Annotated in this window: 44 protein-coding genes (1 of these 44 running past the window's edge); 4 read left to right on the forward strand and 40 right to left on the reverse strand. The window is 62.9% G+C overall.

The genetic code is table 11. The features are described 5' to 3' along the window. Positions 1–374: 374 nt before the first annotated feature. The 5 genes from QP752_RS08775 to QP752_RS08795 all read right to left on the reverse strand — a co-directional run bounded on the left by QP752_RS08775 (position 375) and on the right by QP752_RS08795 (position 9,250). A complete protein-coding gene (locus QP752_RS08775) occupies positions 375–3,134 on the reverse strand; it encodes an ATP-dependent Clp protease ATP-binding subunit (protein ID WP_070361908.1) in 2,760 nt (919 codons plus the stop codon). A gap of 187 nt (positions 3,135–3,321) precedes the next feature. Beyond that, a complete protein-coding gene (ptsP, locus tag QP752_RS08780; RefSeq protein ID WP_070478125.1) occupies positions 3,322–5,013 on the reverse strand; it encodes a phosphoenolpyruvate--protein phosphotransferase in 1,692 nt (563 codons plus the stop codon). A gap of 33 nt (positions 5,014–5,046) precedes the next feature. After that, positions 5,047–5,874 (reverse strand): PRD domain-containing protein, encoded by an 828-nt coding sequence (locus QP752_RS08785; protein ID WP_070478127.1) that lies wholly within the window; start codon positions 5,872–5,874, stop codon positions 5,047–5,049. A gap of 10 nt (positions 5,875–5,884) precedes the next feature. Beyond that, positions 5,885–7,972, reverse strand: a complete 2,088-nt coding sequence (locus QP752_RS08790) for a glucose PTS transporter subunit IIA (protein ID WP_284805283.1) — start codon at positions 7,970–7,972, stop codon at positions 5,885–5,887. A gap of 108 nt (positions 7,973–8,080) precedes the next feature. Beyond that, complete coding sequence (locus QP752_RS08795; RefSeq protein ID WP_256042192.1) at positions 8,081–9,250, reverse strand: glycosyltransferase 87 family protein; 1,170 nt, start codon at positions 9,248–9,250, stop codon at positions 8,081–8,083. Between the two features lie 78 nt (positions 9,251–9,328). Between QP752_RS08795 and QP752_RS08800 the strand changes: the two genes are divergently transcribed. Further along, positions 9,329–9,847 carry an NINE protein gene (locus tag QP752_RS08800; protein ID WP_284805284.1) on the forward strand — a complete coding sequence of 173 codons (519 nt, stop codon included), beginning with the start codon at positions 9,329–9,331 and terminating at the stop codon, positions 9,845–9,847. Positions 9,848–10,101: 254 nt separating this feature from the next. On the opposite strand, the gene lysS is transcribed toward QP752_RS08800, so the two are convergent. From lysS to dacB, 15 genes are all read right to left on the reverse strand, one after another. Further along, positions 10,102–11,652, reverse strand: coding sequence for a lysine--tRNA ligase (lysS, locus tag QP752_RS08805; protein WP_070478134.1), 1,551 nt, complete (start codon positions 11,650–11,652; stop codon positions 10,102–10,104). A gap of 25 nt (positions 11,653–11,677) precedes the next feature. Continuing rightward, positions 11,678–13,072, reverse strand: a complete 1,395-nt coding sequence (locus QP752_RS08810) for a DHA2 family efflux MFS transporter permease subunit (RefSeq protein ID WP_284805285.1) — start codon at positions 13,070–13,072, stop codon at positions 11,678–11,680. Positions 13,073–13,084: 12 nt separating this feature from the next. Beyond that, positions 13,085–14,371 carry a hypothetical protein gene (locus tag QP752_RS08815; protein ID WP_256008491.1) on the reverse strand — a complete coding sequence of 429 codons (1,287 nt, stop codon included), beginning with the start codon at positions 14,369–14,371 and terminating at the stop codon, positions 13,085–13,087. A gap of 57 nt (positions 14,372–14,428) precedes the next feature. After that, positions 14,429–15,235 carry a pantoate--beta-alanine ligase gene (locus tag QP752_RS08820; RefSeq protein ID WP_256005520.1) on the reverse strand — a complete coding sequence of 269 codons (807 nt, stop codon included), beginning with the start codon at positions 15,233–15,235 and terminating at the stop codon, positions 14,429–14,431. Continuing rightward, the gene (locus QP752_RS08825) at positions 15,232–15,867 is read right to left on the reverse strand and encodes a hypothetical protein (protein ID WP_256005521.1); all 636 of its coding nucleotides are present in this window, start codon (positions 15,865–15,867) and stop codon (positions 15,232–15,234) included. Before QP752_RS08825 ends, QP752_RS08820 begins: the two co-directional genes overlap by 4 nt. Next, entirely contained in the window at positions 15,864–16,694 is an 831-nt protein-coding gene (locus QP752_RS08830; RefSeq protein ID WP_256005523.1) for a DUF6779 domain-containing protein, read from the reverse strand. Before QP752_RS08830 ends, QP752_RS08825 begins: the two co-directional genes overlap by 4 nt. A gap of 10 nt (positions 16,695–16,704) precedes the next feature. Then, on the reverse strand, positions 16,705–17,172 hold the full coding sequence (locus QP752_RS08835) for a DUF3180 domain-containing protein (protein ID WP_070361896.1): 468 nt from the start codon (positions 17,170–17,172) through the stop codon (positions 16,705–16,707). Beyond that, entirely contained in the window at positions 17,169–17,630 is a 462-nt protein-coding gene (folK, locus tag QP752_RS08840; RefSeq protein WP_070361895.1) for a 2-amino-4-hydroxy-6-hydroxymethyldihydropteridine diphosphokinase, read from the reverse strand. Before folK ends, QP752_RS08835 begins: the two co-directional genes overlap by 4 nt. Beyond that, positions 17,630–18,010: a dihydroneopterin aldolase gene (gene folB / locus QP752_RS08845; RefSeq protein WP_256005524.1), complete on the reverse strand. Its 381-nt coding sequence runs from the start codon at positions 18,008–18,010 to the stop codon at positions 17,630–17,632. The genes folK and folB overlap by 1 nt, the downstream gene beginning before the upstream one ends. After that, positions 18,003–18,854: a dihydropteroate synthase gene (gene folP, locus QP752_RS08850; RefSeq protein WP_256005526.1), complete on the reverse strand. Its 852-nt coding sequence runs from the start codon at positions 18,852–18,854 to the stop codon at positions 18,003–18,005. The genes folB and folP overlap by 8 nt, the downstream gene beginning before the upstream one ends. 2 nt (positions 18,855–18,856) lie before the next feature. Beyond that, entirely contained in the window at positions 18,857–19,429 is a 573-nt protein-coding gene (gene folE, locus QP752_RS08855; protein ID WP_256001066.1) for a GTP cyclohydrolase I FolE, read from the reverse strand. Next, complete coding sequence (ftsH, locus tag QP752_RS08860) at positions 19,419–21,725, reverse strand: ATP-dependent zinc metalloprotease FtsH (protein WP_256005527.1); 2,307 nt, start codon at positions 21,723–21,725, stop codon at positions 19,419–19,421. The genes folE and ftsH overlap by 11 nt, the downstream gene beginning before the upstream one ends. Positions 21,726–21,743: 18 nt before the next feature. Next, on the reverse strand, positions 21,744–22,352 hold the full coding sequence (gene hpt / locus QP752_RS08865; RefSeq protein ID WP_176754803.1) for a hypoxanthine phosphoribosyltransferase: 609 nt from the start codon (positions 22,350–22,352) through the stop codon (positions 21,744–21,746). A gap of 78 nt (positions 22,353–22,430) precedes the next feature. Beyond that, the gene (tilS, locus tag QP752_RS08870) at positions 22,431–23,336 is read right to left on the reverse strand and encodes a tRNA lysidine(34) synthetase TilS (RefSeq protein WP_070975560.1); all 906 of its coding nucleotides are present in this window, start codon (positions 23,334–23,336) and stop codon (positions 22,431–22,433) included. A 2-nt stretch (positions 23,337–23,338) separates the two neighbouring features. Beyond that, positions 23,339–24,601 (reverse strand): D-alanyl-D-alanine carboxypeptidase/D-alanyl-D-alanine-endopeptidase, encoded by a 1,263-nt coding sequence (gene dacB / locus QP752_RS08875; protein WP_284805286.1) that lies wholly within the window; start codon positions 24,599–24,601, stop codon positions 23,339–23,341. 89 nt (positions 24,602–24,690) lie between these two features. Here dacB and QP752_RS08880 point away from each other — a divergent pair, with 89 nt between their 5' ends. Continuing rightward, a complete protein-coding gene (locus QP752_RS08880; protein ID WP_256005532.1) occupies positions 24,691–25,167 on the forward strand; it encodes an inorganic diphosphatase in 477 nt (158 codons plus the stop codon). Between the two features lie 228 nt (positions 25,168–25,395). Here QP752_RS08880 and QP752_RS08885 read toward each other — a convergent pair whose 3' ends face one another. From QP752_RS08885 to QP752_RS08895, 3 genes are all read right to left on the reverse strand, one after another. Beyond that, on the reverse strand, positions 25,396–27,888 hold the full coding sequence (locus tag QP752_RS08885; RefSeq protein ID WP_284805287.1) for a hypothetical protein: 2,493 nt from the start codon (positions 27,886–27,888) through the stop codon (positions 25,396–25,398). A 9-nt stretch (positions 27,889–27,897) separates the two neighbouring features. Continuing rightward, positions 27,898–28,680 carry a hypothetical protein gene (locus tag QP752_RS08890; RefSeq protein WP_070975563.1) on the reverse strand — a complete coding sequence of 261 codons (783 nt, stop codon included), beginning with the start codon at positions 28,678–28,680 and terminating at the stop codon, positions 27,898–27,900. 106 nt (positions 28,681–28,786) lie between these two features. Next, positions 28,787–29,485 (reverse strand): sortase, encoded by a 699-nt coding sequence (locus tag QP752_RS08895; RefSeq protein ID WP_252931422.1) that lies wholly within the window; start codon positions 29,483–29,485, stop codon positions 28,787–28,789. Positions 29,486–29,534: 49 nt separating this feature from the next. Between QP752_RS08895 and QP752_RS08900 the strand changes: the two genes are divergently transcribed. Further along, a complete protein-coding gene (locus QP752_RS08900; protein WP_070975668.1) occupies positions 29,535–29,825 on the forward strand; it encodes a rhodanese-like domain-containing protein in 291 nt (96 codons plus the stop codon). 42 nt (positions 29,826–29,867) lie between these two features. After that, positions 29,868–30,293, forward strand: a complete 426-nt coding sequence (locus QP752_RS08905; protein WP_284805288.1) for a MarR family winged helix-turn-helix transcriptional regulator — start codon at positions 29,868–29,870, stop codon at positions 30,291–30,293. Between the two features lie 235 nt (positions 30,294–30,528). Here QP752_RS08905 and QP752_RS08910 read toward each other — a convergent pair whose 3' ends face one another. The 17 genes from QP752_RS08910 to QP752_RS08990 form a co-directional block, all read right to left on the reverse strand. Further along, positions 30,529–31,374, reverse strand: coding sequence for a class C sortase (locus QP752_RS08910; RefSeq protein ID WP_255366113.1), 846 nt, complete (start codon positions 31,372–31,374; stop codon positions 30,529–30,531). Beyond that, the gene (locus tag QP752_RS08915; protein WP_284805289.1) at positions 31,371–32,609 is read right to left on the reverse strand and encodes an LPXTG cell wall anchor domain-containing protein; all 1,239 of its coding nucleotides are present in this window, start codon (positions 32,607–32,609) and stop codon (positions 31,371–31,373) included. The genes QP752_RS08910 and QP752_RS08915 overlap by 4 nt, the downstream gene beginning before the upstream one ends. An 11-nt stretch (positions 32,610–32,620) precedes the next feature. Further along, entirely contained in the window at positions 32,621–34,150 is a 1,530-nt protein-coding gene (locus QP752_RS08920; RefSeq protein WP_284805290.1) for a SpaH/EbpB family LPXTG-anchored major pilin, read from the reverse strand. Between the two features lie 5 nt (positions 34,151–34,155). Next, a complete protein-coding gene (locus QP752_RS08925; RefSeq protein WP_284805291.1) occupies positions 34,156–39,903 on the reverse strand; it encodes a CshA/CshB family fibrillar adhesin-related protein in 5,748 nt (1,915 codons plus the stop codon). A gap of 549 nt (positions 39,904–40,452) precedes the next feature. Continuing rightward, on the reverse strand, positions 40,453–41,352 hold the full coding sequence (gene ppk2 / locus QP752_RS08930) for a polyphosphate kinase 2 (protein WP_070361875.1): 900 nt from the start codon (positions 41,350–41,352) through the stop codon (positions 40,453–40,455). Positions 41,353–41,490: 138 nt separating this feature from the next. Then, positions 41,491–41,619: a hypothetical protein gene (locus tag QP752_RS08935; RefSeq protein WP_255366114.1), complete on the reverse strand. Its 129-nt coding sequence runs from the start codon at positions 41,617–41,619 to the stop codon at positions 41,491–41,493. 53 nt (positions 41,620–41,672) lie between these two features. After that, positions 41,673–41,813, reverse strand: a complete 141-nt coding sequence (locus tag QP752_RS08940; RefSeq protein WP_168156160.1) for a hypothetical protein — start codon at positions 41,811–41,813, stop codon at positions 41,673–41,675. Positions 41,814–43,434: 1,621 nt separating this feature from the next. Further along, positions 43,435–43,629: a hypothetical protein gene (locus tag QP752_RS08945; RefSeq protein WP_070361874.1), complete on the reverse strand. Its 195-nt coding sequence runs from the start codon at positions 43,627–43,629 to the stop codon at positions 43,435–43,437. Continuing rightward, positions 43,626–44,294, reverse strand: a complete 669-nt coding sequence (locus QP752_RS08950; protein WP_143000799.1) for a hypothetical protein — start codon at positions 44,292–44,294, stop codon at positions 43,626–43,628. The genes QP752_RS08945 and QP752_RS08950 overlap by 4 nt, the downstream gene beginning before the upstream one ends. Positions 44,295–44,603: 309 nt before the next feature. Beyond that, positions 44,604–45,113 carry a GNAT family N-acetyltransferase gene (locus QP752_RS08955; protein WP_284805292.1) on the reverse strand — a complete coding sequence of 170 codons (510 nt, stop codon included), beginning with the start codon at positions 45,111–45,113 and terminating at the stop codon, positions 44,604–44,606. Continuing rightward, positions 45,103–45,387 carry a DUF1778 domain-containing protein gene (locus tag QP752_RS08960; RefSeq protein ID WP_070361871.1) on the reverse strand — a complete coding sequence of 95 codons (285 nt, stop codon included), beginning with the start codon at positions 45,385–45,387 and terminating at the stop codon, positions 45,103–45,105. Before QP752_RS08960 ends, QP752_RS08955 begins: the two co-directional genes overlap by 11 nt. 567 nt (positions 45,388–45,954) lie before the next feature. Further along, entirely contained in the window at positions 45,955–49,596 is a 3,642-nt protein-coding gene (locus QP752_RS08965; RefSeq protein WP_070361869.1) for an LPXTG cell wall anchor domain-containing protein, read from the reverse strand. Positions 49,597–49,617: 21 nt separating this feature from the next. After that, a complete protein-coding gene (locus tag QP752_RS08970; RefSeq protein ID WP_284805293.1) occupies positions 49,618–50,532 on the reverse strand; it encodes a SpaA isopeptide-forming pilin-related protein in 915 nt (304 codons plus the stop codon). Further along, the gene (locus QP752_RS08975; protein WP_284805294.1) at positions 50,532–51,440 is read right to left on the reverse strand and encodes a class C sortase; all 909 of its coding nucleotides are present in this window, start codon (positions 51,438–51,440) and stop codon (positions 50,532–50,534) included. Before QP752_RS08975 ends, QP752_RS08970 begins: the two co-directional genes overlap by 1 nt. Positions 51,441–51,622: 182 nt before the next feature. Further along, positions 51,623–53,311 carry a SpaH/EbpB family LPXTG-anchored major pilin gene (locus QP752_RS08980; protein ID WP_284805295.1) on the reverse strand — a complete coding sequence of 563 codons (1,689 nt, stop codon included), beginning with the start codon at positions 53,309–53,311 and terminating at the stop codon, positions 51,623–51,625. Between the two features lie 719 nt (positions 53,312–54,030). Beyond that, positions 54,031–55,674, reverse strand: a complete 1,644-nt coding sequence (gene groL, locus QP752_RS08985; protein WP_284805296.1) for a chaperonin GroEL — start codon at positions 55,672–55,674, stop codon at positions 54,031–54,033. A gap of 102 nt (positions 55,675–55,776) precedes the next feature. Continuing rightward, positions 55,777–57,671 carry the 3' portion of an OPT family oligopeptide transporter gene (locus QP752_RS08990; RefSeq protein ID WP_284805297.1) on the reverse strand. Its footprint extends 106 nt past the window's final position, so 1,895 of the gene's 2,001 nt are visible here — the last part of the coding sequence; its start codon lies off the right edge, out of view; the stop codon is at positions 55,777–55,779.

The raw sequence follows: 57,671 nt of genomic DNA on the forward strand, positions 1-57,671 counted from the left end.
TGGTGCATCTTTGGATGCGCTGAGTGCCAAAGGACGCAATTCTAAAATCCACGGCCTCCATTCTTGCAGGTCAGAAACGTGCTAGACGTATAAGGTTGCGTCTATTGGCACTGGACCGGCTACGATCGCACCAAATTCGCTGATTTAGGAGCGCGTTTTTGCGTTTCCCCAGGTCGCTAACGCCGCGCGAGGGAATTTGGTGCATCTTTGGATGCGCTGAGTGCCAAAGGACGCAATTCTAAAATCCACGGCCTCCATTCTTGCAGGTCAGAAAAGCACTAGACGTATATGGGTGCGTCTATTGGCACCAATACCCACCCCACCAAGACAAAAAGAAAGCCGCACCACCAGGGTGCGGCTTTCCAACCTATTGATTAGACCGGTTCAGGTCCCCGACCGTCGGAATCGGAGTCGGAGTCAGGCTCAGGACCAGACTCTGCGCGCTCGTCCGGGAACTGGGAGGCCTCGGTCTCCGGGGTGCCCTCGGAAGGGGCGATGTCACGCACGGCTTTCTCCTCAGGTTCGTCGGACGCGGCGTCCTCACCGAACGTCTCCGCTGGCAGCGGGCGTGGGCGCGGAGTGAACGTGAAGGTCGCGTCCGGCGCTGCCTTGCCGCGGGTGTTGCGGGCGGCTTCGACGTCGCCGTCCCAGCCTTCGACGTCGACGGTAATGATCTCGCCGGCGCCGATCTCGCCGAACAGGATCTTCTCCGAAAGCAGGTCCTCGATCTCGCGCTGGATGGTGCGACGCAGCGGGCGCGCACCGAGCACTGGGTCGAAGCCGCGGATGGCCAGGAGGTTCTTGGCCTTCTCGGTAAGCTCGATGCCCATGTCCTGCGCGGCCAGGTTGGTGTCCACGCGGCTGATGAGCAGGTCCACCATCTGCACGATTTCTTCCTGGGTCAGCTGGCGGAAGACCACGATTTCGTCGATGCGGTTGAGGAACTCTGGTCGGAAGTGCTTCTTCAGCTCGTCGTGAACCTTGTTCTTCATGCGCTCGTACTGGGCATCGGCGTCGGTGGCGGTGTTGCCGGTGAAGCCGAGGCCGACTGGCTTGGAGATGTCGCCGGTACCCAGGTTGGAGGTGAAGATGAGCACGGTGTTCTTGAAGTCCACCATGCGGCCCTGGCCGTCAGTGACGTGGCCTTCCTCGAGCACCTGGAGCAGCGTGTTGTAAATCTCCTTGTGCGCCTTCTCGATCTCGTCGAAGAGGACCACGGAGAACGGCTTGCGGCGGACCTTCTCGGTGAGCTGGCCGCCCTCCTCGTAGCCGACGTATCCCGGAGGGGCACCGAAGAGGCGGGAAGCGGTGAAGCGGTCGTGGAACTCGCCCATGTCGACCTGGATGAGGGAGTCCTCGTCGCCGAAGAGGAACTCGGCAAGTGCCTTGGACAGCTCCGTCTTACCAACGCCGGACGGGCCGGCGAAGATGAAGGAGCCGGATGGGCGCTTCGGGTCCTTGAGCCCGGCGCGGGTGCGTCGGATGGAGCGCGACAGGGCGCGGACGGCTTCGTCCTGGCCGATGATGCGCTTGTGCAGCTCGGACTCCATGTTGAGCAGGCGCGAGGACTCGGACTCGGTGAGTTTGAAGACTGGGATGCCGGTCCAGTGCGCGAGCACATCGGCGATCTGGTCTTCACCGACCTCGGCGATTTCCTCGAGGTCGTCAGAGCGCCACTTCTTTTCCTTTTCCTTGCGCTCCTCGCCGAGCTTGCGTTCGGTATCGCGCAGGCCCGCTGCTTTCTCGAAGTCCTGGGCGTCGATGGCGGCTTCCTTCTCACGGCGGACGTCGGCGATGCGCTCGTCGACTTCGCGCAGCTCGGAAGGGGCGGTCATGCGCTTGATGCGCATGCGGGCGCCGGCCTCGTCGAGGAGGTCGACGGCCTTATCCGGCAGGAAGCGGTCGTTGATGTAGCGATCTGCGAGGGTGGCGGCGGCCTTGAGAGCGTCGTCGGTGTAGGAGACGCGGTGGTGCGCCTCGTAGCGGTCGCGCAGGCCACGCAGGATGGTGACGGTGTCCTCCACGGAGGGCTCGTCGACCTGGACGGGCTGGAAGCGGCGCTCGAGGGCGGCGTCCTTCTCAATGTGCTTGCGGTACTCGTCGAGCGTCGTCGCGCCGATGGTCTGGAGTTCGCCGCGTGCCAGCTTCGGCTTGAGCAGCGAAGCAGCGTCGATGGCGCCTTCGGCAGCGCCGGCGCCGACGAGGGTGTGGATTTCGTCGATGAACAGGATGATGTCGCCGCGCTGGTTGATCTCCTTGAGCACCTTCTTCAGGCGCTCCTCGAAGTCACCGCGGTAGCGCGAACCGGCAACCAGAGAGCCCAGGTCGAGGGAGTAGACCTGCTTGTCCTTGAGCGTTTCGGGGACGTTGCCGTTCGCGATGTCGAGCGCGAGGCCCTCCACGACGGCAGTCTTGCCGACGCCCGGCTCACCAATCAGCACCGGGTTGTTCTTGGTGCGGCGCGAGAGCACCTGCATGATGCGCTCGATTTCCTTGTCGCGGCCGACCACCGGGTCGAGCTTGCCCTCGCGGGCTGCTGCGGTGAGGTTGCGGCCGAACTGGTCGAGCACGAGCGAGTTGGAACGCTCGCCCTGCTGGCCCGGGCGCGGCCCACCCATGATGCCTGGGCCCTGGCCTGCGCCCGCGAAGCCCGGACCGCCGCCCTGCGGGGTCTCCGGGTTCTGCGCTTCGCCGCCCTCGTAGCCGGAGAGCAGCTGGATGACCTGCTGGCGCACGCGTGGCAGGTCGGCGCCGAGCTTAATCAGCACCTGGGCTGCGACGCCATCACCCTCGCGGATGAGGCCGAGCAGCAGGAACTCGGTGCCGATGTACTTGTGCCCCATCTGCAGGCCCTCGCGCAGGGAGAGCTCCAGTACCTTCTTGGCGCGTGGGGTAAATGGGATCTGGTCAGTGACTGGCTGCGTGCCATGCCCGATGATCTCGATGACTTCGGAGCGGACGTCGTCAAGATTGATACCCATGGACTCGAGCGCCTTTGCTGCGACGCCTTCGCCTTCTTTAATAAGTCCGAGCAGGATGTGTTCGGTACCCATGAAGTTATGGTTCAGCTCGCGCGCCTCCTCCTGGGCTAAGACGATGACGCGGCGGGCCCTATCGGTAAACCTCTCAAACAACTGGCTGACCCCTTACTAATAACGGTTTTTAAAGAGTTGTCACCAACCATAACGCCCCCGGCGGACACATCGTCCCGCCGAGGGCGTCACTTCATGGCTTCAGGGGCCATTACACCAGCTCAGGTCGGGTGTTCGCTCGTAGCGAACAGAGGCTTTTCGACGCCTCCTCCGGCCCCAACCGGCCAGTTTAGAGCAGGTCGCGCAGCACCGGATCCGCGATCTTGAGCACGTTCTCGCGTGCTTCCTTCGCGGTCGGGGCGTCGACGGCAAAGTTCGCCATCTGGCGGCAGGTGTCACGGTCGTGCAGGCGCAGCGCGGCGCGCACCGCGTTGACCTTGCCCGGCGCCATGGACAGGGAGCTCACGCCCAGGCCGACGAGGACGAGCGCCATGAGCGGGTCGCCGCCTGCCTCGCCGCACACGCCGATGGACTTGCCGGTGGCTTCGCCGCCGCGGCAGGTCTCACGGATCATGGCCAGCGTTGCCGGCTGCCACGGGGTGAGCAGCTCTGCCAGCTCGCCCTGCATGCGGTCGGCAGCCATGGTGTACTGCGACAGGTCATTGGTGCCGATGGATGCGAAGTCCGCGATGTCCAGGATGTGGGAGGAGCGGATCGCGGCCGCGGGAGTCTCCACCATCACGCCGACCTTCGGCAGGCCGTGGGCGCGTGCGCGCTCCGTGAACCAGCGGGTCTCCTCGACCGTGGCCACCATTGGGGCCATCACCCACAGTTCAGCCTCCGGGACAGCCTTGTGTGCTGCGGCCAGCGCCTTGAGCTGGTCGTCGAGGAGGTCTTCGCGGGCCATGGACAGGCGCAGGCCGCGACGGCCCAGTGCCGGATTCTCTTCCTCGCCGAGGTCGGCGAAGGACAGCGGCTTGTCGGCGCCTGCGTCCAGGGTGCGCACGACGACGCGGCGGTCACCGAATGCGCGCAGCACCTTGGTGTACGTCTCGGTCTGCTCCTCGACGCTCGGGGCAGAGTCGCGGTCCAGGAAGAGGAACTCGGTGCGGAACAGGCCGGAACCTTCCAGGTCGTAGCCGGAGGCCTTTGCGGCGTCGTCCGCGGTGCCGATGTTGGCCAGCAGCTTCACGCGGTAGCCGTCGCGGGTGGCACCCTCACCGGAGGAACCAGCCAGCGCAGCGGCGCGGCGGCGGGACCGCTCTTCGAGTTCGGCGACGTCCGACTCGTTCGGGGCGACGATCACTTCGCCGACGCCGCCGTCGAGGGCGATCGCTGGGGCGTCGACAAGCGCTTCGCTAATGCCCTTGACCTGCACCGCTGCGGGGATGCCGAGCTGCGCGGCGAGGATCGCCGTATGCGATGTCGCGCCGCCGGCCTCCGTCACGATGCCGACGACCAACTCCGGATCCAGCGTGGCCGTCTCAGCAGGTGCAAGGTCGTTCGCGACGAGCACGGACGGCTCGGTCAGCGCTGGAACGCCCGGCTCCGGCAGCCCGCGCAGGCGCGCGGTGGCGCGGTCGCGGATGTCGTAGAGGTCGGTGACGCGCTCAGCCATGTAGCCGCCGAGCTTGCGGAACTTCGCCGCGTAGGCCTCCACCGCGTCGTGGACCGCCTTGGTCACGCCGCTGCCCTTCTTCAGCTCTTTCTTAATGCCGCGCACCAGGCCACGGTCCTTCGCCAAGGCGGCGGTGGCCTCAAGGACAGCCTTGGATGTTTCGGAGTTTGCGTGCTCTGCGCGCGCCGTCAGGGACGCGGAGACTTCTTCCAGGACCGCGACGACACGCTCGCCGTCAGCGTCTGGGTCGGTGCATGGTTGTTCGTGCTCGTCGATACCAACGGCGGGTGTAACAACTGCGACCGGGCCAGAGGCGGTACCTGAGGAAACCCCGATCCCATACAAGACGGTGCGGTCAGTCATGAGTGTGTCCTTTCAGCAATCAAGCTAATGGTATTACATTTGATGGTACGCGCTGAGGCGCGCAATGTGCAGAGCAAGGTACGCAATTTCATCTTCTGTCAACGCTGTATCGAAGCGAAGCTCCACTACAGCGGCCACTTTTCGGGCGCACTCAACTTCCCGCGGGTAACTGCGCGTCAACTCACGCGCCAGCGGAGAATTTCCGCGCTCGAGTTGTTTCCCCTGCTCAAGGCGAACAAACAAATAACGAATGTGTGTAATAAACCGGGCCACATTTATCGACGCCGCTTCGAACTCCACCCCAAACTCAGCCGCAATGATCTGCATCATCTGCTGAATCAACCCCGTCATCCGGTACGTATGCGCCAGGTCACCGGTGTTGAAACCGGCGTTGACCAGGTGCATCGCAAGCGCGGTGGCTTCGGTGGTGGGCAGGGTGGCGTCGAAAAGAATGTTGATGTGCTCCAGCAGGCGTTCGCCCTGTGCATACTCTGCTGGGTACAAGTGCTGGACCTCGGCGCGCAACGGGTAGGCGATCTCTTCGCCGCGGGAGGCCCGCTCAAGTGCATTAATAATGTGGTCCGTCACCGCGGTGACCAGCGTGATGCTGGGCTTTGCGCCCACGGCCTCCAACGCTGCGGTCACACGGTGTATATCTTCGGCGGGAAGCCCGGCAATCATTTGGCCGGAGTGGTCCGGGTCCCGACCATCCGCCGGAACAAATACTCGCTGCACCTTCGACTCGTCGAGGACGTCGCCTTTCTTTGCCCCAAAGGCGATGCCTCGACCGGTCACCACAACATCCTCCGACCCGCGGCGGGCCAGGACGACGTTGTTGTTAAAGATGCGCAGTATTTGCATGTGTTCGACCCTACTTGGTTACCCCCAACAGTGGCTGGCCGACCTCGGCCTCACCAGTGGCGATATCTTCCACAGCGGCCAGCGACTTGGAGTTGACCACGGTCATAATCACCGTGGTGTCCACGCCGTGACCTGCGATTGCGCCGAAGTCGACGTCCGCGAGGGCGTCGCCAATCTCGACGCGCTGCTTCTTCTCCACGAGCGGGGTGAAGCCTTCGCCCTTCAGCTTGACGGTGTCAATGCCGATGTGGACGAGGACCTCGACGCCGTCGTCAGTCTTGATGCCGTAGGCGTGCCCCGTCTTCGCAACAGAGATCACCTTGCCAGCAACCGGCGCCACAACCTTCTCGACGCCACCTTCCGGCAGCACACCAATCGCCTGGCCGAGCGCACCGGATGCGAACGCGGCGTCCTGGATCTGATCCATCGGGACAACCTTGCCTGCGATCGGCGCGGTGACCTCGCGGGTGTCCGCTGCTGGGGTCGCCGCAGCTGCAGGCGCGTCGGCATCTGCTGCTGCAGCGGCTGGAGCGGCCGCCGCTGGGACCGCCGCCGGAGCTGCTGCAACTGCCGGAGCTTCCTCCTGCTCTTTTTCCTCCTGTGCCGCGCGTGCGCGAGCCAGGGCCTCTTCACGCTCCTCCGGCGTGCGGTAGTCGGTGAAGTAAATGACAAAGAAGGAAGTGAAGAACGCAACCGCAATCGCGATGACGTAGACCCACATCGGGCTGAAGACCACGGTGGTCAAAAGCGAGGTGAACACGAACGCGTTGGTCTGCACGCCGCCGAACGGGGTGCCCAGGATCGCGATGGTCAGGCCACCGGTGAAGCAGCCCACCAGCATGCGCGGGTAGATCCTCTTGTAGCGCAGGTGAATACCGTAGAGGGACGGCTCCGAAATACCACCGAACAGACCAGCTGCCAGCGCCGAACCGGAGGTCTGGCGCATGAGCGGGTCCTTATCGCGCAGCGAGAGCGCGAACACAGCCGCGGTTGCACCGAAGCAGGCGAAGTTCCAAGCACCCATTGGGCCCTGGATGAAGTCGTAGCCCAGGGTCTGTATGTTGACCAGCATGAGGGCGTTGAGCGGCCAGTGCAGGCCGAGCGGAACCAGGAACGGGTACAGCATTGGGATCAGGATGGCGAACACGAACGGCGCGTTACCGTTCAGCCACGCAAGGCCAACACCAATCCATGCGCCGAGCGCGTAGCCGAGCGGCCCAATCACGATCGCGGTGACTGGGATCATCACCAAGAGGGTGAGGAACGGCACGAACACCATGTGGACCGCGGACGGAATAATCTTCTGGAAACCCTTGTACACCAGGGCCGCCACGACCGCCATGATCAGCGGCACGAACACGTTGCCTTCGTAGCCAGGCAGCAACATCGGCAAGCCCATCACCGTCACGCGGCTGACCTCGGTGCCGAGCAGGTCGTTGACCTCAGTCACGGCATCCGGGTGGTCCGCCAGCCCCATGAACTCGGGGGTGAACAGCGCCAGGATGACGGCGGCAGGCACCCACGGCTCAATGTTGAGCTTCTTGCCTGCGTTGTACGCCACCATCACCGGCAGGAAGTAGAACACCGAGCGCCACATCGCGTCGACGAACTGCCAACCCGGCGTCTTGACCTCCGCATGGAAGTCAACAAAGCCCAGCGCGTCCATCACCGCAGCAAACGCAATAATTAACGACGCCCCAAGCAACACACCCAGAATCGGCCTAAAGGAATCCGAGAGGTACTCGAAAAAGGCGTCCATCCACGGCACCTTGCCCTGCGCCTTCGCGCGCTGGGCCGCCTTCACGTCATCGTTGCTCTGGCTGCCACGCGACTGCATCTCCGGCAGATTGTTCATCGCGTTGTACACCGTCGCGACGTCCCCGCCAACAATCACCTGGTAGTGCGACCCACCCTGCGGCACCGCACCCATCACCTTCGGGTTCGCCTCAAGACGCTCCTTGTCAGCCAGGGAGGCGTCGTTGAGCTCAAAACGCAAACGGGTCGCGCAGTGCGTAAAGGACGCAATGTTGTCCGCACCGCCAATCCCCGCAAGGATATCCGCCGCCTGCTCCTGCAAGCCGGCCTGCTTGGTTGCCATGTTCACTCCTTTTCTTCAAAGAACCAGGGATGAAAAAAGACCCGGGACGCGAAAACGTCCCAGGTCTTGCCCCGCCGAACCCGGCAGGTAACAACCCTGTGGTTGGTATTACGTTCCACTATATGACGGAACGTTTTGGTGTGCAATAAGCTTGCTCTCAGCTGGGAACCAACGCTCCAGCAGCAGTGCCGCCCACATCGCCAGCGACGCCAACCCGATCAAGTTGCCCATGTACCAAAGGGGCGTCGAGAAGCTGTAGGCATCAACCTCCGGGTAGAGCTGATACGACGGCACGAACAGCACCGCGACGTAGAGCACGTGCGCGAGCTTCCACACCGACGGCACCGCCGCGAAGATGAGCGGGACCGCCAACATCACACAGGAGAAGTGGTGCGACACCGCGTACGGACCACCCACGCTGATACCCAGCGCGACGAAGAACAGCGCATGCACGTCCAGCCCCCGGCGCAGCAGGTACCACGCACCCAAGCCCGTGAGCAGCGCGAAGACCAGGAAAATGACGCCAGTCGGGGCCTCGAGACCCGCGCGCGCGAACAGGCCGGACAGCGCCTGGTTCGGCGGGTACATCGCGTTGCCGCCGCGGTCGGTGTTGAAAAACTCGTCGGTGAAGTAGTACCAGGTCTCCGCCGGACGCATCAGCACACCAACCAGAATCGTGCCCATAAACGTCCCCGCCGCACGCACCACCGACGCCCAATCCTTCTTCACCAAGAACAAAATCGCGAACGCCGCCGGCGTGATCTTAATCCCAGCCGCAATCCCCACACCGACACCGCGCAACTGCCGCGGCAACAGGCCCAGCACATCCACCACGACCAGCGCGAACAAGAACACGTTAATCTGACCGAAGAAGAAATTCGCCTGCAACGGATCAATCGCCAAGGACCACACAATCACCCCCACCAACACCAGCGGCGTGACCTTCACGTCCAGCCTGCGCAGCGCCAACCACGAAATGAGCGCCACGCACGCCATCGTCGCCAACGTCCACACCACGTCCATCACCGGCTCAGGCATCCACGTCAGCGGAACAAACAGCAAGGCCGCGAACGGCGGGTAGATGAAGCGGAACCCGCTACGAGTCGGGAAGTCGTCGTACAGGTCGGCGCCGCTGATCAGGGCGTTGCCGGCGTCGCGAAACACGCCGACATCCAGCAACTCGCCGCGCGCCGCACTGCCAAAAACCTCACTGAGCCCACTCGCGGCTGCGAGCACCCCAACGAGCACCCACACCCACAACGAAACCTGCTTCACCATCGAATCGCCTTACGCCCATCACTGTTGACTAACTCTGCTGCCTAACTCTGCGCATCATACCGATACAAAGGGACACGAATGAACTACACTACGGAATACACCATTGCCGACCGCCTTGAATTGAGGACTCACATGACCAACCAACAGCCCATGTACGACAAAGACGGCCTCCCAATCACGCAGCCAACCAACCAGTTCCAAGGGTTCGGGCAGTACGGGCAGACTGGGCAATTCGGCCAGTTTGGGCAGGGTTCACCGTACGGGCAACCGCAGATGCAACAGTTCGCACCTGCACAAATGCAGTCTGCATACGGGTACGCCGCGCCCCAAAAGAACAAGTTCCTCGCGGCGGCGTTGTTCTTCTTCCTCGGCTCGTTTGGCATCGGCAACTTCTACCTTGGGCAGAACTTCCGGGGAGTCACCAAAGTGAGGCTCTTCCTGACCGGCAGCCTCTTCAGCCTGATCCCATTCGTCGGCTGGATCGTTTCCACCCCGATCTTCTTCGCACTGTGGGTGTGGTGCATCATCGAGATGATCATGGTGCTCGTCGGCGGCGGAGGCTACGACACCGACGCCAATGGGATCCCGCTGAAGTAGGACACAAGCAGAAAGTTCACGGCCGCCAAGCTGAACTGCGCACCAGATCCCCGAATTTTAAAAAGTGCTATCAGAATAACAGCTGGTCAACAAAGGGCTAGCGTTTTAATAGGCGGTAATTTGGTGCGCGCCCAGCCAAGCCACGGGGAACTTTTCCACAGCAGCACGCGAACGTGGCCAAGCAAAAAGCCCGGCGGCCTGGGAAAACACAAAATCCCAAGCGCCGGGCCCATCTAAACCCAAGCGAACTAGCCCTACGCCTCCGGCTTCACCAGCGGGAACAGGACTGTCTCGCGGATGCCCAGGCCGGTCAGGGCCATCAACAGGCGGTCGATGCCCATACCGCAACCGGCGGTTGGCGGCATGCCCTGCTCCATCGCGGCGAGGAAGTCCTCGTCGAGGACCATGGCTTCGTCGTCGCCGTGTGCGGCGAGGCGGGCCTGGTCTTCGAAGCGTTCGCGCTGGATGACGGGGTCGACAAGTTCGGAGTAGCCGGTGGCCAGCTCGAAGCCGCGGACGTAGAGGTCGAACTTCTCGGTGACGCCGGGCTGCTCGCGGTGGTCGCGGGTCAGCGGGGACGTCTCGACTGGGAAGTTGATCACGAAGGTCGGCTCGTACAGCTGGTCGGAGCAGAGGTGCTCCCAGATCTCCTCGACGAGCTTGCCGTGCAGCCACCCCTCATCCTTCGGCACCTTCAGGCCGATGACGTCAGCGATGCCCTTCAGTTCCTCCACGGAGGACTCGATGGTGACCTCAGGCTGGCCCGGGAACTTGCGCTGCAGCGCCTCGTTGAGGGAAGGGTACATCTCCATGACCTTCCACTCGCCGCCGAAGTCGTACTCGGTGCCGTCTGGAAGGGTGACGGTGGTGGAGCCGAAGACTTCCTTCGCGCAGAACTGCACGAGTTCCTGCATGGTCTTCGCGCCGTCCTTGTAGGTGCCCCACGCTTGGTAAGTCTCGAGCATGGTGAACTCGGGCGAGTGGGAAGAGTCGACGCCCTCGTTGCGGAAGTTGCGGTTGAGTTCGAAGACGCGCTCAATGCCGCCGACGACGCAGCGCTTGAGGTAGAGCTCCGGCGCAATGCGCAGGTAGAGATCCATGTCGAGCGCGTTGGAGCGGGTAATGAACGGGCGGGCTGCGGCGCCGCCGTGCAGGGTCTGCAGCATCGGTGTCTCAACCTCGACGAAGTCGTGGCCGGTGAGGAACTTACGCACAGCTGCGATGACCTTGATGCGGGTCATGGCGTTCTTGCGGGCGTCCTCGCGCATGATGAGGTCGGTGTAGCGGTGGCGGACGCGCTGCTCCTCGTTCATATCAGCGAACGCGACAGGAAGCGGGCGTAGCGCCTTGGACGCCATGTGCCAGGACTGCGCCTGGACGGAGAGCTCGCCACGGCGGGAAGCGATGACGCGGCCGCGCACGGAGACGATGTCGCCGAGGTCGGTGTCGGCCTTCCAGGACGCGAGCGCCTCCTCTCCTACCTCTGCGAGGGAAAGCATGACCTGCAGCTGGGTGCCGTCGCCCTCCTGGAGGGTGGCGAAGCAGAGCTTGCCGGTGTTGCGCTGGAACATAATGCGGCCCGCGACGGCGACGACGTCCTGGGTCTCTTCGCCCGGCGCGAGGTTGAACTTGCCGTCGCCTTCGCCCTCGGGCACGGCACGGTACTTCTGGCGCAGCTCGCGCAAGGAGGTCGTGCGGTCGACGACGACTGGGTAGGCGTCGCGGCCTTCGCTCAGAAGCTTTTCGCGCTTCGCACGACGGAACTGTTGCTGTTCGGAGAGGTCCTGCGTTGTTTGATTCTTCACGCTGACCTAGCCTAGTCGGTCCGGGTCAGCCGTGGTCAATTAGTCGTGTATTCGGCTTGCCTCCCACGAAGCACACGGCTACAACGACGAGCAGCATGCCGACGCCACCAACGACGAACGCGCGCGCCGTGCCGTCGGAGGCGCTGCCGGTGGCCTGGGTACCCATGGTCATCGTTGCGATGAACACCGCGGTGCCCGCCGCCCCGCCGAGCTGCTGCAGCGTGTTGAGCGCCGCGGAGCCGTGGGCGTAGAGCTGCGAGGGCAGCGAGGACAGTGACACGGTCATCAGTGGGGTCATGATCATGGACATCGCCACGTTGACCAGGATCAGTACGGCGACGAGCTGCCACTGTGGGGTGTCATCGGCGAGGATGGCCACGAGGATCCATTGGGAGGCCAGCATCAGCACCGCACCAGGGATGGTCAAGGGCCGGGGCCCGTACGCGTCGTAGCAGCGCCCTGCGATTGGGGACGCGACGCCCTGTGCAATACCACCTGGCAGCAGGATCAGACCGGTGGCCACCGTGGAAATCCCCAGGCCGACCTGCATGTAGACAGGCAGAATGTTCACGGTGCCCAGCAGGATGCCGAAGGCGATGAACACGCCCACCACCGAGAACGCGAAGTTGCGGTGGGTAAAGACGCGGAGGTCGAGTAGCGCGCGCCCGGTTGGCGCGAGGCGCAGCTGCCTGCGCACGAACAGCACCAGGAAGACCGCGCCGATGACCAGGGCCACAAGAGGATTCCAGGATTCGCCGGTGAGGAGGGCGGTGATCGTCGATAAGCCATAGACAAGACCGCCGAATGCCACCGCTGAAAGAAGAACCGACAAGATGTCGAGTGGGGCGTCGTGACGCTCGCCGACGTTCGGGAGGGCGAACACCGCGAGCAGCACTGCCGCGGCTGGGATGGGCACCATCACCCAGAAGATGTGGTGCCAGGTAAACGCGCCGAGCACGAAGCCGGCGAGCGTGGGGCCAAGGGCGGGCGCCACCGACATCACCACCGCGTTGAGTCCCATCACCGTGCCGCGGCGCTGCGGGGCGACCACCGTCACGGTAACCGTCATGAGCAGCGGCAACATCGCCGCCGTGCCAAGCGCCTGCACCACGCGCGCGGCGAGCAACACCCCGAACGAGGGCGCGGTGGCCGCCATGACGCAGCCGACGATGAACAGCGCCATCGAGGCGAAGTAGACGGCGCGGGTGCTGAGGCGCTGGATGACGAAGCCGGAGGCCGGGATCGCCACGGACATGGTGAGCAGGAAGCCGGTCATCAGCCACTGGGCCGTATCGGCGGGTACGCCGAAGTCCGCCATGATTGCGGGCAGGGCAACAGCGACGGTGGTCTCGTTGAAGATCATCATCATCGCGGAGACCACCAGCACTCCAATAAGCAGTACCGGGTTCGTTGATTTCATAGCCCGCTAAGGCTACTCCTCGTCGGCCGCTGGGGCACAGAGAGGCAGGTCGAGGCGCTGTGCCTCGGCATCATCGCCGTTGATGACCACCATGTACTCGCGCTCGGTGCGCGGGGTCAGCACGAAGGCTGGCGGCGTGGCGTCGGGAAGCTGGTAGTCGTAGATGAGGCACTCGCCAGAGCCAAGCACGACGGCTTCCTTCGGGTCCGGCAGGACGCGCTCGAGCGCATCAGAGGACACATACTTTGCGACGGAGACCCCCAACGTCTCGTTCGCGCAGCGGATCTTGCCCTCCTGGCCCTCGTCCGGCGTGGCGGAGTCACAGATCAGGCCGTGCCAGCCCTTCTGCCCGGCCTTGTCGGACACGATGCCAGGGTAAGTCTCGGCGATTTCGGCCTCGACGCCGACCCACTCCTCACCGCGGTGCTGCATCCAGTACCAGATGCCGCCTGCGGCGATGAGCAGCAGCGCCACGATGGCCGCGATCCACGGCCAGAGCTTGAACTTCTTCTCGTCTTCTGGGCGCACGTACTCGCCGGTCGGCCCATACGGGTAGGGCTGCGGTGGCTGGCGGTAGCCGTCGGTGGCGCCCGGCGCGACCGGGGACACCTCCGGCTCATCGAGGGGTTCACCGGCGACGGCGTTGAGGTAGCCGACGCAGCCGGTGGCGGCGTTGGCGGCGTCCTCGTCAACGTCGAGGCCGGTCATGGAGTTAAAAAGGTCGATAAAGCTTGCGACGTTCGCCGCGTGTTGCTCCTCGGCGTGCTCGGGCGCGGTGGCCGTCGGGCCAACCAGGGTGAGCTTGACGGGGACGCTGGACCAGGCTGGCTGCACCAGCATCCGGGAGGCGTCCACGGAGCGGGCCACGAACGCGCCGAGGCCCTGGGCGTCGTAGTCGTCGATGGCTTCAGCCACGCCGATGAGCAGCTCGCGGGCCTCGGCGGGGGTGAATACGCCGCCGTCGGCGTGCTTGTCGGCGATCAGGCGGGCGAGCGAAGCGCCGGTCGGGGCTTCGCGCAGTACGTAGAGGTGGCCGTCGTCGGTGTAGCCAGCGCTGCGCGGCTGGAACGCGCCCGGGTGGTTCGAGGCGGCAAGCGCCCGGTTCAGGCCTGCGATGTCGCGGCGTTGGTTCTCGGGCTGGGTGGCGTCGAAAAGCTCGACTTCGACGGCCTGGCCTGCATCATTGCTGGCGACGAAGAGCTGTGAGTCTTCGGTGCGCCCTGTGGCTTGGACTTGCTCGGGGGTGAAGTCCATGCCGAAGCGCTCGTTCAGGATTCCAGCAATCAGGTCTATAGGCATGCCAAAGAGTGTAGCGAATAACTCGCCGTTTCTCGCTATGGCCCTCGTCTTTCCGCCCTAGTCCTCGATGTGTTTGAAGCCGATGCCGAGCGGCAGACCAACGTTGTCGTGGAGGCGCACCGTGCCGCCGTCGGTGGCGGGCAGGTCGATGGCTGCGAGCAGCCGGGCGTCGCCCTGGGCAGGGGCCTCGCGCATGGCCAGGTCACGCACCGCGAGGTACGCCGGTGCAACCCCGGCGGCCTCGAGTACGCCGCGCACGGTGTCCAGGACGGTCTCGGCGCCGTGCTCGGCGGCGTGGGCCCCGGCGGTCAGCGCCGCGGACAGCGCAAGCGCCTGGTCGTGGGCGTCTTCGGCGACGCGCTCGTTGCGCAGCGAAAGCGCCAGCCCGTTCGGCATGCGCACGGTAGGCACGCTGTGCAGCTTGACCTCCATGCGCAGCCCAGACACGGCCAGCTGTGTGGCCACGAGCAGCTCGAAGTCCTTCTCTCCCATCACCAGGTCGGTGGCATGGGTGGCGTTGAGCACCGCCAGGATGCGGGCGACGTCGCGGGACACGGCGTCGGCGTCGTCGAGGTGCTCCATTCCGGTGCGCACGCTCACGGCGGTGCGCAGCTCGCCGTGGAAAACTACGTCGACGCCCTCGTTGCGGAAGGTTTCAGGCACCTCCTCGCCGGAGTAGGTGACGAACACGTACGCGCCGAGCAGGGACTTCGCCGCCCGGATCAGCTCGATGTGCCCGGCGTGCACGTCGGCGCCCAGCGGCACGACCGCAATCGTCTTGCCGATCTTGCGAAACGCCCGCCCGTAGGTGGCCAGCAGCTGCTCATCACGCACGACGACCGCGTTGCCCGGTTGAAAAGTCACAGGTTTTCCTCTCGTTGCTGCGCCGCGCGGCGCTCCAATACTTCTACTAATCGACGCACCCCGTCTCCCCCAACCGGTGCCCGGTCAAGCGGGCGCAGCGGCGGCAGCTCGGCGCTGTCGAAGGCGTCCGCGACCGCCTCGAAGTTGGGGTTGGCCTGCCGCAGCAGCGCGAGTGCGTCCTCCCGGACGACGCGCTGCAGGGCGCGAAGGTGCTGGGCGGTGGCCACCAGTGGGCGATCCGCATCCGTGATCGGCATCGTGACCTGCCCGAGCTCCCCGAGCAGCAGCGCGATCACGGTCTCCCCCAGCTCGTCGGCTGCGGAGGTGACCCACACGTTGTCCACGATGTTGTGCGCGCACATGACGACGGCCCCTGCGACCTCCACCTCGTCGAGGAGCTGGGCGCCGTGGTCCAGGTTGGTGTGCCAGAACATCTGCCTCGGGCGCACGAACGGCGCGCACTCGGCGGCGGCACGTTCGATGAAGTCAGCGGAGCCCTCGAGGAGCACCAGGTCGGCGGCGGCGATGTCCGCGGCCACGCGCGGGTACGTCACGCGGTGCCCGGCGCGCGCGAGCTGATCACTCAGCGCACTGGGGCCGCGCCAGGCGGCGATAGTCAGCGTTGGGCTCATTTGTTGCGGCGCGCTAGCAGCTCGGCGACGGAAACAGCGTTCTCGCCAGCCGCGTCACGGCGGCGGCGTCCCCCAACACGCGGGGCTGGTTCCGGCACGGCCTCGATGACCTCAGTGACTGGCTGCTCGTGGCGGCCGTGCTCAGGCTCAGGCTCTGGTTCCGGTTCGGGCTCCGGCTCAGACACTGGCTCGGGTACGGGCTCAGGCTCCGGGATTGGTGTCGGTTCAGGCGCCGACTTCTGCGCTTCTTGTGCTTCTTGTGCTTCTTGTGCTTCCTGCGCTTCTTGCTTCGCCTGGTGCTCGCTAATCAGCGCCGTGAGCGGGTTCTGCGTCTCCCGGCTCGGCTGGCTGCCAATGCGCCCGGCGATCGCGTCGGAGGACGGCGCCCCGGCCGGGCGGTCGTCGGACGGTTCGTAGGTGGGCTGTGTGAAGGACTCAATCTCCTGGATGCGGCGCGCCGCGGCGTGCACGGCAGCAGGCTCGTACTCGAAGACGTGCCCGCTCATCTCCTCGATCGTGGAGCGCAGGGAGCGCAGCTCCTCCTGAATGTCGCGCAGCAATTCCTCGGAGGGGGCGTCGACACCCGAGGGTGCGCCAGCGCGCGCGGCCTCGAGCTCGGCGGCGAACGTCTTCTCCCGCTCCTCCTGCAGGCGCGTGGCCTCCTCGTTGTCGCGGCGCAGGCGGTAGATCACGATGAGGCCCGCGACGGCCGCCCACAATGCCAAGATCAGCGAAAGCTTGAGTATGTTCGCGGAGTTGGTAAACAACATCACCACTGTGCCTGCAAGCGCAGCCACAAATGGAACAATCACCCAAGTATTTTTCATGCCCACTACCTTAGCTAACCTGTTCTCCACTTGAGGGTGGCGACACCTCACACACCCGTTCCAGCACGACACCGGCCACCGCCAGCGTGACGCCGCCCAACGCCCCGGAGACCAAGGGCGGCACGTCCTGCGCCGCGGCCATCAGCACGTGCATCCGGGGCAGCACGAAGAGCAGGCACCCCGCGTACAGCCCGCCGCTGACCGCTCCTGCCCAGGTGCAGGCCTTGCCAAACAGCATGAAGTTCGCCGCCATCATCGGGTTGAGCTGGCTGCGATCCAGGCCAACCTTGCCCTCATCACGGCGCTTGTGCACCATGAACGCAACGTAGAAACACACCGCGGCGACGATCCAGAGGCTCAGCGGCACCACCATGTTCAGCGACTCAAGCAGGCCGAACAGGCGGCGCACCACAATGAACGCCGCGGCGGTACAAAACCCGAACACGGCGATCACTCCGGACAGCGGCGTGCGTTTCACAGCTTGCGAACCCCCTGCGGTTCCAGCTCCGCGAGAATCTCGCTGACCGGGCGATCGAGCAGCTTGGCGTGCGGGTCAATCTCCAGCCAGGGAACCAGCACGAACTCGCGCAAGTGCGCGCGTGGGTGCGGCAGCGTCAGCTCAGGGTCGTCGCTACGGTAGCCCTCGAAGTCGATGATGTCCACGTCCAGTGTGCGCGGGCCCCAGCGCACGTCGCGTACCCGGTTCGCCTGCTGCTCTAGGCGCTGGCAGCGGGCGAGGAGGCTGTACGGGTCGTCGCTGTCGGTTTCGATAAGAAAGCTCTGGTTGAGAAAGTCTGGCTGCTCCACCCCGCCCCAGGGCGCGGTGGCGTAAATCGAGCTTGCGTCGAGGAGCTCGGCGGCGAACTCGTCGGCGACCGACTGCAGGTGGGCACGCGAGTCCTCCATGTTGGAGCCTGCCGAAATCACCGCGCGCATCAGCGGGCCCCCATCCGTTTACGGGAGCGGCGTGCCACCACGGCGACGTCCTCGAAGGGAAGCGGGATCGGCGCGTGCGGCTTGTGCAGCGTGACCTCCACCGCGTGCAGGATGTCGAAGCGCTCCATGGCGGCATCGGCGATCTCGGTGGCCACCGTCTCGATGAGCTGGCGCGGCGTGCCCGAGGCGATGTCGCTGGCCAACTGGGCTAGCTCCGCGTAGTTCATCGTCTGGGTCAGGTCGTCGGTGGCTGCGGCGCCTGCGAAGTCGAGCCAGCAGGTGATGTCCAGCAGGAAGCGCTGCCCGTGCTCGCGCTCGTGCGGCAGCACGCCGTGGTGCGCGTAGACGGACAGGCCCTTGAGTTCAATGCGGTCAGCCAAGGTTGCCCGCTTTCCACGCGGCGGCCACGTCCACGGCGTCGCGGGAGACGGCCACCTCGTGCACGCGCACGCACCAGGCGCCAGCCTGCGCGCACAGGGCGGTGACGGCGGCGGTGGCTGGGTCGGCGTCGATAGGCCCGTGCTCGAGCCCGCGGGCGGCGCGCACCCCGGTGAGGAAGCGCTTGCGGCTGGCCCCCACCAGCAGCGGGTAGCCGCAGTCCATGAGTGCGGGCAGGGCCTGCAGCAGCTGCCAGTTCTCTTGCGGGGTCTTGGCAAAGCCGAGGCCCGGGTCCAGCGTGATCTGCTCGGGGCGCACCCCAGCGGCCGTGGCGTTGGCAACCAGCTCGTCGAAGAGGCCGAGCACGTCAGCCACCACGTCCCCGCCGTGGTCGGCGGCACCGGAGGCGTTCACGAACTGCTGGGCGCGCCAGTGCATCAGGCACACCGGCAGGTCCGTGCGCGCCATCGTGGCGTACATGTCCGGGTCCGCGAGCCCGCCGGAAACGTCATTGATGAGGTCCACGCCCGCCTCGGCGGCGGCCTCGGCGGTGGCGGCGCGCATCGTGTCCACGGAAGTGCGGATGCCGTCTTCGTGAAGGGCCCGGATCACCGGGGCCACGCGCGCCGCTTCAACCTCGGCGGGCACACGCGTCGCGCCCGGCCTGGTCGACTCCGCACCCACGTCGATGATGTCCGCGCCCAGGCGGACCAGCTCGTGGGCGTGCGAGAGGGCGTCGTCAACCGCGAGCCACTTCCCGCCGTCCGAAAACGAATCTTCCGTGACGTTGACGATGCCCATCACCGTCGTGCGCCCCGGCGCGGTGAGATCCTGCACACTGACCATTGTTAGCTCCTTATCAGGCTCAAGACCTCGGCCCGGGAGGCGGCGTTCTTCTGGAAGCCGCCGCGCACCGCGGAGGTCGTCGTCACGGCACCAGGCTTGCGGATGCCCCGCATCGCCATACACAGGTGCTCACATTCCAGCACCACAATCACGGCGGAAGCCCCCAGCTTATCGACGATCGCGTCCGCAATCTGCGCCGTCAACCGCTCCTGCACCTGTGGCCGCTTCGCGTACATATCGGCCAGGCGGGCGAGCTTCGACAGGCCCGTGACCTTGCCTTCCTTGCCCGGGATGTAGCCGACGTGCGCCTTGCCAAAGAATGGCACCAGGTGGTGCTCACACGTGGAGTACACCGGGATGTCGCGCACCAGCACGAGCTCTCGGTAGTCCTCCGCGAACGTCTTCTCGAGTACCTCGGTCGGGTCCTGGTGCAGCCCCGCGAACACTTCCTCGTACGCCTTCGCGACCCGCGCCGGGGTTTCCTTCAGGCCCTCGCGGTCCGGGTCTTCGCCGACGGCGATGAGGAGTTCGCGCACCGCGGCTTCGGCGCGGGCGCGGTCGAACTTACTGGTCATCCTCGTTGCTCCTGTGTCGTGGCAGCTGTTTGGTTTCTTCCTCTGACGGTCGGTCGGGCTGGTCGGGCCGCTCGTGCTCCGGCAGGCGGAACCCGATTTCCTCGTCCGGACGGTAGTTGTCCATGCCCGGGTGCGTATCCGGCTCAGGCTTCGGCACAGGCTCAGGCTTTGGCCCCGGCGCGGGCTCACGCTTCGGCGCGCCCGGGTACGTCCAGTCGCTCGGCGGCTTCGGCCCGCCGTAGGTCGGGGCGCCTCCCGCAGGTGGCGGTGGCAGCGGAGCGCCGTGCTCCTTCTCCCGTTCTTTTCGACGCCGCTCCCGCGTCTCACGCGACGCCTCAAGGATGGAGAAGCGCTTCGGCGGCTCCTCGCCACGCTCCTCGGCAAGCTCGACCGGGGTCTTGACGGGCTCGCGGCCGAACTGGCGGCCGAAGCGGATGTCGTAGGCAGGCAGCTCCGGCCGGTGCGGCTCCACACCCTCGAGGAGCGCTTCGAGGTCTTGGCGGCGCAGCGTTTCCTTCTCCAGCAGCTTGGACACCATGGTGTCCAGCTGGTCGCGGTACTGCTCCAGGATGCCGTAGGCGGTGGCGTGGGCGGCGTCGATAAGCGTGTGTACCTCCTTATCGATCGTGGCCGCAACCTCCGGCGAGGACTCCATCTTGGCGCCCGCCCCCATGCCGGAGAAGGCGTCGCCCTGCGCCTGGCCGTACTTCACCGTGCCCAGCGCCGAGGTCATGCCGTACTCGGTGACCATCGCGCGCGCGATCTTGGTGGCCTGCTCGATGTCGTTGGACGCACCCGTGGTCGGCTCGCCGAAGACGAGCTCCTCCGCGGAGCGCCCACCCATGGCGAAGACGAGCTGGGCGAAGAGCTCGTCGCGGTTGTACATGCCCTTGTCGTCCTCGTCGGCCGTCATGGCGAACCCGCCGGTGCGGCCGCGGGCGAGGATGGTGACCTTGTAGACGCGCTCGATGTCTTTCAGCGCCCACGCCGCGAGCGTGTGCCCACCCTCGTGGTAGGCGGTGACCTTCTTCTCCTTCTCCGAGATCACCTTGGAGGAGCGGCGCGGCCCGCCAATCACGCGGTCCGTGGCCTCCTCCAGCGCGTCCGGGGTGATCACGTTGCCGCCAATGCGGGCGGTGAGCAGCGCGGCCTCATTGAGCACGTTGGCCAGGTCAGCACCGCTCATGCCGGCGGTGCGCTTCGCCAGCGCATCCAGGTCCACGTCCTTGGACAACGGCTTGCCCTTCGCGTGCACCTTCAGAATCTGGGCGCGCCCCGCGATGTCCGGGTTCGTCACCGGGATCTGGCGGTCGAAGCGGCCCGGGCGCAGCAGCGCCGGGTCCAGGATGTCCGGGCGGTTCGTCGCCGCGATCAGGATCACGCCCTCGCGGTCGCCGAAACCGTCCATCTCCACCAGCAGCTGGTTCAGGGTTTGCTCGCGCTCGTCGTGGCCGCCGCCCATGCCGGAGCCGCGCTGGCGGCCGACGGCGTCAATCTCGTCGATAAAGATGATGCAGGGCGAGTTCTCGCGTGCCTGCTTGAACAGGTCGCGCACGCGGGAGGCGCCCACGCCGACGAACATCTCCACGAAGTCGGAGCCGGAGATGGTGTAGAACGGCACCCCGGCCTCACCCGCAACTGCGCGGGCGAGCAGCGTCTTACCCGTGCCGGGCGGGCCGTACAGCAGCACGCCACGCGGGATCTTCGCGCCGAGCGACTCGTAAATCTTCGGGTCAATGAGGAAGTCCACGACCTCCTGCAGCTCATCGACGGCCTCGTCCGCACCCGCGACGTCCGCGAACGTATTCGTCGGATTGTCCTTCGACAGCTGCTTCGCCTTCGACGACCCAATCCCGAACATGCCGCCCCCGGCCTGCATGCGGTACATGAAGAAGAACAGCAGGCCGAAGATCAGCACCATCGGCAGCATGAAGCCGAGCATCGACATCAGGAAGGACTCCTGCGTCACGTTCGTCTTGTACTTGTCTGGCGCGGCTTCCTTCACCGCGCCGAAAATTTCCGGCGTGGTGCGCGCCGGGTACTGAGCGCTGATCTGCTCGACGCCCTCGCGCTCTTCGACCTTGATCGGCTCCCGCAGGTCAATGCGGACGCGCTGCTCGCGGTCGTCGATCTGGACTTCCTTGGCGTTCTTGTTCTGCAGCTGCTCCATCGCGATCGACGTGTCCACGCGCTGGTAGCCGCGGGTGTCATCCCCGATGAGGGTGAGCAGGTACAAAACAATAAGCACGGTGGCGCCAATCAGGCCCCACCGCAACACGTTTTTATTCTTGGTCATACAGCTCTTCTGTGTGTATTAGATGTCCTCAGGCGCGTCGGAATAGACGCGAGGGTGCAACGTGCCCACGTACGGCAGGTCGCGGTAACGCTCGGCGTAGTCCAGGCCATAGCCGATGACGAACTCGTTCGGGATGTCGAAGCCGACGTCGAGAAGATCAATCTTGGCCTTCTGCACCTCAGGCTTACGCAGCAGCGTGATCACCTCGAGGCTCTTCGGGTTACGCCCCGACAGGTTCTTCAGCAGCCACGACAGGGTCAAACCGGAGTCGATGATGTCCTCGACCACGAGCACGTCGCGGCCTTCGATCTCCTTGTCCAGGTCCTTCAGAATGCGCACCACGCCCGAAGAGGTGGTGGAGCTGCCGTAGGAGGACACCGCCATGAACTCCATCTCGCACGGGATGGAGAGCTTGCGGGCGAAGTCCGTCAAGAAGAACACCGCGCCCTTGAGCACGCACACGAGCACTAGGTCCTGCTCGGAGTCGCGGTACTTCTCGGAGACCATGTCAGCCAGCTCTTGGATGCGCCGCTGCAGGTCTTCCTCGGGGATCAACACCGCCTCTACGTCGTCTCCGTAGCGGTGTGGCGCAACGTTGAAATCCTTCTTGTCATACAGCTCGGTCATCGGGTGCCCTTTCTCAAGCCCTTCTCGGTTGGCATCAGTTCATCATCTTGCCACTTTCACGTCACCTTGGACAACCGTTTACGCGAACACGAGCGTTCCGTCGCGCCGCTCCACCCGCACTCCCCCGCCGAGCTGCACCGCACCTTGTCCCCGCCAGTTCGTCACCAGGGCTTCAATCGCCGCAAGGTGGGCACCTTTGACCTCCCCCCGCTTTTCGACGACCCACTCCGCCAACACCGCCCTCCTCACCACCGGCGGCAGTGTTGCAAGCTCCGCGCAATCCAGCGTTTCGGCGTTCGGGGCCGGGGTGATGCGTTGCAGCTGCGCCGCGGCTTGCGCGATCCGGTCCGCCGTGCCCGCCAACGCCGGGACCACCTCCCCACCGACGATCTCCTCCAGCAGCGGAATCACCCGGGTGCGCAGCGCCACACGCCGGTACCGCTCGTCCTTGTTCATCGGGTCCTGCCAGGGTGCGACGCCCAGTTCGGCGCAGGCGCCCGCGGTGTCCGCGCGGCGGACACCCAGCAACGGGCGAACCAGTCGACCCGCGCGCGGCGCCATCCCCGCCGGGTTGCCGCGCAGCGCCCCGAGCAGCAGCGTTTCGGCCTGGTCGTCCGCGGTGTGGGCCGTCCACACATCCCGGTCGGGGCCGGCGTGCTCGAACAAGGCCGCGTAGCGGGCCTGGCGGGCGTCGGCCTCCGTGCCCTTACCTGTGCGTGTGATTTGGATGGTCGCGATTTCCGCGGGCACCCCAAAGTTCCGCGCCTGCTCCGCCGCGCGCCTGGCCACCTCCGCCGATCCCTCCTGCAGCCCGTGGTCCACCACCAGCGCCGTCACGTCCAAGCGTTCCGCTGCGGCCGCCGCTACCAGCGCCAACGAGTCCGCCCCGCCCGACAGCCCAATTACCGCAGGCTCCGTCCACCCGCGCACTGCGCGCCGGCACGCCAAAAAGTGGGGGCTGCGCCGGGGCCAGAACGGCTCCATGGCTAGAACTCCCGCAGCGCCGAAGCGAACGTGTCCATCGCCCGTCGTGCCTCCAGAATGTCCGAATCGTTCGAGAGCAGCGCGAAGGTGTACACGTTGCCGCTTTCCGCAGTCACCGTGCCCGCCAGCCCGGACGTCTCGTCCAGGGTGCCCGTCTTCGCGCGGACCCAGCCTCGACCTGCCAGGTCTCCGTAGCGGGTGGCCAGGGTGCCGTCGCCGGCCGCAATCGGCAGCGCGTCCAGCATCGGGCGTAGCAGCTCGTGTTGGGTGGCGTCGCTGAGAATGCTGTCCAACATGCGCGGGGTGATCCGGTTGTCCACCGACAGCCCCGAGCTGTCCACCAGCGTGATGCCGCCCGAGTCAAAGCCGTGCTCAGCCAGGACGTGCAGGGTGGCGGAGGGGGCGTCGATACCTACGTGGTCCGCCACCTCCCTGCCGATGGCCTCCGCGTAGACGTTGTCGGACTCCTTCATCATCATGTGCAGGCGCTGCACCAGGTCCGGCGACTCCACGCTTGCCAGCGTGTCCGCCTCCGCGGGCGCCGGGCCGATGCCGACCGTCTGCGCACCCACGCGATCCGCCAACGCCTGCGCCACATCCAACGCCGGAGTATGCGAGCGAGGCACGTCCCCCTCCGTCTCCCCGTTCAGGCGGCCGCCCGAGAGCATCGCCGGCTCCAGGGGCGCGACGAAGCCGCCATCGATGTCCACGGGGTCCCAGCCCGGCATCATGGTCGGCTGGCCCTCCCACGCCGTCGTGTCAATGAAGACGGCGGTAACCTGCTGGTTTTTGAGCTGCTCAGCGAGCTGGTCGATGGCCTCCGCATCCAACCACACGTCACCGTTCGCCTTGATCACGACCGAGCCCGGCTGCTCCCCACTCACCACCTGCGTCTCGATCCTGTCATCCGCTCCCAACTCCAACACCGCCGCCGCGGCCGTCAGAATCTTCGTCGTCGACGCCGGGCGCAACGCCTCCCCCGCCAACCGATCAAACAGCACCTCACCCGTCGAACCGTCCGACACGCGCGCGTGGAACGTGCCCAACGCAGGGTCCTCCGCAAGCTCCGCCAGACGCGCCTGCAGCGCCTCGACATCCACCGGGCGTGGCACCGCCGGCACCAACACCGGCTCCGCCTGCGGCAACTGATACGCCGGGGCGTGTTCAATGCGCGCCAACTCCTGCTGCGCCGCCACACCGAAGCCAGCCGCGCCACCCACCGCGACCAACGCAACCCCGCCAACAATCCAAGTCCAAAGCTTCACGGCGCATAAGCGTAGCCCAAACCCACACGGCGACGCAGCCCCGTATGATAAGTACCGGTATTATCAACGCGACTACAAAAGGAGCGCACATGGCTGTCGAAGTCACCATCGAAATCCCCAAGGGTTCCCGCAACAAGTACGAACTCGACCACGAGACCGGCAAGGTCTACCTCGACCGCTACCTGTTCACCCCGATGGCCTACCCACTCGACTACGGCTTCATCGACGAAACCCTCGCCGACGACGGCGACCCAATGGACGCCCTCGTCATCCTCCCTGAGTCCGTCTTCCCAGGCGTCATCGTCAAGGCACGCCCAATCGGCGTCTTCAAGATGACCGACGAAGCCGGCGGCGACGACAAACTCCTCTGCGTCATCGACGACGTCCGCTACGACCACTACCAGGACATCGACGACGTCTCCCAGTTCCTCAAAGACGAAATCGAGCACTTCTTCGTCCACTACAAGGACCTCGAGCCGAACAAGGAAGTCTCCGGCTCCGGCTGGGGCAACAAGGCAGAGGCTGAGAAGATCCTGCAGGCCTCCATCGACAACTACAAGAAGTAGGTCGCTGCTTCTAAGTGTTTGCCGCCTGGGTTGTACCTGGGCGGCTTTTTGCTTGGGCCTCTACCAAATTCCTGGTTTTGGCGTCGGCTCAGCAGGCCCGAGTCGGCCTGAGTGACAAAACACGCAACCCAATACATCCAGCCCTTTTCCTACCAGCGGAAATAAGGATGCGCTTTTGCAGGGTTGCGTCCTTTGTCACTGGCTGCCCAATCTGCACACCACGAGCGTCTAGAACTTGAGGTGATCTTTCGCCCAGAACGCCGCCGCGCCCAGCAGCGCAAGCAGCGGCACCAGGATCGCCGCGATGATGCCGCCCTTCGAGCTGCCTTCGCAATTCTCGGAGGATCCACTTGAAGAACCATCCTTCGCGCAGGTCGCAGGCGCCGGAACGCTCGGCTCGGGTGCCGGCTCACTTGTCGACGTCCCCACCTCCGGCTCTGGGGCTTCCTCAGTTGTCCGCGCGGCGGACTCGGACGTGGTAGTCGACTCGGACGTGGTAGTCGACTCGGTCGTCGAAGAGGATGCCGTCGTAGTCAGCGTTGTTGAAGACTCTGGTGCGGGCTCAACCAGCGTAGTCGTTGGCGTAGTTGTCCGCGGAGCGGACACTTTCGACGTCTCCGAGGTCGAAGGTTCGATGGTTTGGGTTGTCCGCGGGGCGGACACTTTCGGCGCCTCCGAGGTCGAAGGCTCCGTGGAAGGCTCCGCCGTAGTCGTTTCGGTTGTCCGCGGCGCGGACACCTTCGGCGCCTCGGAAGTCGAAGGCTCCGTGGAAGGCTCCGCCGTAGTCGTTTCGGTTGTCCGCGGCGCGGACGCTTTCGGTGCTTCCGAGGACGCGGACGAGGATGTGGTCGTCGAAACCTCTGACGTGGTCGGAGACGGTGTGACCGAAGTAGTCACCGACGATGGCGCAGCAGAAGAAGTGACGTCCGTGGTTGTTGGCGTCGGCTCCTTTGCCAGCAGCTCGTCCAGGTTTTCCTGCGCCTCGACGACGCGGAAGAACGTGCGGTCAAGCTCGGCTTGCGCCTTGTTGATTTCTGGTGCGTAACCGGTGCGGCGCACAACCTTCATGAGCGCTTCGGCGATTTTGTGTTCTTGCTTGGCGGTCGCCAGCGCCGCGCGGGCTTCCTCAACGCTCTTTGGTTTCACTGCGGGCGCGTAGCTCGGGGCTTCGTACTGCGGTGTTGTGGCTCCGCAGTTCGGGCAGCAACGAGGCGATGACGTGGAGGTCTCCCCGCTTGTCGACGGCCCCACCGTCGGCGTTGTCCGCGTAGCGGAAGTCGTAGACGTAGTTGGCGTTGCCGACACGCTCGGGGCCGCCGAAGTGGTTGTCCGCGGCGCGGACGTGGTCGACATGGTCGGAGTTGGCGTAACCGACGTAGTCGACGTGGTCGGAGTTGGCGTAACGGACGTAATCGACGTGGTCGGAGTTGGCGTAACGGACGTAATCGACGTGGTCGGAGTTGGCGCAACCGACGTAGTCGCGGTTGTCCGCGGCGCGGACGTGGTCGACGTGGTAGGCGTTGTGGACGTGGTCGTTGAGGTCTCGCTGGCGAGCTGCTCGCGCAGCTTCCCGAGGTTTGCCTTGGCTTCCGCGAGGGCACGCTCCGCATTCTCCACGTGCAGGCGCGCCAAGATGCGGTCCTTCGTACTCCGAGCGTTCTTCTCAGCCTGCTCGGCCTTCTTCAACGTGGCTTCTGCGTCGGCGACGATGCGTTCGCCCTCTTCGACCGTGGAAGGCTTTGGCGGGGCGACGTATTCCGGCGCAACGATGTAGTCGGTGCTCGGTACCTGCGAAGACGTCGAGGACGGCTTAGAGGTAGAAGGCTTAGAGGTAGCAGTCGTCGAGGTAGACGGCGTGGTCTCCGGAGCGATCGTCACAGTGACGGAGGGCGCTTCAGAAGTCGTCGAGCTCGTCGAGGTCGTTGGCAGCGGTAGGGCGCTCGGGATCGTCGGCATCGGCAACGGTGGCAGGTCCGGGAGGGACGGCTGGCTCGACGACGAAGACGAAGAAGACGATGTCGTCGGCTTTGGCTTCGGACGCTCGGAAGTCGTCGGCGTCACCACCGGTGGCAAAGGCGAAGGCTCAGGCGAAGGCTCCGGTGTAGGAGTCGGCTTCTGGCGCAGGTTGTTGCGCAGGATGAGGATTTCGGCGTCGAGAGGCTGCGGGGTAAGTCCCGGCTTACGCGAGCGACCAGAGACCATGAGCAGGTCGTCGCAGCTGTGCGCGAGTGCCATCGCGTGGCCCATTTCGTGCGCGATGGTCATGATTCGGCTGGTCGCGCCAACTGTGGACGCGAACATTTGCGGGCTAATCCGCACGGTGAGCGACGGCCCACCACCGGTCACGCGGCCGAGCACCGGCAGGCTTGGATCAACGAGCACGCTGACGGCCTCGGGCGTCTTGTGATCGATGAACTTGATATCCAGGTACCCACCTCGGTCGCGCACGGCCTTGACCCACAGGTCGGCGGCGCGCTGGATGTCGGCGCGGTGGCCGGTGGTGTCGTAAAGGTAGAGGGTGTTGTTGCGGATGCCCGTGTTGTGGTCACCCGCGAACGTAAACCGCGAAATGTCCAGTTGCTGCCCCCGCTTGAACTGCGACTTCAACGCTTTGCATTCGCTGCCGTTCGGCTGAACATCAACGTGCGCGTACGCGGGCGCTGTACCCCCTAGTACCAGGGAGAAAGTACAGACTGCAGCAAGGACATTTCGAGTTTTCACAAAGGTTTACTATATGAGGAATCGGCGCCCGTATGCAAAGACGGCTGCACCAATTATCGACGCCACCACCAACGCAAACAGCGCCCGCACCAGGGTGTTCGACCCGGTCTCAGCCGCGATACCACGCTGCTCTGCAACCGGAGCCTGCGCTGGGGCGGCCTGCTGCTGCGCCTCAACAGGCGCCTGACCTGCAGCCTTGGAGGTTGCCAGGCCCTGACGCGCGACCTCAGCGGCGTTCTCCGCGAGCAGCGCGTTGGAGTCCTTCACCTCGGCGTCGGTTGGAGGCTCGTTGATGCGGGCCAGGTCGGTGACGTAGGTCTTGCCGTCAGCGTTGAGGTAGTACGTCAGACCACCGATAGCGAGCACTGCTGGCAGGGCGATCAGGCCGGCTGCCGCTGGTGCCGGGTTGTTCGGGTCAACGTCTTCGGCGGTGAATGGGACGTCCTGGTGGTCGCCGGTCGGGTCTGGCTGCTCGACAGGGGTCGTTGCCTCGGCTGCGGGAGCTTGGGGCGCTGCGGTTTCGGCGGCGGGGGCGTCGATAAGCCCGGCGACAGCCGCCTTCGCCACGTCCACTGCGCGCTCGCGGTCAGCCGCCGAGAGCTGGTCAAAGGCGATGTTGACCAGGTTGCGGTCCGGCACGTAGTGGGTGCCGTCCTGGGTGAGGAAGTACTCGGCACCGTTGATGTCGTGGGTCACGGCCGGCAGCGGGATGTCCTGTGCCTGGGCCATGGGGACGATGGCGGTTGCGAGCGCGCCGGTCATGACGGCGGCCAAAACGGTGTTGCGCTTCATTAGGGGCTCCTTTGCTCAACATGAAGTCTCAAGTCTTACTTCATGGTTTAGCCCCACTGTAGACGCACTTCACCCCAGTCACAAGTGTTTACACAAAAAACTTCAGTTACTTTGCGCCGGTATCGGTCGGTGGCGCATCCAGCACGGACGAAAATTGCCACCCAATGACCGCGTTGCGAACCGAGTCCGCCAAAATATTGCGCGGCTGAATACAGGAGATCGTCAGCAGCCGGCCCGGGCGTGGCCCATCACCCCAAATATCAACATCGCTGGCCATGACCTCTTTCACCGGATCGTGCAGGTCAGTCGCGCGGTACGACAACCACTTCCCACCAGCTGCCTCGGAGTCGGCGGTGCGCAGGTACAGCATGTCCCCCACCCGGATGGTGTGCTGGTCGGAGGAGCCGTCGAAAAGCTGGTCAAAGACCCCGTGCACCCCTGCACCCGTGTGACCAGCGACGACCACCAGATCCTCAGCACCCGGCCCCGGCAGCGAATACGGCTTCTCCGGCGCCGTATACACACATGCCTTATCTAATGTGGCCGGATCCAAGGCGTCCGCGCGCACGCGGCACGGGCCCTCCTCGAAGTGCGCGCGAAGCCCGACCGAGGGAATAAACATCTCGAGCGGCTGCGACTGACCAAGTGCTGCAGGAACCTCTGCTGGAGGCTCGGGCGCAGGCGCAGGCTCCTCTTTGCCGCACCTTGCTGACAGCGAGATGAGTGCCACGAGCAGCACCAACGCCACAACCCGGCGCACCCAAAACACCCACTGAGGCGGTCGAGTTCGAGGAGGCGTACGCATAGTGGAAATCGTAGCCGACGCACCCGGCACTTCCGCTACAATCGCGCACATGCAATCCATCAACGTTAAAGAAGTACCCGAAAACGCCCAGCTCATCGACGTCCGCGAACCCGAAGAATACGCAGAAGTCCACGCCGTAGGCGCCACCAACCTGCCACTGAGCGAACTGACCACCCTCACCGACCGGATCGACCCCGACCAGGACATCTACGTCATCTGCCGCTCCGGCGGGCGCTCCTCCCGCGCATGCGAATACCTCGAGCAGGTACACGGCTGGGAACCCATCAACGTCGAGGGCGGCACCATGGAGTGGATCGCCAACGGGCTGCCCACCGAGTAGCACGGTTTCATTCCTGGCCAGCAGCCCGATACTCTGAGACTTATGGCCACGATTGAACTCCCAGAGGCGCTGACTACTTCGCCATCGTTCCAGATCGAGCGCGTGCGCAGGCACACCAAAGACGAGGTGGAGCGCACCCTGGCGAAGCACGACTCCTCCATGCGCGAGTTCTGGGTGCTCAGCTGCGTATCCGAGCAAGCACGCTCCCAGTCGCAGCTCTCTGAGCTCCTCGCGATCGACGCCTCCGACATGGTCCGCCTCATCGACTGCCTGGAGAAGCACGCGTGGGTCAAACGCGAACGCGACCCGAAGGACCGCCGCCGCCAAATCGTGACCGCCACCAAGAAGGGCGGCAAGGCCCTGACCAAACTCGCGGAGGATGTGGCCGCCGCCGAGGAACGCGCCCTCGACGCCGCCAACCACAAGCAGCTCAAGAACCTGCGGAAGCTGTCGCAGGCGATTTTGTAGTTTTTGCCTGGCCTGCTCGGGGTCACCTTCGGACCGCAGTGCCAAAAGACGCACTCCCATTTGGGCTAGCCGTTCATACCCACAGGTTAGAAAAGTGCTAGAGGTTTGAGATTGTCACATTTGGCATTCCCTCCACTTTCAAAGCACCACATTTCCGGTTTTCAGCAGACTCGCGCAGCGTTTCCCCAGGCCGCCAGCCCGTCGCCGCGGATCGTGGTGCCCAGCCAATTCCCAGCTAGCCCTCGGCAGCGTCCCGCCGACGCTTCCACCGCCTGTACAGAATCAGTAGCAACACCACCAGCACGATCAGTGCTACGAGGATCATCCACCAGCTGATGCCCAGGCCGGTGACGCGCGGTTCGGGGGCGTCGGGATCGAGTGGCACGCGAATAGCGTGGACGAGCAGCCTGTCGGTGTTGAGTCCGTAGGGGGTGCAGGTGATGAGCGTGAGGCGGTCTTCGCCTGGTTGGTAGCGTACGGCCTGGTACTGGTCCGGTTTCACGACTTCGCGGTCGACCATTTGGTAGCGCAGCCGCTGCCCCATCACGTCTATATAGATGTCTTGGCCTGCTTTGAGGGTTGGGAGGGCGTCGAACATGGCGGCGTTGACCATGCCGGTGTGGGCAGTGATGACGGCGTTGGTGCCGTCGCCGCCGACGGGAAGGGTGGAGCCGAACATGTGGCCTGCGCCGTCGTAGAGGACGTGGGGCGCGGTGGTGTGGTAGACGGGCAGATCGACGCCGATGTCGGGGATGCGGATGCGCGCCATGATGCCCCCGGAGCCTGGCAGGTTGAGTTGTGCCATGTAGTCGGGCATGTCGGGGTCGTTTGTGGCGGGTGGGCGAGCGTGTGTGCCTGTGGCGAGGAGGCGTTGGTTGTAGTCGCGGGCGCGAGCGAGTTGGGCGTCGCGTTCTTCGGCGCTGAGGTTGGTGGTGTGTTCGCTGTAGGCGTCGGCTTGGCGGCGGAGTTGTTCGTTGGTGGCGAGTGTGGCCACGATTGGGTAGAGCAGCAGGAGCGCGCCGAGGATCAGCCCGATGAGCGAGATGAGGTTCCCGGCGCGTTTGCGGTTGGGTTGGCTCACTGTTCGTTCTCGTCTTCTTTTCGACGCGCCAGCAACCATCCCGCAACGATCAAGGCGAGGGCGAGCAGTGCGAGCCAGATGACGTTGGCGCCTGTGTAGGCGAGGACTTGGTCGACGCGGCCGCGCGGCCCGTCCTGCGAGGGCTGCCCCTCAGTTGTTGGTGTTGGTGTCTTCGGCGAGGTCCCCTGCGGGCCCGCAGGAGACGGTCCAGCCGGGCCCGATGAGCCTGCTTGCTCTGGCAACCCTGGCAGCAGCGGTATCAGCGGCAACAGGCCAAGCAGGCCCCACAGCCAGCGGCGATCCCCCTTAGAGGAGCCTTGCTGCGCGGGTGCCTCGATGAGCACGTAGGCGTGGGTGGCCTCCACGGTGACGTGGTTGCGTTCGGGGTCCATGCCGTTGGTGGTCAGGGTGGCGTCGGCACCTGCGGTGCCTGCCGCGGTGGCGCGTGCGCGTTGCTCCAGCGTGACGGTGGTGCTGGCGTCAGTGGCGCGGGCGCGCGCGAGTTTGGCCAGGCCAGACTTGGTCAAGACTGCGCGCAGGCGGTTGCCCTCGCGGTGGAAGGTGACATCGCCCGGGCCGAGCGCCACCCCGTTGATGCGCACCGCGGGCTCCGCAGAGAACTCCAGGTTTCCGGCGAGCGTGAGGATGAGCTCGTAGTGGCTGATGGTGCCGTCGTCAGACGGGTTGGGCGCCACCCCGCGCACGGTAAAGGTGACGTCCTCATCGGGGTGGACGCGCTGGCGGTTGGCCTCAAGCACCACGCTCAAATGCTGGGCTTTCGGCTCCACGGTGCGTGCGGACCCCTCCGTCACGGGTACCACGAAGGGCGCGAAGAAGACGTGCGACGCCGCCTTCGCCTCACTGTCGCCCAGCGTGAACAGGTACGCGCCGGGTTGCAGGCCGTCGAGGGTGACGCGGCCGCCGCTGGTGCGCGCGGTGGCCACTTCGACGAACGCGTCGGGCTGCGTGCGCAGCAGTCGTGGCACGTCGAGGGAGGCCAGCGCCTCGCGCCCGGCCTGGGTGCTCATGTCGACCGTGGTGATGCGGGAGGCGGTGACGGTGCGCTCCCCGATGGTGTCCAGGCCGTCGACGCCTGCGGCGGCGCGTAGGTCCACCGTGACGCTGCCCGGTGACGCAGCCACCGCAGCGGGCGGCCCGAAAACGGGCATGCCGACGCCGGCAACGCCGACCGTTACGGCCAGCGCCACCGCCATCGCAGTCCCTGGGTTGCTCACCGCTGTCCTACTTATGCCTTGCGGGAGCGCAGCTGGTAAACAGCGCCGCCGCCGAAGAGCACCACGCCGAGCGCCAGGATGATGAGCATGGTGCGCTCACCGGTTGCTGGCAGGCGGCCGAACAGGTTGTCCTTCACGTTGTTCACGCTGCCGGTGAGCGTCTTCGTGGCTTCGTCGTAGGTTAGCGGCTGTGGCTCCGGGTTGTTCAGGTAGCCGGACACGCCCTTGGTTTCTACTGCGCAGTAGTCGGCGAACTTGTTGTCCTTCTGGGTCAGGTTCAGGCCCTTGGCCTTCGCCTGGGCGGCACCGGCGTGCTTCTTGCCGTCGGCGACGGTCTGATCGGCGGTCAGGGTCGTTCCGGGCTTGCCGTCAATGACGACGCGCTGCGCGGCGGTGCCTTGTTCGACCTTCCAGGAGCCGTCGTTCTGCTTGGTGCAGGTAAAGATCTGGAACTGGGCGCCGGCGCCGTTCTTTTCGCCTTCCTTGGCCTGCTTGTTCAGCAGCTTGGTCACCTCAACATTGGCGAAGTTCAGTGTCGTGGCGCCACCGTCCGGGTCGTCGGTTGGGGTGGTGTTGTGCGGCTTGTCGTCGTTGGAGTAGTACACCTGCGCGGTGTTGTCGATCGTGCCGTTCTCGGGCAGGTCGACCAGCGTCGCGTCGAACTCGGTGCGCACGATCAGGCCCGGGTTCGCGGCGCGCAGCTCGCGCAGCTTCTGCAGGCCGTCCTTGGTGAACGTCACGTTGATGGTGTTGCCGCCCGCTTCGGGCACGGTGTAGTGCGTATCGACGGCAAGCGTCTCCGGCTCCTTATCGTCGGCGGACTTCAGCACCTGCACCAGCACGGGGTGCTCGGCCTGGGTCCACTTGAGGTTCGCCGACAGCGTATCGACGACCCTCAGTTGATCGCCTTCCGGGTTCGGGCCGAATGCTGGGATGGGGGCGTCGATACGGTAGCGGGCCTTGTCACCAAGGGTGGTGTTTTCGCTGATGAGCGACTTCTTCGGCTCGAGGATCTGGTTCTTCGGGCTGATGGTGCGCTCGTACTTCGCCTCGCCGTTCTCGAATGCTGGGAGGGTGAGCAGAAACGGGGTTGCCACGGAGTGCTTCGCGCCCTCGGCGCGCAGCTCGGTGACGCGGAAGAGGCCCACGCCGAGGTCCGTGAACACGGCCTCGCCGTCAGCGTTCGTGGCGACTTCCTTCGCTGTGAAGTTCGGGTCCGCCTGCACATCGGAAACCTTCTTCTCGCCTTCTGCGGCGACGTCTTCCCAACCCTTCGCGGTGTTCAGCGGCGCGGTGGCGATACGCTCCACCTTGAAGGTGACGTCCTTGATCGTCTTCAGGTCGTCGAGTTTGCCGTTTTCGCCGATCGGCTCGCCCTTGTACTTCTTGATGGTCAGCTTGGTGGCGTGGTTGACGTCGACCTGCGCCTGGGCGACGGCGGCTGGCATCGTCGCAACGATGGAAGCGCCCACCGGGCCGACAAACGCGACGGCCGCCGCGGTGGAAATTGCGAGTGCGGAACGGGAAATGATGTGTTTCATGGTGTCTAACTTTCTGTTGTTGGAGTTGTTGAGGTTGAAGTCTGTGTCAGGAAGCGTCGGGCGCTGAAACCGAAGATCAGCAGGCCAAGGAGCAGAATCCACACGAGTGTAGTGCTGCCGGTATCGGGCAACAACCAACCGATGGTCGACGGCAACCGCAGGGCCCCGTATGTGGATTCGGCGCTGACCATCCCGAGGGTGCCTGTGGCCGCCTGCAGCGTTGCGGTGCCGCGGTGACGGAACGTGCCGTCCGCGGGGATGTCCACCGTGATGGTGCACGTCGCGGTCTGGCCCGGGGCCAGCGCGGCGCGTGTTGCCTCACACGCGGCGGCAGGGATGGTGCCCTGCTCCCCGATGGTCTGCGGGCCCGCGGGGGTGTGCACCGTCATGCCTGCCAGGGCTGGGTCGCGAAGCACCATGTTGGACAGGTCGAACTGGCCGGTGTTGGTCAGCTCGTAGGTGATGTCCATGGTGGTCTCGTTGTCGGGCAGCAGGGCGGTGTCGGCAACGCTGGTGACGCTGGACAGCGGGGTGCCCGCGATGTGCTTGCTCAGGGCCACGCTGGCGAACTTGTTCAGCGCGGTGGCGGCCCAGGCGTCACCGGCACGGCTGGTGTCGGTGGCCTCGGGAGCGAGCACCTTGAATCCGACCGATGGCCTTCCCAGCTCGGTGAGGTAGCCCTCCCCCAGCTTGGCGCCCTGGGAGGTCAACGCGAACGTGTATGTGCCTTCCGCCTGTTGTTCCTCCACGGTGCACTCGCTGTTGACGGGCACCCCACGCAGCAGGTGGGTCTGACCGCTTCGGAGCTCGAAGGGGTCGCGCTGGCCGTCGCCGCAGTTCGCGGTGAACGTATAGACGCCGTCAGTCTCCGGGGCGCCCGCGGCCCGCTTGGTGAAGGCAACGTCCACCGTGGCGCGCGGGTGGTGTGCTTGCACGCCAACCACCACCGCCGGGTCCACCGCCGCGTTGGCATCCGGCGCGTCCGCGGGAACGGCCACGGAGTACTCGTACTCCTTGGAACGCACGTCCTGCGGCGCAACCTCGTCGACTGTTGTCGCAGGGCCCTTGTATGCGCCACGCTCCCAGGCAGCAAAGCCCAGGTATGGGCGCCGGTCACCAGCGGCAACCTCCACCTCGCCGCGGGCGCTCAAGGCTCCTGCGGAATCCATGTTCAGGCTGCAGGAGGTGCCCGCAGGCACCTCGAAGGTGCGAAGCCCGGTGACCGGGACGGCATCCTCGCGCGGCAGCGACCGCTCGGGCACGTCCGCCAGGCCGAACTGCACACGCGCGGTGGACAAGGTGGCGTCGCCGTCCTTGCACACCAGCTGGCCGGTGTAACCGGCGGGGTCCGCGCCGTCGAGGTACCCGGTTTGGCGCATCGCCACCTGCAGGTTGGTGGTCCGGCGGCTCACCTCGTTCACCAGGTGCAGCTGTGCGCCGTTCGCCGTGACGTCCGCTTCGGCGCTGGGCTGCGCGGTGGTCACGCGCAGTTGCGCGGGCACGTTCTCCATCGCGATTTCGCGCAGGCTGCAGTGCGCGCCGACAGGCACCGCAGCGCCCGCGCCCCCGTCAGAGATGTACCGCAGCCCGCCGTCCACGGCGGTGAAGTCGCCCGGAGTCAGCTGCAGGGGCACGCCGGGGACGTCGGTGAGTTCGGTGCCGAGTGCCCGGCACTGCAGCGCGAAGCGCATCGTATTCGCCCCGCTGAGCAGCCGCATGTCCGCGGACGTGCCCTCGATGTCTTTGCGCAGCGTCAGTGGCGCGGTCTGGTAGGCGTATCGGCTCGTCGCACGCACCGCGTTCTGCGCGGCGTCTTCCTCCACCACAAATGCTGGCGAGAGCGCCATGGCGTTGGACTGCTCGAGTGGCTTGCCGGTGGCGAGCGTCGCGTCACCCCTGCTCACTGACCAGTCCACCGACTCCGGCACCACCGTCGCCTGCAGCGGACCGTCCTGCGTGTCCGCCTGCAGATGCAGCGGCGCATACCCGCCGAGCTCCACTGTGCAGGCCGCACCCACGGGCACGCCGTGAACGGTAACCGTGCCCTCTCCGTCCACGGTGGCGCTGCGCCGTAGCAGCTCGGCGTCGCCATCGCGGCACACCACCGTCACCGGGTGCGCTTGCAGTGCCGCGTCGAGCGTGTTGCCCGCGGCCTCGTACGCCGCACGCGCCTGGCCCGGCAATTCGACCTCCGTCCGCACCGTGGCATCAGTGACGTGGCGGGAGAACGTATTCACGAACTCCACCTTGTTGCCCGCTTTCGCCACGGTAAACGTGTTGCCCGCCTTGCCATCGACGGTGGTGGTGGCCGCCATGTGGATGCCCGGCTCCGGGGTCAGCGGGTTCTCGGCGACAGTACAGCTACTGCCAACCACCAGGTCATCCTGGGTAATCACCACGCCGTTGCGCACCATCGCCTGCAAGGAAGCGCCCGGGGTACCGTCCGGCAGCACACAGCGTAGCGACGCCGGATACTCCCTCTGCAGCCACGCCTCCTGCTTCGCGGGCGCGATGAGGTGCTTCGTCGCCGGATCGAACTGGACGTTCTTCACGCCGGTGATGGTGGCTCGCTGGTAGGCGAACTCGTCCTCCACCGCCAGGGTGGCGCGCTCCCCGACCGTGAATGCCACGCCCGGCGCCAGCTCGGTGGCCTGCTCGCCACCCGGCGCGTAGTGGCCCACGGTGGTGTGCGTGATCGGGTAGCGCACGCCCTGGCTGTTGGTGCGCTCAGTGTCCAGCGGGGTGCGTCGTTCCAGAGTGCACTGGGTGCCCGCCGGGATTTCAGCGGCGGTGAAGGAGCGCTGAGCGCCGTCGACAAGCTGGAAGGCTGCCTGGAACGCACCGCACGTCAATTGATAATCGACGCCCACCTTCGGATAAAGCGCCTGCTCCCCGGTGTAGCGCTGCGTGATCGTCAGCCCGTTGCCGGTCGGGGTGAACGTGTTGTTTACCGTGGCTGTGTTGGTCGGGGCGGTGATGGTCAGCGTCGCGTTGTCCACGTCGGTGTCCCAGTTCACGCCACCGGGCAGCTGCGGGCGATCCTCGGTGAAGGTACACGTGTTGCCGTAGGGCACGCGCATGGTGCCGCCGGGGCCGTCGTCGACACGCGGGTCCCCGACCTTCAGCGTGACCGGCGCGCCGGGGGCGACCGTTGCGGTGCCCTCGAGCTTGACCGCCGTGACCTGCCCATTGGCGACGACGTTTCGGCTACCGCACGCGAAGTTGAACGTGTAATTCCCCGGCAGGCCGCGCACGCCGTTCGCGGTGACCGCCTTAGCGAGCTGCGCGGTGCCGTACTTGTAGTCGTAGGCGCGGTTGATGGTGAACGCCTCCGCCTTGCCGTCACCGACGGTCAGCGTCTGCGGTTCCACGGACGTGTTCTGCAGCTCATAGGTCTGATTCGGGCCGTCCTGCGGTGCGGGCGTCGGCACCTGCGGGGTCAGCGTGCAGGTAGATCCCACCGGGATATCCCGGATCAGGGCGTGCCCGTCCTGCAGAGTGAGGGTGCCTTCGCTCTTGGTGGCGTCGGGCGCCGTGCAGGCGTAGGTGGCGGTGAAGCCCTGCCGCGTCACGGCCGGGAGCGTCGCCGCGGGGCCAGTGAGCACCTGGTGTACCTCTACCTGTTCGGTGCGGTAGTCGTAGGTGCTGCGGATCTCCACGGGAACCGGCTGCTGCGTACCATCGGCTGGCAGTCGGAGCGCCAGGCCGTCCTGCTGCTGGGTCGCGCCGGTGGCGTCCCTGCTGGTCAGAGTGAGGTACTTCTGCTGCTCAGCCGTGAGCCCCTCGACGGGGCGCAGCACACAGTCCTGCCCCCGCGGCACGTTATCCAGGGTTGCCGGGGCGTCGCCACGCACGGTGACCCGGCGCGCTGGTGCGTTCGTGGCTGGGCAGCTGAGCTCGAACGTGAACGCTTGGTTTTGCAGCGCGGGCGTCGCCGCCGGACCCTGCACCAGGTGGCGCAGCTGCAGCGTCGCTGTCCGCGCGGTGTACTGGTTATCCGCCTCAGCAGGCAGTTTGTCAGCCAGCGTCACCTTCTTCTCGACGCCCCCTTGATTCGGCACACCGTGCTGCACACCATCCCACTGCAGGTCCAGGTCAGCGCCAGACACCGCCGGAGGCGCGGTTTCCTTCAGGGTGCACGTGGCGCCGGCTGGCAGGCCGTCGACAAGTTGGGGGCTGCCGGGTGTGACCTCTCGGGACCCGCTGAGCTTCACGTCCGGGTACGCGGCCTGGAACCCTGCCGGGGCCGCGCACGCGTAGGCGATGGTGAACTTCTTGCCGGCGAGCTCCGCGTAGTTGCTCGCCGTGCCGGTGACGCGCTTGTTCAGCTCCAGCGATGCCGGTGCGAAACGGGACTTCCAGTGCACGTTGCAGTTAATTTCGCGGTTCTGCTTGTTCGTGAACTGCACCTCCGCGCTGCCCTCGGCGCGGTTCTCCTTAAACCAGATGCCCAGGCTCTCCGCTTCCGCCCGGCTCAGCGGCGCGCCGTCGTGGGTCAGGCGTGTCGGCGCGTCCCCGGCCTTGGCGCCGGGCTCGTAGATGAAGGTGTCCGTATCACCGTCGGCGGAGATCGCGCTGCAGGTCCACTCCGGCGAGTAGCGCAGGAACGCCAGCTCCTTGCCACTCATCGTCGACTGCAACCCGACCGTATCTTCGGGCACGCCGTCCGCGTTCAAGCGGCGCAGCACCGGCGTGGTGCTCGAGCCACCGACGGGCTCAATCCAGTTGCGCTGCTGCCCGTCCTGGGTGAAAATCCTGGTCACCGGCTTGTCAGCATCGCCGGTGAACGCCTGCTGCGCCACCGTGTCCGCGGTGCCCAGCTCCTTGCCGGACTGCGTAGAGATGCGGTTCAGCGCGATCGCCATCGCGAAGGCCTGGTTGCCGCGCGGGTCCGGGTTCATCGCGGAACCACCAGAGTTCGACGCAATGCCGATCTCAAACGCCGTCGGCGAATCCAACCCCACCAGGAAGGTGCCGTAGGTGCCGCCGGCATCGTTATCGCAGATGAAGTCGCGCTTCTTGCCGCCCATGTTGGCCCACTGCCACTGATTTCTCTCGACGCCCGCCCCGAACGTCTTACGGCACGCCTCGTTACTACCTTTTGGCGTCAGTTTAATTGGCGGGTTCACCGTACCCGTGCCGCCCGAGTTCGAGATGTCCACACTGATCATCTCGCCACCAAGCACACTACCTGTGGACTCGGCGTCCGCAACCATCATGCGAAACGACGGCAGCGGCTGCCCACGGTACGTGAACTTCACATCACGAAACGACAACCTGACAAAGCGGTTCCTCTCCGTCTGAAAGATGTCATTCGCGGTGGCACCCGCCTCAGCGACGAAGAACGACTGGCCCGCAATCTGGTTACCGAACGCCGCACGGTTCCACGGCGGCTGCTGCCCCGCCGACAAACTGCCCTTGTTCGACCCAGTCCCCGTATCCGAGGCCTCCACCGTGACGGTGTACGTCAGGGTGTAATCCCCGAAGTGCTTCGTCACATTGTGCGTCCCCGGCTTCGCGATATCCGACGCATCAATCCAGCACATCTGGTTCGCCCACTTCTTGGCGTCCCCATCCGCCTTACGGAAGGAGCAGTCCCCAATGTTGACGCGACTGTTGGCGTCAGCTGCACTCGCGGTACTTTGGCCTCCGAGCACCGTCACCAGCGCGAGCAGCATGAACACGATTACTGCCGCTGTGGCTCGTCGCAGCCGAGGCGGTTCGCCAAGTACTGGCCAACCCGCTGTTGTCATGAAACCGCCCTTTTGCTGCCCTAGCTTCCATTGATGAAAGACACAATCATATCGCCCCCACCGGCGGGACAGCAACACTTACAGGGGTGTAAGAAACCGCAGGTCAACGGGGTAGACAATTGATTCTGCAGCGGCCGGAAGGCAGCTGTGTGTTGGCTGTGCACCAAGATCGCCGCCTTCCGGGGTTCGAGCCCACGTTTCCCCAGTTCGCGTTCCGTCCACGACGGAATTTGGTGCCAGGACAACGCGCTCACACACGTTTGATGCACCTCACCAATGCCCTCTTCAACAACCCGCTTCAGGCATGTGCCTCAACCCCGAGAATCCGTCCGCCCCATTGTTTTCTTAGCAACGTGGCTTTGCCTAACAGACGGCCTACTCGGGTTCGGGTCTCCAACTTGCATTACTCCCATCTGCAAATCTGTTCACAAAATCCCGACTCCGCGCATGACGCCTACCCCTTCCCCGAAGACAGTCGGCCCACAACACAAAAAGACAGCAACGGAAAGTCCTTCCTTTCCGTTGCTGCCTCCCAGATAGGCCTACTCCCTAGTCACCGATCTGATCACGACCACGCTTCACGATCAGCGGATCCGGCGTCCCCACCACATCATGGTCCTTGTTGGTGTATTCGAACTTGCTCAAGATGTAGCGCATCGCGTTGAGGCGGGCGCGCTTCTTGTCGTTCGACTTGATGGTGATCCACGGCGATTCGTCAGTGTCCGTGTAGCGGAACTGCTCTTCCTTGGCGTTGGTGTAGTCGTCCCACTTGTCCAGGGATGCGAGGTCCATCGGCGACAGTTTCCATTGGCGCACCGGGTCTACTTGGCGGATGGCGAAGCGGGTGCGCTGCTCCTTCTGGGTCACGGAGAACCAGAACTTGGTCAGCGAGATGCCGGAGCCAAGGATCATGTTCTCAAGCATCGGCACTTCACGGAGGAATTCGGCGTGTTGGGATTCGGTGCAGAAGCCCATGACGCGTTCGACGCCGGAGCGGTTGTACCACGAGCGGTCGAAGAACACGATTTCGCCTGCTGCCGGGAAGTGTTGGATGTAGCGCTGGAAGTACCAGGAGGTGGATTCGCGCGGGCTCGGCTTTTCCAGGGCGACGGTGCGCGCACCACGCGGGTTGAGGTGCTCGTTGAAGCGTTTGATGGTGCCGCCTTTACCCGCTGCGTCACGACCCTCAAAAATAATGATGTGGCGCTGACCAGTGTCTTTAGTCCAGTTCTGCCACTTCAGCAGCTCAATCTGGAGGGCACGCTTTTGTTCTTCGTACTCGCTCCGGCTGAGGCGTTCTTCGTAGGGGTAGTTTTCGCGCCAGGTTTCGATTGGTGTCCCGTCCGGCATGAGCAGCGCCGGGTCGTCTTCATCGGTGTCGTCGACGATCCAGCCTTCTACGGCGGCGAGGTCGATCATTGGGAGTTCGTCATCCTTGTGGTCAGCCATGTATCAAGTTTAACCCCATTGCCCCCGGATCGGCGCTGATTGTTGGTTTTTATTTATCGACGCCACCCCCGTTTTCCCACGCATTCCCAAAAGGGAAAACCCCGCCACATTTTGTGGCGGGGTTTGTATCAGGGGGTCTTAGGAAACCAGACCGATCAGCTTCACGATGGCGTCTGCGCCTTCGCCGAGCTGCTTCAGAATGGTCAGAAGTGCGCCTGCTACGTGTGCGTCAGACGAGAGGAACGCCCAGTTCTCGAGTGCCTGCATGAGTTTACTCCTTTGAGTTTAAAATCAGTGGGATGTTGAGAGTTAAGCCGTGATTATTTCGGCAGGGCAGTTGCTTTGTCGCCCAGCTTGCCGAAGTTGATAAACAGGTCCGGAATGAGGCGGAACAACTTGACGATATTGCTGGAGAAGGTGCTGAAGTCCTTCAACGCGTCGGTGATGACTGCGAGATCCATACTTACCCCTTACAGGTCTTGACATTGTGGGCGGGTGCCCGTGTGTCTACATTTCTTAAGGTTGCACACCGTGATGGTGTGTCTTAGCCGTTAATTTTGCACGTATTTTCAACTCACGTCAAGGCTTCGTGAATGATTCACCTCACATTAGGGGCACCCGGCGCGTGTACCTTACATACATGACGTGACAGCAAACGTTCAGGCGAGTTTCCCCAGCGCATCACCACAAAATATAAAATACTACTTAAGCTGCTGAAATGCGTTCATACAGGTGACCGCAAACTATTCTTCCACCGTTTCTTTGAACTTCCTGTGTAAAAGCGACATTCGAACCATTGTTGCACGGCCCCCTATTTCTGATAGTTCGCTGAGCACGGATCGTTACGGCTTTCGCTTCCACCCCACCGCCACGACGATCTCTCACCCCAGCTAAAAAGCGTTCGGCATTAGCGAACGTTCGGCAATACCGAACACCCCAAGCCATGTTGACTGGCATGCACGCTTTAGCCCAGATTTTTCGCCCGGCCGCAGATGTTAATCACTGTCGTCGATACAACCGTTCCTCGTGTTGGTTCGGTCTCGACAAACCTTTTCAATCGTGTAAAATCCGATACATAGTTTCCCCGTTCTCCTCGGAGGCGGGTTTTCTTTTTGCCTAGTTTCGCATGTGGAACTCTATCACGCTGTTATTAGTGGGTCACGTCTATGGCTCATGGCGGCAAAAGAGGATATGTTGGAGTGACGACGGGCCGGTTACCGGAGCGTTGTCGCCTGGAGGCGCCTAGGCTCCAGAGCTTTTTAAGACCTCAGAGAATCCGTTTTTAGAGCTAATGCCTAAGGATGACGTCTTTTCGTGAGATTGATGTCTCCTCACGCCTCAGTCCGAAGGCCAGCCAAAGCCCTGTCACGCAAACGTACCCCCGTTGCAACTACATAGATTTCTAAATAGTTTTTTGGGCACGGTTACTGAAGCGTCGCAGCACGGCAACACTGGAACCGTTTCGCCTGCCGAGGAACACACGCAGGTTGCCTGGTCGTATCACGGAAAACTCGTCTCCGAAGTCGTTGACGCTTGCGAGGTAGAACGATTTTCCGCGACCGAGAAACGCTTCAGGACGCAACGCTGGCGCTGGTTCGCGTCGCCAGAGACAAGGCAACCGCACGGGCCTCGACGAAGTCATCGAGCATTTAGGGTTTTCCCGGTCCGAGCTAGAGGCCGAACTTCACAGCAACAAAGCATAGCTATACAGCGCAAGTCACCCCGCGCATAAGCCCGCCTCATTGACGACGCCATCTACGACCTAGAAACCTCCAGCGCGGAGATACACAAATTGGGGTCACCTGTTAAACAAAGTGGTTGAGATCCTAAGGCCTTCATCCGCGAGTCCGCGATCGACAAACACCGCGAAGAAATGACCACACCCGAAGTCTGCGACTGGGTAGCACACTTTACCGGCCGGCACCCAGCAGCAACATCGTTAAGGAACTGGATTACTGACAGACGCAACGGCTACATCCGAGCTGCCCGGAGGGTGTTATCGGCAAAAACAGCGCGACGTTTCGTGGGGTACCCGCCATCCCCGCGGTGGCTACTTCCTCACTACGTTGTTGTTCGAAAATGCTACGCGCGCTTCTTCAGAAAATACGATTTCCAAAACCTATTTTTCGAACGATCCTCAGGGTAGCGACGTGCCATGAATTCATCTGTGCGGTGACGTGAAGTTTCGGCAGCTTCCAAAAGGGCAGCAACAATTTCAGGGTCGACTGACGAAATGTGCGCTTTGTCTTTACGTCGCTGCGGATAGCGTGTCGTCATTTGAGTTTCTCCTTCCCCTCATCTTCGTCATCGTAGTGCAAAATGAGCACCGGCAGGAGCATCGCAAAAATACAAATGAATCCAACGGAATATGGGATTATCCCAAGTGAACGAAGAGTTGTGTTTGTTCCACTCCTATTTCGTTCCGGTTCGGCAAAAGCGAGACCCCCACCTGGCGTAAGGTTTCCTGGACTACTCGACTCCTTGCGCAGTTGAGCCTCAAGAGCATTGGCGTAATCTTCAGCTGCCTGTGCGATTTCCTTTTCTTCTTCGGCGATTTTGCGCGAAGTCAAAACGCTCCTAATGAGACTCGGTGACTGCAATCGCATGAGGGCGTTGTTGGTAAGAGAGTTGTCAATTGCCCATTGCAGCTGTTTGTAGTACTCGGTGCGATCATCTGACTCTTTTTTCTGCTCAATAGTCTTGAACCCAGATATCAACGCTATAGCTGCAACTATTGGGGTCAAGCTAGGAAAAACATATTTGCATACCCTTGACAAATAAAACGGCCATGATAGGTCTGAACACCAAATATAGTATCCAGCAATTACACCGATTAATAGGAGAAATCCACAAACTAGGAGCTTGACCTTAAGCCGCTGAGAAGGCAACCGCTCTTCAGTACTTTTGGACAAAAATTTCCTATGTTGATTGAGATCGCCCATGTGCCACCCCCAGTATTAGCACTAGCACTATTACTTATTACTCCAAATAAGCAACACGTCAGGCGTAGTCGACGTGTGTTCCCCTTTGTACATTTTCCGTTTTGCGAGCACCCAGACACCACTACTTGCAGCTGGCCGAGGCAAAGCATTCGGTTCGTCCAAGACGTGGGAGTCGGCTCCCAAAACAGCGTAGTTGGTATCTGCAGTTTTTGGCTCTAGTTGTGCACAACCCGCCCGAGTGAGGGGAACACCACGTTACTAAATGCGTAGTCCTAACAGCTGGTCGGCGAAAACCTGCCTCAGCCCCCATCACGCCATGTACCGCTCAATCCCCTTCACCGACAGCAGAAGATGCAGCGGCTGCCCCGGCATCTCCTGAAAACCAGCGTGCTGCATGTAGAACTGCTTCGCCCGCTCGTCCAGCGCGTGCACAACTACCGCCGCGGCACCGACTTCAACGGCAACGGTAAAACAGCGCTCCAGCGCATCGCGCAGCAGCGCCTTGCCAATGCCTTTCCCCTGAGCATTCTGGTCAACCGCAAGCCGTGCAAGGATGATCACCGGAATAGGATCCGGCCGCCCCTTCGCAAAACGCTCCGGCGCCACCTTAGCGACGATACCCCCGGTACACACCGCATAGTAGCCAACGACCCGCTCATTCCACGTTGATACATACACCGCACAGTTGTTGGCACGCTGGTTTTGCATCGCGTAGCGGTGAAACCACGTATCAAGCGACGCCTCCCCGCACCGAAACTCAGCCCGATTATCCGACTTCTCCAACCGACGTGGCGGGTGAAGAATCCCATCAGCTTCCAAAGCTGAACTCCTTGCCAAAAGGAGTTTCCTCCGCAAAAAGCGTACCTAGCCGTGAAAAGTCGGCAGGCTGAGCAAGCAACTCCTCCACACGAGAAAAATCGTCCATCCCCAACACGAAGAGCCGCTGATCAGCAAGCACTCTGGCAGCGCGCTCAACAGCGCTCTCAAGCACAAACTGCGATACCGAGGAATTCGTCACCTCAGCCGCACGCCGCAGGCACTCCTCCTGCACTGACGATGTACGCAGATTCAGCCGTCTATCTTTCACAGCCATTTCAACCTCCCAAAACCCTTGTACTCACAATGTACACACACAAGAGGTCGAGGGCAAGGCTCGTAATTTGAGAGTCACCATCGCCACGGGTGCAGGTCTTCCTTATCGACGACGGCCCCACCAACCCAAAGAACACAATCTCCTCTGAGCGCGGCCTCCCATAAGCCTCAAAAGGGGCATGTTCAATCTCCCCCGATGCCCCCCTAAAAACAAGCACCCCGAGAGACCTTGACGCAACTAAAAGCAATCCTTTTAGAGCCGGTAGCCTCGAGGCTAACGTTTTCTACGGTACCAGATAGAAGGCTTCGCCCGTCGCTTTGCCCTTGTCCGCTCACCGAGCTGCCACAAGCCCAAAGTCGAATCCGATTCACGCGTGACCAAATCTGCTTTCTAGTCAGACGGTTCACTTTCAAACCGGGAGCGAAGACATTACACCGTAGCGCCACTTGTCGGCAATTGGTCGATTGCACTCCAAAGTCCCGAAGGGGCTTGGCCCCGATCACTGTTGATCAGCGCCAAGCCCCGTCAGCTTGTTCGTAACGTCACGCGCTCAGGACGCACTCTCCACTAAGCGACGACCCGTCGTCGTCCCACCAACGCACCAGCGGCGATGAGCGCACCGCCGAGGAGGATCGGCAGTTGCAGGCCGTTTCCGCCAGTCTTGGGCAGGTTGCCCTGGCGGACGTTGGCAACGGTCAGTACCGCATCCTGGGAGGTAAGCTGCCAGGAGCTCGGTGCCACCGCCTTATCGACCTGCGTCGCGACAATTTTGGCATCTTCATCTAGCGCGATCGTCACATTCCCGTTGTCCACCGACAACGAAAACACAATCGGCTTCACAAGAAGATTGTAAACACCCAGACTGTCTTGAGGCGACCGAGTCTCTACGAGCTGATAGTGACCCGGCTCCAATTCTTCTGACTTGAAGATTCGATTCTCCTTATCGTAAATCATTGGGATTCCATTACCGATGACTTGGCCATTTTCGTCCAGTTTTTGAAGTATAAACTCAGCACCGTCTAGACGGTTTTCTGGCTTCAATAGCTCGTGCGAAACTGCATCGGAAGAAATCTTTGCAATCACAAGCCGAGCTTTTTTCTCTACTTCTGGCGGAGGCACACAGGCCTTCGCCTCCTTGGGCCCAACTTGTACAGAGTTGAAAAGCGATTTGCCGGGTGCACATTCATCTCCAGTCTCGTTTCCTGTATAGGCATCGAGAGAGATTGTCATTTCAACATTAAATTGATGGATGCCATTACTTGTAGCACCAAATCTATTGAGCCCCTTCGGCTGTATCGTTCCACCGCCAGATAGCACAAACGGACCTTGGCCAGTTTGAAATGTCGTGGCATACGATTTCCCGAATTCATCGACCAAGGACCAAGAAGTCTTTTTCACAACAATCCCCGTCGGCATCGTTGGAGTGTCGACTACCTTACTATAGGCAGCCTCGCGATTTCCTGGGTTTGTTACATTTACCTGGTATTTTACTATATAGGTCCCGTCTTCCTGCTTCTTCGCAGACTGTCCAATCGCTTCTTTGGTGACGTCTGGAACAATTGGTTCTGGTGTCGTCGTAGGAGCCTTTGCCGATGCACCGTCAGTATTGTATGAGGACGGTGCAGTTTGAGCGCCGACTACTTCGACTTTTAGGAGATTTGGAGCCTTCGCCGTCGGGTTCCCGACCTTAATTTTGATTACTTCCGTTGTGTTCGAGTCCACGGAAGACCGGCCACCCTTTCCGAAAGCAATCGATCCGTCTTCTTCAACCCATGCTTGTCCCCAAACAGGCGCTTGGTCTGTAATGTTGAGAAACTGACCGACGGTCTGCCCATCAGGCATCTTCATATCGGTAATATCCACGCGCAGGGGGGCACCACCGCTCGTGCTAATACGTTCCAAGAAAACGCGCTGTTTGTTCCTTCCATCGCTTTGCGCCCACCCACTTTGCAGGCCCCACAGATACCCTTTCGCACCTGGGATGGCAACAAAGTCCTCTGAAACCGTACGGAATGTTTGTCCCGGATTCCAGATTGTTTTGGCTTGCAGAGTCACGTTTTTTGCAGGCTTTAGCGTTGCAGTAATCGTGTCTAAATTCACGCTGTAAAGACGGCCACTACCCCATACAGACGCACCTGCGACCCAGTATGTGCCGTCATCATCGAAGGTACCTGCGTTGATGCCGCTACCGAGGTCGTTGGATGTTGTATTGTCCGGATGATTCTCGGGAAGAAATCCATCAAGTCCTTGAAGCTTGCCCAAATCAAAAACTTCACCCGTATAAGGATTTATCTGCAGTAAGTGGCCTGCGGGGAAACAAGGGTCATCCCTGTGGCCCGTCTTCACCGAAATCCTGGGCTGACTAACAGCATAGAGGTAGTTATCGTTCTCGTTGTAGGCAAGTGCGTTATATACCCACCCGCTGGCGGGTCCGATCTTTTCTGACTGCAATGCACCTTGTCCGTCTTCTACCTGAAGATACAGCTGCGAAGAAGTTCTATTGCTAGAGGCTTGTGGGCTCGCGACGATAAATCGTCGGAAGCCATATTTTTGCTCCGCAATGGAAAGTAAGCGAGGTGGCTGTCGATGAACAGATTTTACATCGCGAAGCTCACATTTATCGCCGTGCGTAAGTGGCAACACGTCAGCGTCGGCTGAAGGAAGAATCGGAAGATCTTTCTCTACCGGAGCCGCGAGGGAGCCTTGCAAAGTGATGTCCTCGGGTCTGGTTGGAGCCGATCTGTAGGAAGTCCGAAGCGTCACAGTCGAGTCTGCCGAAACCGGTACCGAGTCGATTCGGCGGCCGTCCTTCGTCGGGAACCATGTAATAACCACACGATCCGGGTAGGTCTCAACTTTATTTTCGAGCCTTACACCGTCCGTTTGCTCAATTGGAATAGAGAAAAACACATCTTCTAATCGGACTGAAGGGCTCAGAGTTACTGTTGCACTTGAGAAATTAGAACGCGCTTGAACATCGAATGTTGTCTCGTACGGATTGTCGCCAATAGTCGTGTGCGAGGATACTGGAATACCATCACCTGCGACATTCACCTTGTGGTCCTGAGGCTTATTGTCCATGTCCTGGCCCCACATCTGGACCCGGTAAATACCGTTTGGAGGTGCCACGGGATTCAGGATTACCGAGTCGCCACCCTTGATATAGAGGTCAGTAATACTCGGAATGAGCTGAAACTCCGTGTCATAAGACTTTCCCTTGGCGTTCTTATTCCAAAAAATCGCGTTAGCGAAATCAATGGTTCGGTCAACGACAATCGCCCCCTGACGAACGACGCGGATCCTAACTGGACCGGAGATATCCTTCGTATTGTTATCGTTTCGGTTTTTCTTGATGGCGAACCTGGTTACTCGCCAGTTACCAGTCTCGTTGATCTTAAATTCAATTTGGGGGTTGTCCCCCAAGAAATCTGGCTTAGCATCGGTAAGAGAAAACTCTTGATCCTGCTGCCCTGGGACACCCGGAATATCTCCCGGGGCAGCAGCGCGGTCTTGTGAATCCGCAACCTCCTCCGCGGGGCGCCCCTTGCCATAACCAGACTCGGCAAGCTGTGCCTCGGACGGCACTTCGGCGCTCTCGGCGATCGCGTACTCACCGGCGTCGGTCGTGCGGGCCTCAATCTCAACGACCTGCGGCGGAATCGTGTGCAGGGCGTTCAGGTTGAACGCCACAAAACCGCCATCCTTAGCGTTCACGTAGCCGTAGTCGTAAGGCTCGAGCTTGCGGCCATCAGCAGTGACGGACAGGACTTCCTTGATCTCGCCCTTGCCCTCACGCTTGAGCGCGAAGATGTTTTCCTTCGACGCCTTGCCGCCGAACTCCCATGCCTCGCCATCGGGGTCGTTGACCACGATGCGGTCAACGACGCCCTTGCGCTCGACGGTCACGGGGTTCGCGGTGGCCGGGGCCTCTGCTGGTTTCGAAGCAGATGCAGAGGCCGGATTAGAGGCCGACGCTGCGGCAGGCGCCGAAGGCGTGGCGGAGGAAGACGGTGTGTCGTCGTCCATCCACGAGTAGGTGGGCAGGCCGGCGTCGTCGGTAGTGATGTCGGAGACCGTCGTGGTCTCCTCCGCCTGAACGGCCGGGTACGCGCCCAGGCCGGCGGCCAACGCCACCGAGGCTACTACGGCTGCAAGTCCACGGGCACGGTGCCGAGCAGGAGATCCTGCAGGTTTGATAAAGTTTCGCATTTTTCTTTCCCTACTTCCGCTTTACCGTGTCTCGTTCTTGCTTCGCCGCGCCAGGAACAATCCCAGCACAATTAACAGTCCGCCAAGTCCCGCGGCCCACAGCACGTTCGCGCCGGTGGACGCCAGCGACCCGCGCTCTTTCTCGGGGACGGCGCGGGGGTGGGTCACCGTCGTGACCACCCCGTTCGGTTTCGTTGTCACGATTGTCGACGGCACCGTGGTCGTCACCGTTGTCGGTGTGCCATTCGGAGGGGTCGTGGTGTACGTCGTCCGGATGGTGGTGCTCACTCGAGGAGGTGTCGACGTCGTCGTCTTCGTCGTGGTCACCGTGTTACCGGGCTTTGTTGGCGTCGTTGATGGTGGCTCGGAAGGCTCCCACGGTGGTGGGGTGCCGTAGCTCTTGTCCCACTTCATCACCAGGACGTTTTCGTACTCGTAGCGGATGCCGCGTTCGTCAGGAAGTGGGAGGATGAGCAGCTTCGGGCTGCTCAGGTGGTACTCGTACTTCGTGTCCGGCGCGGACTCCTCCACCAGGTACAGGCCCGGGGTGAGGTTGTCGAACATGACCTCGCCGCGCTGGTTCGTCGCCTTCGTTTCGATGACGTCGAGGCCGCGCGAGCGGGCGTCGTCAAGCGTGGTTTTCTTTGCCACGTTGCGGCCTTGCTCCGAGGTGATGTCGATGCCCCGCACCTTCGACAAGGTGAACTTGGCGCCGGCGATGGCGGGAGGCTTCTGACCGGCCGGGACCTGGTCGTACGGGTTGGTGCCCTGCTTCTTCAGCAGCAACTGGATCGGCTTATTCTTGTCGATGCTCGCCGGATTCAGGTTGGCGTCATTACCGCTGATTGGGCGCACGTCAGCCACCGCGGGCGTCAACGCACCCGTGGCGAGCAACGCCGCGGCACCACACGCCGCCAAAAGTTGGGACACACGCATCAGGACAGAGCCTCCTCAATCATCGCGTCCTTGCGGTCGCTTTTCTTCTTTTCGCGGTACACCCACCAGATCAGCGCCAGCAGGATGAGCAGGGACACCCCGCCGAGGGCCCACATCCACCACTGCAGGGTGGAGGTGGAGTCGTCGAGGACGCTGGCCTCGTCTGGGTCCATGGGTACTCGCTCCGCGTGGACGAGCAACCGGTGCGTATTGATGCCGTACGGCGTACAGGTGATCAACGTCAGCAGGTCGCGCTCGGGGTCAGCGCGCAGGCTGTCGGTCTCATCCGGCAGGACAACTTCGATGTCGTACACCTTGTACTTCATGCGCTCGCCGAACGTGGAGACGTAGACGGCGTCGCTGACTTTGATGTCGGAAAGGTTGTCGAACAGGGTGGACGTCGTTAAGCCTGTGTGACCCGTGATGACCGAGTGGAACCCCTTCCCACCTGTAGGAAGCGCCGACCCGTACAGGTGGCCGAGCCCCTTCTGCAGGGTGTCCTCCGCCGTGCCGTGGAAGACGGGCAGGCGCAGGTCAATCGCCGGAATCGCGATCTGCGACATCGCCGACACACCCTCCAGCTGACGCTCGTACTCCTTGTAGTCGGCGTTGTCCTCGCTGATGCGGGCAAGCCACGGGTCGAGGATCGGCCCGTCGGTGTGCGCCTCGTTGTACGCCTTCGCGGCTTCGAACGCAGCATTCACGTCTTCGACCGGCGTTTGCTGCAGTTCCTCCTCGTAGATCCTCGCCACTTCTTCCTGCACCCGGTTGTTCCACTGCGTCGCGATCACCGGGTACATCAGCACGGTCAGGCCCACAAGGATGATGAGGACAGGCAACGCGACACGCTGAAAAAACGACTTTGACGCCGGCTGTTTCCGGTGCTTCGCCGTCACTGCTGTGGTCACGTTGCTGTCCTCTCTCGGGCCATCCCTTATCGACGACCCCTTCTCTTCAAAACTGGGGCAGGAGTTTTAGGCCGTCCCGCCGACCGGCCATACCCCGCGGGGCTGTCCCGCAGGGCTGGTTTCCCTGCTTGGCTGGTTGCCCGCAGGGACTCCTACATCACTTAGGACTTAAGCCTTACGACTTAAGCGGTGCGGGAGTTGCGACGTGCCGCGTAGACACCGCCGCCGATAATCGCGAGACCCGCCAGGGCCACGATCAAAATACCCATACCACCGGTGGCTGGGAGGGTCGGCGTGGTCTTCTTCAGGTTGTCGACAACAGCACCGTTGGCGATCTCGTTCGAGTCCGCAACCGCCTCGAATGCAGTCTTACCCGCATTGAGCTTCTTGGTCGTTTCCTTCGTCAGCACGATCTCGCGGACTGCCGCCTTGCCCTTCGGAGTCTCGTAACCCTTAGGAGCCTTGGTCTCCTTGATGCAGTAGTTAGCTACAGTCTCTTTCGGCACTGCGTTATTAACCCAGTCAGTAACGTGAAGGCCCGGGAAGGTCAGGCTACCGTTTGCATCGGTGATACCGGTCTGGATAGCTGCACCTTCGAGGTCGTTCTTGGCGGCATTGCACTTGCCTATCTGGAACTCAGCACCAGGAAGAGGCTGGTTCTCCTTGCCATCAACTTCACCACGCTTGTACACGGAGATGTCGCCGACGTAGGTCACAACCTTGTCGTCCGGCGTCTCCTTGGGTTCATCGTCGGTGTCGGTACTGGGGTTACGGAAGACGAAGGACTCGCGGACAGAGTTCTCAATGCCCTTGGAAGCGGCATCGTCCTTGAGCATGGTCGCCTCGACCTTCACGCGCACGGTTTCGCCTGGCTTCAGGCCCGCCTTCTTCGCGTCAACAGTCACGGTGAAGGCCTGGTTTGCGCCAGCGGCCAGCCCTTTGGTGTTGGTCGTCGGGACCGCGGCGTCCGGTTTCACGGTGTAGTTGGCAGCATTAATAGCTACGTCCTTGCCATCGCGAACGACGTATACGCCCTTAATAAAGGCATTGTCTGCGGTGTTCCACTGCAGCTCGGCGCTGTTCGAGGCATCAGTAAGCGTCAAGTTCTTCAGCTCGCGGCCTTCCGGCGCAGCCGGGACAACACCGTCGAGCGTGTACTGCACAACCGCATTCTCAGCCGGGCGTGGGCCGAGGTAGCCGGGCTCACTTGCCTTGCGCTTTGCCTCGCTGCTCAGTGTGTTCTTCCCTGTATCCTCGACAGTCTTGGAGACCTTCGCCATGGAGTTCTTCGGGTAGACCTGCACGTTAGTGTTCCAGCCAGTGCCCTCCTTGTTAGTCATCGGCAGGAAGACGATGAACGGGTCGGCCGGTACATAGGTCTCGGTGTCATTGCTGGGAGTCTTAGTCTCACGAATGATGTACGCACCAACCGGCAGGTCCAGAGAGGTCTGGCCGTTCGTATCGGTATCCTCAAAGGCCTTCGCAGGCTCGGTCCCAAGCTTCTCCGCCCCGGCAATGTCACGCTTGTTTGCAAGCTCGGCGACCTTGTTGAAGTTCTCCTGCTTGGTGATATCTACTTTGATCTTCTCGGCCGTGAAGCCGACACCCTGAAGCGGTGCGCCGGAGGCATCAGCATCGGTCTCACCATTAGCCGGGCGCAGCTCAGTCGGGTTGACCCGCTTGTTGATGGTCAACTTTACGGTTCCATCAGTCGGAATGCTGGCGGCATCCGGAACGCCGGGCGCGGTGTTCACAGCGGTCGCATTCATGGTCTGCGCCATCGCGTCCTGCGCAGCGATGCCAGCGGAGCCGGCGAAGGTCAGGCCTGCTGCGATTGCGATCGCGGCGGTTTTCTTGAGGGCAATTGCCATTTGATTTCCTTCCAAAAGAGGTCTCTCGGGGCCCTCAGCGCACTTCAAGAATGTTCGTTTCTTACGCACACGTCAGTGGCCCAACTTTGGGGACACCTCGAATCTACCCACCCCCCTCCGCTTTGTCCAAGTCATTTCGTACGAAATCTCAAGGTTTCTCAGGCAACAATTCGACGCATTAGTACAGCTCAAATCGGTTTTATTCGTCGACCATCACTTATGCCACCAACTGTCGATTACCGCTAGACATTCTGCCCGCCAGGTTTTCCCAAAACTCTTAGAGCATTCTTATACCTCGTAACCCCTTTTGTGGTGCTTTTCGACGCCCATCAGTACAAAGCCCGCATCCCAAACTAGGGCCGCTACTCCCATCGCGTCGCAGCCGTAACCATTCCGGTCGACATGGTCCGGTCGACCAATGCTGGTCAGCGCAAAATCGGCGAAATGACGCGAAAACAGCCTATATTGCCGTGACCTGCGTTGGTCGACGGGAAGAGGTCGACGTAAGGAGGTCGACGGGAACACTGCGAAGGCGGCAGCCGGCAGATCGGACCACACGCAAATCCATTCACAAATTTCCGAGTCAGCTCGGGGCGACACATCGCACCCCCATCACCCCGAAGCCCAACTCAGTTCAAAGCACAAAAATCCCGGGCCACCCCACCGCGAAAGCAAAAGCGGAAGCGGGGCGCCCGGGAACTAGCTACAAGCAGCCAGGTTTACATCATGCCTGCCATGGCGTCTGGGTCCATGCCTGCACCGGCGGCGCCGGCTGGCTCAGGCTTGTCGGCAACGACGGCCTCGGTGGTCAGGAACAGGGCCGCGATGGAGGCAGCGTTCTGCAGTGCGGAGCGCGTCACCTTCGCCGGGTCGTTAATGCCGGCTTCCATCATGTCCACGTACTCGCCGTTGGAGGCGTTCAGGCCCTGACCGTCAGGCAGGTTGGCGACCTTGTCAGCGACAACGCCTGGCTCCAGACCAGCGTTGAGGGCGATCTGCTTCAGCGGTGCGGAAAGCGCCTCGCGAACGATCTTCACGCCGGTGGCTTCATCGCCTTCGAACCCGAGGTCGTCGACAAGCTCGCGGGCAGCCTGCAGGAGGGCGACGCCACCGCCGGCGACGATGCCTTCCTCGACGGCTGCCTTCGCGTTGCGGACGGCGTCCTCGATGCGCAGCTTCTGCTCCTTGAGCTCAACCTCGGTGGCTGCGCCGACCTTGATCACTGCGACGCCACCGGCCAGCTTGGCCAGGCGCTCCTGCAGCTTCTCGCGGTCGTAGTCGGAGTCGGAGTGCTCGATTTCGGCGCGGATCTGCTTGACGCGGCCGTCGATCTGGGCCTGGTCACCGGCGCCCTGGACGATGGTGGTCTCATCCTTGGTGACGACAACCTTGCGTGCCTGACCCAGCAGTTCAGTGGTGGCGGTCTCCAGGGAGAGGCCGACCTCTTCGGAGATGACCTGGCCACCGGTGAGGATGGCGAGGTCCTGCAGCATGGCCTTGCGGCGGTCGCCGAAGCCTGGTGCCTTGACGGCGACGGACTTGAAGGTGCCGCGGATCTTGTTCACAACGAGGGTGGACAGGGCTTCGCCCTCGACGTCCTCGGCGATGATCAGCAGTGGCTTGCCGGACTGCATGACCTGCTCCAGCAGCGGGACGAGATCCTTGACGTTGGAGATCTTGGAGGAGACCAGCAGGATGTATGGGTCTTCCAGGACGGCTTCGCCGCGCTCCATGTCGGTGGCGAAGTATGCGGAGATGAAGCCCTTGTCGAAGCGCATGCCTTCGGTGACTTCGAGGTCAACGCCGAAGGTGTTGGACTCCTCGACCGTGATCACGGACTCCTTGTTGACCGCACCGTTGCCCACGGCGTACATCGCCTCGGCGATCTTCTTGCCGATCTCCGGGTCGGAGGCCGAAATGCCTGCCGTGGAGGCGATCTGCTCCTGGGTCTCTACTTCCTTCGCGTTATCCAGCAGGTACTTGGAGACCTTCTCGGTCGCTGCCTGGATGCCGCGCTTGATGCCCATCGGGTTGGAGCCAGCTGCGACGTTGCGCAGGCCCTCGCGGACCAACGCCTGTGCCAGGACGGTTGCGGTGGTGGTGCCGTCGCCGGCGACGTCGTCAGTCTTCTTGGCTACTTCCTTGACCAGCTCGGCGCCGATCTTTTCGTATGGGTCCTCGAGGTCAATCTCGCGGGCGATGGTGACACCGTCGTTGGTAATGGTTGGTGCGCCCCAGGACTTCTCCAGGACGACGTTGCGTCCCTTTGGCCCAAGGGTGACCTTGACGGCGTCGGCTAGTGTGTTCAGGCCGTTTTCTAGGCTGCGGCGTGCTTCCTCGTCGAATGCGATCATCTTAGCCATGTAAGTTTTCTCCTTGTATTCGTCGTAAAGTGCAGGCGCCCGCGACGGCACGGTTGGCGCGTAGCCAACCTCACCCGCGTTAGCACTCAATTGCCTCGAGTGCTAAGACACAGTTTTAGCACTCTCGCCCGCCGAGTGCAAGGAACCATCTTCGGCAACCGAGGTGACCTTGGAGCGCGTCTTCGAGTACACGAACCACACCAACACAACAAACAGGGCCGTACTGAACCATGGCGTCCAGGACTGCTCCGTGAACACCTCCAGCGGGCTCTCCCCTGCCGCGCCCGCGATGAGCGCCGCGTTGAGCACGCCGAACAGGGACTCGCCGACGATCATGCCCGTGGCCACCAGGGTGCCCATCCGGCGCGCGAAGTCCGGGTGGCGCTGCACCTGCGCCCAACGGTTGTAGATGTATCCGACCAGCCCGCCGATCGGCACGATCACCGTGACCGACACCGGCAGGTACATACCCATGCCCACAGCCAGCGGCGGCAAGCTGTACTTGCCCGTGGTGCGGGTGAGGGTCTCGTCGATAATGATGAGGACCACGCCGATGCCCGCACCCAGCAGAATCAAGCCCCAATCCAGCGAACTGTTGAAAATGCCGTTCGCCACCGAGGACATCAGCGCCGCCTGCGGTGCCGCGAGCGCGTCCGGGCCTGCGCCCTCCATGCCCTGGAAGCCGAAGCCGGTGAGCATCACCTGCAGGATCGGCGGGATGACCACCGAGCCGAACAGCACACCAATAATCAGCGCCACCTGCTGCTTCCACGGCGTCGCCCCCACCAGCTGGCCCGTCTTGAGGTCCTGCAGGTTATCGTTCGAAATCGTGGCGATGCCAAACACGATCGCTGCCGTAAACAGCGTGTACGCCACCAGCGAGGCCGCATTCGCGTCCGTGCCCGCCATAAACGCACCAATCAGCAGCGCGCACGAAAGCACCGCAATAATGCCAATCGAGGAAATCGGGGAGTTCGACGCCCCAATCAACCCCGCCATATAGCCACACACCGACGCCACAATCAGGCCAATGACCAGGATGAACAGCACCGAGATCATGGTGAGCGACAGCGCGTGCTCGTGGATATCGGTGCCGCGCACGAAGTTCCACAGCAGCATGCCAATCGGCAGCATCGACGCCACAATCACGCCCGCCACGATCGGGAACGGGATGTCACGCTCCGTCACATCGACGACCACGCCGTCATGCCTCTTTTTCGACGACGCCAACGACGACGCAATACCCGTCGCAATCGGCTTCGCGATCTTGATCAGCGTCCACAGCGCCGCCACCGCCATCGTGCCCACGCCGATAAAGCGGATCTCGTCCGCGAACGTCGTGGAGACCACCTCGGCCAGCTCCAGGCCTGCTCCCATGTTGTCCGCCGACTTCATAGGCAGCAGGATCGCAAAGGAAATGACGACGCCAACCAGCATCGCAATACCCACCGGCAGGCCCACCAAGTGGCCCACGCCCAGCAGCGCCAAGGACAGCGAACCGCCCATCATCGTGCCGCCGCCACCAACGCGGAAGAACCCGGCAACCTCGCTAGCCACCGCCTTCATCGCCGCCAACAGCGAGTAGAACGCGGACGTCAACGCGCCCAGAATGATCACGCGCAGGCCCTCGGCGTTCTCCGCGTGATCACGCTCCGAACCACCATTGTCCCCGTCGCCAACGCGCAGCACCTCCGCCGCCGCGACACCCTCCGGGTACGGCAGGTCAGAGCCGGTCACCAGCGCGCGACGCAACGGAATCGAATACATCACGCCCAAAATGCCGCCAAGGGCGCAGACCAGGGCGGTCGTCCAAAAAGGGAAACCCTGCCAGTAGCCGACCATCACCAGGCCGGGCAGGACGAAAATGATCGCCGACAGCGTACCCGCAGCCGAGGCAATCGTCTGCACAATGTTGTTCTCACGCACATTGTGCCCGGCGAACTTCCGCAGCACCGCCATAGAAATCACCGCCGCCGGAATGGACGTGGCAAAAGTCA

This window comes from Corynebacterium sp. UMB10321 (genome assembly GCF_030228725.1).
Classification (GTDB): domain Bacteria; phylum Actinomycetota; class Actinomycetes; order Mycobacteriales; family Mycobacteriaceae; genus Corynebacterium; species Corynebacterium pseudogenitalium.

Bases quoted from the DNA above. Each gene is read 5' to 3' on its own strand.
- QP752_RS08940 (WP_168156160.1), bottom strand. From the start codon at position 41,813: ATGGATCTCGCAGTCATCACCGACGCGTTGAAGGACTTCAGCACCTTC.
- QP752_RS08925 (WP_284805291.1), bottom strand. From the start codon at position 39,903: ATGACAACAGCGGGTTGGCCAGTACTTGGCGAACCGCCTCGGCTGCGA.
- QP752_RS08800 (WP_284805284.1), top strand. From the start codon at position 9,329: ATGAACTACACTACGGAATACACCATTGCCGACCGCCTTGAATTGAGG.
- QP752_RS08795 (WP_256042192.1), bottom strand. From the start codon at position 9,250: ATGGTGAAGCAGGTTTCGTTGTGGGTGTGGGTGCTCGTTGGGGTGCTC.
- QP752_RS08935 (WP_255366114.1), bottom strand. From the start codon at position 41,619: ATGCAGGCACTCGAGAACTGGGCGTTCCTCTCGTCTGACGCACACGTA.
- ftsH (WP_256005527.1), bottom strand. From the start codon at position 21,725: ATGACCAAGAATAAAAACGTGTTGCGGTGGGGCCTGATTGGCGCCACC.
- QP752_RS08895 (WP_252931422.1), bottom strand. From the start codon at position 29,485: ATGCGTACGCCTCCTCGAACTCGACCGCCTCAGTGGGTGTTTTGGGTG.
- QP752_RS08965 (WP_070361869.1), bottom strand. From the start codon at position 49,596: ATGCGAAACTTTATCAAACCTGCAGGATCTCCTGCTCGGCACCGTGCC.
- QP752_RS08785 (WP_070478127.1), bottom strand. From the start codon at position 5,874: ATGCAAATACTGCGCATCTTTAACAACAACGTCGTCCTGGCCCGCCGC.
- QP752_RS08900 (WP_070975668.1), top strand. From the start codon at position 29,535: ATGCAATCCATCAACGTTAAAGAAGTACCCGAAAACGCCCAGCTCATC.
- QP752_RS08830 (WP_256005523.1), bottom strand. From the start codon at position 16,694: ATGAAAAATACTTGGGTGATTGTTCCATTTGTGGCTGCGCTTGCAGGC.
- QP752_RS08790 (WP_284805283.1), bottom strand. From the start codon at position 7,972: ATGGCAACCAAGCAGGCCGGCTTGCAGGAGCAGGCGGCGGATATCCTT.
- QP752_RS08880 (WP_256005532.1), top strand. From the start codon at position 24,691: ATGGCTGTCGAAGTCACCATCGAAATCCCCAAGGGTTCCCGCAACAAG.
- ptsP (WP_070478125.1), bottom strand. From the start codon at position 5,013: ATGACTGACCGCACCGTCTTGTATGGGATCGGGGTTTCCTCAGGTACC.
- QP752_RS08945 (WP_070361874.1), bottom strand. From the start codon at position 43,629: ATGACGACACGCTATCCGCAGCGACGTAAAGACAAAGCGCACATTTCG.
- folE (WP_256001066.1), bottom strand. From the start codon at position 19,429: ATGACCAGTAAGTTCGACCGCGCCCGCGCCGAAGCCGCGGTGCGCGAA.
- QP752_RS08810 (WP_284805285.1), bottom strand. From the start codon at position 13,072: ATGAAATCAACGAACCCGGTACTGCTTATTGGAGTGCTGGTGGTCTCC.
- QP752_RS08960 (WP_070361871.1), bottom strand. From the start codon at position 45,387: ATGGCTGTGAAAGATAGACGGCTGAATCTGCGTACATCGTCAGTGCAG.
- folK (WP_070361895.1), bottom strand. From the start codon at position 17,630: ATGCGCGCGGTGATTTCGGCAGGCTCCAACATGGAGGACTCGCGTGCC.
- hpt (WP_176754803.1), bottom strand. From the start codon at position 22,352: ATGACCGAGCTGTATGACAAGAAGGATTTCAACGTTGCGCCACACCGC.
- QP752_RS08950 (WP_143000799.1), bottom strand. From the start codon at position 44,294: ATGGGCGATCTCAATCAACATAGGAAATTTTTGTCCAAAAGTACTGAA.
- QP752_RS08815 (WP_256008491.1), bottom strand. From the start codon at position 14,371: ATGCCTATAGACCTGATTGCTGGAATCCTGAACGAGCGCTTCGGCATG.
- tilS (WP_070975560.1), bottom strand. From the start codon at position 23,336: ATGGAGCCGTTCTGGCCCCGGCGCAGCCCCCACTTTTTGGCGTGCCGG.
- ppk2 (WP_070361875.1), bottom strand. From the start codon at position 41,352: ATGGCTGACCACAAGGATGACGAACTCCCAATGATCGACCTCGCCGCC.
- QP752_RS08905 (WP_284805288.1), top strand. From the start codon at position 29,868: ATGGCCACGATTGAACTCCCAGAGGCGCTGACTACTTCGCCATCGTTC.
- QP752_RS08890 (WP_070975563.1), bottom strand. From the start codon at position 28,680: ATGAAGCGCAACACCGTTTTGGCCGCCGTCATGACCGGCGCGCTCGCA.
- folP (WP_256005526.1), bottom strand. From the start codon at position 18,854: ATGGTCAGTGTGCAGGATCTCACCGCGCCGGGGCGCACGACGGTGATG.
- QP752_RS08825 (WP_256005521.1), bottom strand. From the start codon at position 15,867: ATGAGCCCAACGCTGACTATCGCCGCCTGGCGCGGCCCCAGTGCGCTG.
- QP752_RS08920 (WP_284805290.1), bottom strand. From the start codon at position 34,150: ATGAAACACATCATTTCCCGTTCCGCACTCGCAATTTCCACCGCGGCG.
- QP752_RS08970 (WP_284805293.1), bottom strand. From the start codon at position 50,532: ATGCGTGTGTCCCAACTTTTGGCGGCGTGTGGTGCCGCGGCGTTGCTC.
- groL (WP_284805296.1), bottom strand. From the start codon at position 55,674: ATGGCTAAGATGATCGCATTCGACGAGGAAGCACGCCGCAGCCTAGAA.
- QP752_RS08980 (WP_284805295.1), bottom strand. From the start codon at position 53,311: ATGGCAATTGCCCTCAAGAAAACCGCCGCGATCGCAATCGCAGCAGGC.